This is a genomic window from Nocardioides iriomotensis (genome assembly GCF_004168035.1).
GTDB classification, from domain to species: domain Bacteria; phylum Actinomycetota; class Actinomycetes; order Propionibacteriales; family Nocardioidaceae; genus Nocardioides_B; species Nocardioides_B iriomotensis.
Map to the genome: position 1 here is coordinate 1 of NZ_SDPU01000018.1, position 54,930 is coordinate 54,930.

Below are 54,930 nucleotides of genomic sequence, written 5' to 3' on the forward strand. Positions count from 1 at the left end.
ACCGACGTACCGGAGTGACGACCGGCACTCATGATGCGCAGTCTGCGCCAGTTAACGGGCCAGTAAAGGCTTGGTCGCGTCGGCACGACGATCTTCCGGCCTCCCGCTGCAGGCGAGTCAGGTCGCGGCGCACGGTGGACGCCGACACGCCCACCCGATCCGCGAGCGCGTCGACGCCGTTGACGCCGTCCTGCAGCAGCAGCGCGTCGTGACGGGCGCGGGTGGCCCGCCGGCTGCTGGCGTCGCTCATGGGTGGTGCCCGTCCTTCTCAGGACCCGTACGTCGCCCGGGGGTCCCGAGCGAGGCCCGGGCGAACCGACCGCCGAGGAGACCTACGTCAAGGAGGTCGCGGCCTCGCGCGCCGGAATCGTCGTCGTCCTGGCGGGCGGCTCGAAGCTCGGCCCGGCGACGCTGCCCGCCCGGCTACCGCTCGAGAGCGGTTGGACCGTGGTCACCGATGCGTCGGCGTCGAGTGTCGCCGTCGAGCGGCTCGGGTCCGGCGCGTCGGGTTGTCGTCACCGGCGCACCCGGTCGGAGTGGGCGCCCTCCGGTTGATGCGGGAGGGCGGCGTCGATCTCGTGCGGCCCGACATGCAGCTGCCCGACGTACAGCTGGAACTGGTGCGGCGCCGGCAGAACGGCCACCTCGTCGGCGGTTGTCTCGGGTCGTCGCGGGCGACCTCGACGCGGTGTGGCGGGCCACCGCGCTGGGGTGGATGCAGTACCTGCTCAAGCCATTCTCGTTCGAGGGGCAGCGCGGCAAGTTCGAGCAGTCCGCCGACCGCGCACAGGCGACTGCGCCGGCGAGGGGGTGCAGGACGAGATCGAGTACGGCTGGCCGCGGCGGGCTGATCGAGCAAGTCTTCGTTGCACCCGGCAGCGTCAGAGGAGTGGACGATCCCGACGCAGCCATTTGTCAGGGAAGAGCGGCGGCTCCGAGGCGGCGGCATTGGCGAACCACGGGCGGGGCGCCACGACTTCTGTAGGCCGTGAGGATGCGCCGACAAAAGCGGCCCACCACGAGAAAGAGCTGTTGCTGATCGCGCATGCGCGCGCCGAGGCCAGCGTGGACAGATCCTCCCACTCGTTTCCATCCTCGGCCGCGGACAGTGCGACGTTGGAGGGAAGGCCTCGCGAGGCCAGGAGGTCGAGGGCGGTGCTCGTGTCGTCGCTGACGACGCGCCAATCTGTGATGCCGAGGCGTTTGTGGCCGTCGCGGATCACGTCTACGAAGTAGTCCGGCGACGTAACGCCGTGATGGGCGTTCGCCCCGGTATTGGAGACGTAGTCGCCCAAGCGATAGTGGATGGCGCCATGATCGCCCGCCTGCGGACTGACCAGCCTCCGGTGTGCGGGGTTGGGGCTGTTGAGGAAGCGCGCGCGCAGTTCGGGCCACGCCTCCTCGACGTACGAGAGTCGCTGGAAGTAGCCGGCGAGCACGTGGGTTAGCCGTCCGACCCGGGCCAGGGCGTCATCGTCGGGACTGCGCTCGATGACCCGGTGGTTCATCAAGCGGTCACTGACTCGGCCCACCCGGGGCGTCGGTGCGCTAACGAGCTCGTCGCGGCGGAGGAGTCCCTCGAGCGCGAACGCACGCGGCGTCTCGCCGTCGACGGGGTTGGTGAGCCAATAGTCGGAGTAGTGGACGCGGCGGGGGAACCGGGACCTGACGACGATCCCAGCCGCGAGCTCGAACAACTGGTTGCCGAGACCACCCTGCAGGGGAATGGTGATCGCGGTTGCTGCCCGCGGCATCGGCAATCCCTCCGTCGTCACCATCGAGCTCCGGCTGTGTTCTGCGGAGTCTGTCACAGCGTCAGAACCATGAATGAGGGCCATGAAGAGCGGCCCCTACAATCGCGTGGTGTCGTCGATCGCTGTGTCCGTGGTCATCCCCAATTACAACAGAGGACATCTGATCCGCGCCGCCGTCGAGAGCGCCTTGTCATCCGGCGACGTGGCGGTCGAGGTGCTCGTCTGCGACGACGGCTCTACCGACGACTCGGAGTCCGTGGTGCGCGGCGTCGCCGACCCACGCGTCCGATGGCTGCCCGGAGCGCGTTCCGGTGGACCTGCCGTGCCGCGCAATCGTGGTGTCCGTGAAGCCAAGGGGGAGTGGGTCGCGTTCTTGGACAGCGACGACACTTGGCTGCCGGGCAAGCTCGACGCCCAGCTTCGCGAACTCCGCCGCACGGGCGACCGGGCCTGTTCCACCAACGCGTTTCGGTGCGTACCCGGCCAGTCGGGGTCCGCTGCGTTGCTGTACGACAGTCTGCCGTCAACGATCACGCTCGCCGACCAGCTGTCGACCAACTTCGTCATCACCAGCTCGATGGTGGCGTTGACCAGTGACCTCCGGCGGGTCGGCGGTTTCCCCGAAACATCCTCTCTTCAAGTCTACGAGGACTATGCGCTGTGGCTGCGCCTGGCACAGTTGGGGCCGATCCGCGCCCTGCCAACGCCGTACGTCCACTACCGGGACGACGTCGCGACCTCGATCCGAGGCGGAATGGCGCTCGAGTTGCGGTGCACTTTCAACGCACTGCGTGACTTTACGGCTTGGCGGCGCGCCCAGGACCCAGCCATCCGCGCTACGTGGCGAGAGCGCACCACGATGGCCAGGCAGGTTGCGGGTCTCGTCTCGGTGCGGGCGGTTGTGGCCCGGACAGTACGGTCGAGACAATGGAGGATGAGCTCCGCATGAGCCGGCGCGTCTGTGTATCCGCGGACCGCTCTGAGTTGGTGACCCGGCGATGAGCCCTCGTTGGATACGTCCACGCTTTGCGTCTGCGAACGCCGTCGGCCGCCTCGGAAGTCTCTCCGCGACCCTTGGCGTGGGAAGCGCCGTGCAGGTCCTCGGCGCCCTCGCGGGCTTCGTGACGCTCCCGGTCCTCGTGCACGCCCTTGGCGCCCCTGCCTTCGGGGTGCTTGTTGTTGTCGTCTCGCTCGCACCCTGGCTCACGGTCATCGACGGTGCGCTCTATCCCGCAACTCGCCTATTGGTGGGCGAGTCTCGAGAAGGGAGCGACGCGTATGTCGCCCCGCGACAACTGATGCGGTCAGCTCTCCGGCTCGCGCTCAGGATCGCGTGCATGAACCTCGCGACACTTGTCATCGCCGTCGTCGTCCTTCCACTGGTCGCGCTCTTCGGGTCGCAGGGTGTCGCCGACCGGGGGGAGCTCGTCGCGGCGATCCTGGCGTTTTCGCTGCCGATCGTGGCGAGCGGGCCAGGGGGTGTTTACCTCGGCGCTCTCGAGGGAGTGGGGCGGACGGTCGTCGCAGCCATTTTTGCGGGCCTCGGGCCGCTGGCGGCGCTTCCACTGACCCTCATTGCCACCTTCCTCAACGCAGATCTCGTGGTCCTCTGCGCCATTCAAGGCGTCGCTGTTGCATTACCCCGCACCTGTGCCTGGATCTACTGGCACCTGCGCCCGAGCCTGGATGTCTCAAGGGGTGCCACGTCCGGAGGGGGGCTGCGGTTGAGGCTGATCGGTCAGATGATCCTCTTGTCGACCGCGGTGCTCATCCAGACCGGCCTCGACCCGGTGATCGTTTCCAGCTTCTTGGGCGCTGAGGAGGCCGGTGTCTTCGGTGTTGCCAACCGCATCGTCAACGGCGCCCTGATTCCGCTCGTTGTGTTGTCGCCGCTTTTCGCCGCCAACCTAGCAGCGGCGCGCGCCTCCGGCTGGTCGCCGGACCGGAGCCGCGATCTCCGCCACCTCGTGCTGCAGGCTGGCGGGGCAGGTTTGCTGGTCGGAGCCTCAGTGTTATCGGTGGGACCGGTGCTCGCGCACATTCTCGGCGCCGGTCAGGTGGGGGTTCCGATCGACCTTTACGCTGCCGGTGCCGTATTCGTGTTTGCGACCTTTCTCAGCACACCTTTGTACCTGGCGTTCTCCGGACCGCGCGGCCTGCGCCGGTCGGTCCGCCTCAACATCGTCCTGGTCGTGCTGAACGTCTCCATTTCCCTCGTGCTCGTCAGAATCACAGGGGCCTCGGGTCCGCTGTGGGCGTCAGCGTTCGCGGGCCTCTGCGGGGCCGGCTACTGGTTGCTCATGTGGCGCCGCCATCCAGCTTGGTTGGGCGAGGTGCACGCACGAAGTGGACAATCAGATGCGGATCGAACTGCCGACAGCGCCGGTGAATGAACCGTGGTCGAGGGCCGTAGGTGACGTGTGCAGGCAACGGACGTCGCTGTTGCCAATGAATGCCGCGTTCATCAGCCAGTCCGCCGGCAGTAGTGCGCTCTGGGGCTCAAGCGTCACGTGATCGAACAAGGCGGCGATGGTGGTTGAACCGATGAGGTAAGCGCAAGTCGTATTCGTGGCTGGTCGACTCAGTTCGACCAACCCGTCGCTGATCCGTCGGCTCACACGCTCCGTCCGAAGGAGGCTCGTGCTGATACCCCCGGCGAGATCGGCGTAGACGCGTGCCAGGTCGCTGTCTCGGATGGCGGTCTCAAGAACGGTCCGGATACGTTCGTCGGAGTCAGGGCGGACTCGTGCGTCGTCCTCGAGCACGACGAGGACGTCGACGCGATCCTCCGCTGCGGCCCGCCACGCGAGTTGATGCTTAGAGCTGAGGGCTAGTTCAATGAAGGACCGCCGACCCGCCTTCGCCTGTTCCCGGGGTAGCGACAAAGCGGCCAGTCGGACGAGCAGTAGCCCGGCGCTAAGGAACCAACGCCTCCCGGCGCCGAGATGGTGGGCCCAGCGCCGTTCGAGCCGCCACTGCCGCACGCGGCGCGCAGCCACCTTCGCCGGAGGCAGCGAGCGCAGGGACGGCTGCCGGCCGATGTTACGAACCTCGACGTCACCGAACGCGCCAAGAGCCGTCGCGACAGTCGCGACCGTGTCGCGCACGGCGGCGAGGCGTCCCGGATCCCCATGATGGACTAGGACAAGGCGGATCCGTAGGGGCGCATCCGGCTCGTCGGTCGTCACCCTGACAGACTAACTGGCGTAATCGACCACAACGGCCGCAGGGAGGTGTGGAGTGCGAGTGCGCTGGGTGCTCGAGGACGCCGCCCGTCTCGGTGGTGTCGAGTCCGTCACGCGGACCTTGGTCGACGGGCTCCGGGCGCGGGGTCACGATGCCGCCGCCCTTTCCTGGTTCCCGGAGCCAGCCCCCTTTGCGGGCGGCAGACCGGTTCGTTGGCTCACCGCCAAGGTGCGCCGCGCACGCGCCCACGGCGCCGCCGCCGCCTCGATGGCGGACGAGCTACATCGTCAGCTGCTGGACACCCCCGAGCTCGTCGTCCTGCTGGACCCAGGATCGATGCCCGTCGCGAAGCACCTCCGCGGAGCGCCCCGCTGGGGGATCCACATGCACTGGTCGCCCGATCTCGTGCTGCGGCCGTGGCTGCACTTAGCGGGTGAAGGCGTACCGCCAGTGCTTCGACGGGTGGTGTCCTGGCGAATGCGGCAAGTGGCCAGGCGAAACCGACGAATCTTGAACCGCGCACCGTTCGTCGTCACGCTGACGCAGTCGCACACCAGGGCTCTGCACGAACTCGGCCCGAAGGTCCGCGAGGTGCCCAACCCGGCAGACCTTGCGGTCTCTCCACTTAGGGAGCCCAGCGCGACTCTTAGGGTCGTGTACCTGGGACGCATTTCCTACGAGAAGGGGCCTGATCTTTTCGTCAAGGCAGCGGCACACCTTAAGGATCATCCGGACCTGTCGTGGGTCATGGGGGGCGCCGGGCCGATGGATGGCCTGCTTCGTGACTGCGCCAACGAGATTGGCGCCCACATCGAGTTTCATGGCTGGGTGCGGGAGGCAAGAGCCCTACTCGAGTCTGCAGACGTCTTCGTGCTGCCGAGCCGGACGGAGGCGGTCCCGCTCGTTCTCGCCGAGGCGCTCGCTGCCGGCTGTCTCGTGGTCGCCGCAGACGCCGGTACCGGCGTCAGAGACGTGCTCTTGGAGGGTCGATTGGGCCGAATCGTGCCCGTCGACGACGTCGTCGCGTTGGCGGCCGCGATCGCTGACGCGGCAGCTGATCGACGATCCGGTCTAAGACCCGACGCGGCTGCCTTGCGCGAGCTGGTACAACGACACGATCCATTGAGGGTCTTGGGGCTGTGGGAGTCGACCGTCGCGGCGGTCGCGGGGAGCCCAGCTCCGCCGCGAAACGACTGCCTCCAGGCTGAGTGACGAAACAGTCGTTGCCGGGTAGCTGAATCAGCTCGGCGTCGTGGCGGATCGCTCATGACGCTTGCGGAGATCGAGCATGATGCAGCCGTATTCGACGTCGAAGCTCCGATGACCCTCCGCCGACCTAACGTCGACGTCGCGGACAACGTCTTCGGCATCGTTGACGATCGCGGCGGTCTTGATGTCGAACTGGTCCTCGACCAACTCGACCACGTGCGGCACCTCGAACAGTCTGTGCGCGTCAAATTCGATCCGCTGACGTCGGCTGATCGGAACGGAAAGATAGAACGTGCCGCCCGGTCGCACCATGCGCGCCAGGTTGTCGAACCCCTTGCGGTAGCCGTCGTAGTCGACTGGGTCGCCGTACCGACCGAGGCCGAAGTGCTCAAGCGTGTGAAGGCACGACAACGAGTCGGTGTAGTCGTCGAACTCCGGATCCGCGATCATGAGGTCCCGCTGAGTGAACGTGATGTTCTCCGCGGTCGTCGTGAGCGGCCGAATGTCGACGACCTCGATCGGCATGAACGCCGCGACGTGCGCGACGAAGCCGTCGACGCGGGAGCCCACGTCCACGTGACGCTCGGGTTTGGCTGCGTGAATCTGCTGGGCGACGAGGAGATCCTGGTGAAAGTACTGGCCCTTGGCGACGCCACTCACGTCGTACCTGTCGGACAGGCAGGGGTAGGCGTCACCCAATGGCCAGAGCGGGTCGTCTCCGGCCTGCGCCAAGAACGCCTTGCGGTTCTCCCGATACTTCTTGAGACCCCGCCCGCTGCTGTAGATCACGTAGGGCTCGATGCCTACGGCCTGCAGCGATCTCATCAACTTCATGGTCACCGATCCTGGCATAAGCGTCCGGCGTCGTTGCCCTTAGACCCGCTCAGCCGCTACGGCGCGCGCGGGCGGCGCTGCGGGCGCGGAGGCTCTGGTCCAGCTCCACCTTGCGGATCCGGACCGCGTCGGGGGTGACCTCGACGCACTCGTCCTCGCGGCAGAACTCGAGGCACTGCTCGAGGGAGAGCTTCTTGGGCGGGATCAGCTTCTCGAAGTTGTCGGCGGTGGAGGAGCGGACGTTGGTCTGCTTCTTCTCCTTGGTGATGTTGACGTCCATGTCGTCCTCACGGGAGTTCTCCCCGACGATCATGCCCTCGTAGACCTCGGTGGTCGGCTCGACGAACATGACCCCGCGCTCCTGCAGGTTCGTCATGGCGTACGACGTGGCCGCGCCCGCGCGGTCGGCGACGAGCGAGCCGGAGGCGCGGGAGCGGATCTCGCCGGCCCACGGCTCGTACTTCTCGAACACGTGGTGCGCGATGCCGGTGCCGCGGGTGTCGGTGAGGAACTCGGTGCGGAAGCCGATCAGGCCGCGGGCCGGCACGAGGAACTCCATGCGGACCCAGCCGGTGCCGTGGTTGGTCATCTGCTCCATGCGGCCCTTGCGGACGGCGAGGAGCTGGGTGATCGTGCCGAGGTATTCCTCGGGCGCGTCGATCGTCAGACGCTCGACCGGCTCGTGCACCTTGCCGTCGACCTCGCGGGTGACCACCTGCGGCCTGCCGACGGTCAGCTCATAGCCCTCGCGGCGCATCTGCTCGACCAGGATGGCCAGCGCGAGCTCGCCGCGGCCCTGGACCTCCCACGCGTCGGGGCGCTCGGTCGGCAGCACCTTGATCGACACGTTGCCGACCAGCTCGCTGTCGAGGCGGTCCTTCACCAGACGCGCGGTGACCTTGGTGCCCTTGGTCGGGCCGCGTCCGGCGAGCGGCGAGGTGTTGGTGCCGATGGTCATCGAGATGGCCGGCTCGTCGACGGTGATGAGCGGCAGCGCGACCGGGTTCTCCGGGTCGGCCAGCGTCTCGCCGATCATGATGTCCGGCATGCCGGCGATGGCGACGATGTCGCCCGGGCCGGCGGACTCGCCCGGCTTGCGCTCCAGCGCCTCGGTGACGAGCAGCTCGGTGACCTTGACGTTCTGCGTCGAGCCGTCGCGCTTCATCCACGCGACCTGCTGGCCCTTCTTGAGGGTGCCTTCCTTGACGCGCACCAGCGCGAGCCGGCCGAGGAACGGCGAGGAGTCGAGGTTGGTGACGTGGGCCTGGAGCGGCGCGCCGGCGTTGTACGTCGGGGCGGGGATGGTGTCGAGGATCGTCTTGAACAGCGGCTCGAGGTTGTCGCTGTCGGGCAGCCCGCCGTTCTCCGGCATCTCCAGCGACGCGCGGCCGGCCTTGGCGCTGGCGTACACAACCGGGAAGTCGAGGGCGTCGGCGCTGTGGCTGTCGTCGAGCAGGTCCATGAACAGCTCGTAGGTCTCGTCGACGACCTCGCTGATGCGGGCGTCGGAGCGGTCGACCTTGTTGACGACCAGCACGACCGGCAGGTCGGCGTTCAGCGCCTTGCGCAGCACGAAGCGCGTCTGCGGCAGCGGGCCCTCCGAGGCGTCGACCAGCAGCACGATGCCGTCGACCATCGAGAGGCCCCGCTCGACCTCGCCGCCGAAGTCCGCGTGGCCCGGGGTGTCGATGATGTTGATCGTCATCGGCTCGCCGCCGGCGGCCTCGCCGGTGTAGCGGATCGCGGTGTTCTTCGCGAGGATCGTGATGCCCTTCTCGCGCTCCAGGTCGCCGGAGTCCATCGCCCGCTCGTCGACGTGCTGGTGCTCGCCGAAGGCGCCGCCCTGCCAGAGCATGGCGTCGACCAGGGTGGTCTTGCCGTGGTCGACGTGCGCGACGATCGCGACGTTGCGCAGGTCGTTGCGGCGGGAGTTCTCGGGCATGGCTCTGCTTTCGGGCGGAGGGCGGGTTGTCGGGCTCGACCGGCACGCGCGCTGCGCGCACGCCAGAAGCCGCAGGCGAGTCTACCCGCGCAGCTCGACCACGATTCGCACCGGAGCCTGCCCGGCCGCCTGCCGGCCCCACGCCGCGGCGACGTCGTCGAGGGGCACCACCTCGTGGTCGACGTGCAGCCGCCCCGCGGCGGCATGGCCGAGCAGGGTGCGCAGCGTCTCGGCCTTCTGTCCCACCGATACCGCGTTGTTGGTGTAGCCGAGCACCGCCGCGGTCCGGCTGCGCAGGTCGGCGGACACGACCTCCAGGCCGGGCGCCGCCGAGCTGCCCAGGTTGACCAGACGGCCGTGCTCGCCGAGCAACCTCACCCCGGCGGAGCCGGGCACGCCCGCCAGCGGGTCGAGCACGACGTCGACCGGCCCGTCGGCGACCTCGCGCACCCGCGCCACGACGTCGGCGACGGAGTCACCGTCCTCGAGCGCCACCACCGCGTCGGCCCCGGCCTGCCGGGCGCGGGCGCGCGCTCCGGCCGAGCGTGCCGCCGCGAGGACGCGGCGGGCGCCGAGCAGCCGGGCAGCCTGCACCCCGACCTGGCCGACGACCCCGCCGGCGCCGAGGACGAGCACCTGCTCGCCCTCCTGGAGCTCGGCCCGTGCCGCGAGCGCCAGCCAGGCCGCCACCCCGGACAGACCGATCGCGGCGACGTGCTCCGCGGGCACGTCGTGGTCACCGAGGTCGACGAGGTCCGCCGCCGGGCGGTGCACCGTCGTCGCGAGCGCCCCGTCGCCGGGCTGCATGCCAGCGTCGGTGGGGAACCAGACCCGCGAGCCGGGCTTCAGCGTGGGGTGGGCCACGACCTCGCCGACGCCTTGCACGCCGGGGACATAGGGCAGCGCGGGCGGTCCGAAGTACGACGTACCGCCGGCGCAGAGCAGGTCCAGCGGCGTCAGCGGCACGGCGGTCACCCGGACGACCGCGTCGCCCGTCCCGACGGGGTCGGCGCGTTCCTCGACGGCGGGCGCATCGCCGTGGGCCCGCAGCACGGCCGCGCGGACGGGCCCGGTCACGTCGCGATGTCCGGGTAGGGGAGCGAGAAGTGCTCGAGCGCCTTGGCGTAGGCGAGCTGGAAGCCGAGCGGCTCGTCGTGGTCGCGCTCGAACATCGCGATGAACAGCGTGAGCGTCAGGAACGGGTGCGCGCCCATCGAGAACAGCGTCGGGTAGTCGTGCGTGGCCAGGGCCTCGCGCTCGGCGTCGTCGAACCGCAGCCACGTGCTGCGCTCGTCGACGTGGCAGTTGAGGATCACGTTGGCGCGCTCGGCCTCCCACCACTCGACGGTGCCGCGCGGGTCGGTGCGGTAGCGCTCGACCAGGTCGGGGTCGCGGTCGACGGTGAAGAGGAACTTGTCCAGCAGGTACTTGCTCATGAGGCCGGCACTCCCTTCGGGTACCAGGTGAAGTACGCCTCCATCGTGTGGAACAGGTCGAGCGAGTCGACGTGGTCGGCCTGCTGGCCGTCGCCGGCGGCGCCCATCATCAGCATGAAGTCCATGAAGCCGTGCGTGGCGTTGCCGGGCGTGTGCAGGCTGTCGAGCGTGACCTCGGCGAGGCAGCCCTCCACGTCGCCGCGGGCGATCCAGTCGACGGCCTTCCGGTCGAACTCCGGGTCGGGCCCGTGCGGGCCGAACTGGCGCGGCCCGCCGAGCTCGAGCGACAGGTGGCCGGTGCCGATGATCGCGACCCGCTGGTCGGACGGCCAGGACTCGACCATCGCCCGGATCTGCCGGCCGAGCGCGACGAAGCGCTTCGGCTGCGGGAGCGGCGGCGCGAAGATGTTGGTGTAGATCGGCACGATCGGCAGGTCGGCGCCGGGGCGCAGCGTGATGATCGGGCAGGTGATGCTGTGGTCGATCCGGAGCTCGTTGCTGAACGCCAGGTCGAAGCCGGCGTCGAGCCCCTCGCGCAGGATGTGCTCCGAGAGCGCCTCCTCGCCGGCGAGGTGGAACCGCGGCAGGCCGAACTCGCGCTCCTCGTTGTACCAGTTGGCGTCGTACGCCGGAGCCTTGCCGACGAGGAACTGCGGCATGTTGTCCAGCCAGAGCTGGTGGAAGTGGTCGCTGCCGACCATGACGAGCACGTCCGGGCGTGCCCGGGTGAGCGTCTCGCGGAACCGCTCGATCTTCTCGACCCAGGCGTCCGCGAACGGTGGCCGGTCGACGCCGGTCGCCGTGCTGGCGCGGTAGTAGAACGGGTGGTGCGTGGACGCGATGACCGCGACGACCTCCGCCATGTGTCCCCTCCCTCTCGGTCCGTCCCCTCGGGGCTCAGCCTTCGCTCTCGGCGTCGAGGTACGTCGACGCCCGGTCCACGTGCAGGTAGATGTCGCGGGCCAGCGGATGCACCTGCTCCTCCGCGATCTGGCCCAGGAGTCCCGCCGTCCGCGCCAGCAGCGCGACGCCGCGCAGCAGCGCGGGCGGCAGGTCGAGGTCGGCGAGCGCGGCGCCACAGACGCCGGCACCGTTGAGCGGCAGCCGACGACCCAGCACCTGCTCGTGCACCCGGCCGATCGCCGCGAACAGCCGCAGGTGCGGGCCGAGCAGGCCCTCCTCCTGCGCGATCGCGAACAACCGGGGCGTGCGCGGGTCGCGGTCCTTGTGCACCGGGTGCCCCAAGCCGGGGACGAACCGTCCCGCCTCGCGCTGGGCGCGGACCGCGGCCAGGGCCAGCTCGTCCCAGGCCCCGTCGGGGGCGTCGTCCGCGGGTCGGTCCTCCGCGTGCTCGGCGAGGACGTCGGCCAGGAACCGGCCGCAGTCCTCGGTGACGCCGAGGAATCGCGAGCCGCCACCGAGCAGCCCGGAGGCGATCGCGCCCTGCAGGGAGTCGGGCGCGGAGAGCCACGTCATGCGGGCCGCGATCGCGGTCGGCGTGAAGCCGTGGTCGGCGAGCGCGACCAGCACGGCCTCGAAGACGCGGACCTCGCCCTTGGTGGGTCGCCGGCGCGCGAGCAGCCAGAACGCCAGCTCGCCGAAGCCGACGCTGCCCATCAGGTCCTCGGCGAGGTCGTGGCCGAACAGCGAGATGGTCTCGGGCGTCGAGGCGCCCAGGGACGTGGGGTAGGCGTGCTCGGTCACGGCAGCTCCTCGCGCGGGGCGGCGAGCCAGGCGCGGACGTCGTCGCCGTGCTCGTCGAGCAGCGGCGGTGCGGAGTGGTAGCTGGTCGGGGTCTCGGAGAACGTCACCGGGTTGCGCACGCTGGGGATGACCCGGTCACCCGTGCCGACCTCGACGACCGGGTCGAGGCCGAGCTCGGTCGCGAAGGCCACGCCTTCGGCCACGGTGTTGATCGGCCCGCAGGGGACGCCCGCGTCGATCAGCTCGCGGAACCACTCGTCGCGGTTGCGGGTGGCCAGCCGCTCGACGAGGAGCGGGCGCAGAGCCTCGCGGTTGGCGGTGCGGTCCTGGTTGGTGGCGAACCGCTCGTCCTCGGCCACCTCGGGGATGCCGAGCACCCGGCACAGCCGCGCGAACTGGTTGTCGTTGCCGGAGGTGACGATCAGCTCGCCGTCGGCGGTGGGCAGCGGCTCGTAGGGGAACAGGCTCGGGTGCGAGTTGCCCATCCGGGTCGGCACGGTGCCGCCGGCGACGTACGCGCTGGCCTGGTTGACCAGGCCCGACAGGGCGGTCGACAGCAGGTTGACCTCGACGTGCTGGCCGCGTCCGGACACGTGCCGGTGCCGCAGCGCCGCGAGCACGCCGATGGTGGCCTGCATCCCCGACATCACGTCGAAGATCGAGATCCCGGCGCGGTACGGCGGGCCGTCGGGGGAGCCGGTGAGGCTCATCAGCCCCGAGATCGCCTGCACCATGAGGTCGTAGCCCGGCAGTGCGGCGCCGCCACCGGATCCGAAGCCCGTGATGGAGGCGTAGACGACGCTCGGGTTGGTGGCGCTCACGGCGGCGTAGTCGAGGCCGTACTTGGCCAGCCCGCCCGGCTTGAAGTTCTCGAGCACGACGTCGGCCCGGGCCGCGAGCTCGCGCGCGAGCTCGTTGTCGTGAGCGTCGCGCAGGTCGAGCGCGACCGACCGCTTGTTGCGGTTGACGCCGAGGTAGTAGGTCGACTCGCCGTCACGCACGGGCGGCACCCAGGTGCGGGTGTCGTCGCCGCCCGGGCTCTCGACCTTGACCACGTCGGCGCCCATGTCCGCCATCAGCATGCTGGCGTAGGGCCCCGCGAGGATGCGGGAGAAGTCGGCGACGAGCACCCCGGCCAGGGGACCTTCCGACATCCGGGCGACCTCCTCGTGGTCGGGCGCTGACCGTTCTGCGGACAACTGTCCGTCGCGAGTCTTCTCCGCGCCCGGAGGGGTGTCAAGGGTGGGTCAGGCGGAGCCGGCGACCGCGGTGGGCAGCGTGTCGAGGAGCGCGAAGTCGGCGCTGATCGCGCTCGCGGTGTGCAGCAGGCGCGGGAGGTGCTCGTCGAGCAGCACCTCGACGGGCGTCTCGGCGGCGTGCACGGTCACGTTGACGGCGGCCACCACGCGCCCGGCGCCGTCGCGCAGCGGCGCGGCGATCGAGCGGATCCCGCCGGCGAGCTGCTGGTCGGTCAGGGCCCAGCCGCGGGCGCGCACCTCGCGCAGCCCCTCGTCGATCGCGGCGCGGTCCGGCTGTGCCTTGGGCGTGATCCCCGAACGGCTCGGGTGGGCCAGGGTCGCGTCGAGCTCCTCGGGGGTGAGCCCGGCCAGGAGCACCTTGCCGAGAGACGTGACAGGAGCGGGGAAACGCGTCCCGATGGACACGGCGAAGGTGATGATCTTCGGCACCGCCACCCGGGCGACGTACACGATGTCGGACCCGTCGAGCTGGGCGATCGAGGACGACTCGTGGGTCTGTCCGACGAGTCGCTCGAGGTGCGGACGGGCGACGTCCCAGAGCCCGGTGGACTGGACGTAGGTGGTGCCGAGATCGAGCACGCGTGGCGTGAGCGTGTAGCCGCCGGCGGTGCTGCGGGCGTAGCCGAGCCCCTCGAGGGTGACCAGGATCCGGCGGACCGTGGGGCGCGCGAGGCCGGTCGTCGCGGCGAGCTCGCTCAGCGTCATGGCGGGTCGGCCGGGGCCGAACGCCGTGATCACGTCGAACCCGCGCGCGATCGCCTCGATGAAGTCCGGGTCGGCGTCGCGGCGGGGCATGCCAGGAGGGTAGCCCACCCTTGACAGGGTGAGCGCCGTCACATCATCGTGAAGTCGTTCGCTGTCCGGACAAGTGTCCGGACATGGCCCGGGCGTGGGGAGCGCTCCCGGAGGAGGGGTGGTCGTGATGGCGGAGCAGGTGGCGGCGGGGCGTCCGGTGGTCCTGCGGGGCGGGACCGTGCTGCCGATGGACGGCACGCGCAGCGTGCTGACCGACACCGACGTGCTGGTGGTCGGCCAGCGCATCGAGGCGGTGGGACCGCGGCTGGCCGCCCCCGACGACGCGTTGGAGATCGACGCGTCCGGCGGCATCGTGATGCCGGGGATGGTCGACACGCACCGGCACATGTGGCAGACCGCCATGCGGGCGTACGGCGCCGACTGGACCCTGACCCAGTACTTCGTCTGGTACTACCTCGAGCACGGCAAGGCCTTCCGTCCCGAGGACATCTACGCCGGCAACCTGCTCTCCGCGGTGGACGCGCTCGACGCGGGCGTGACCACGACGGTCGACTGGTCGCACGGCCTGCAGACCGCGCAGCACGCGGACGCCGCCGTCGATGCGCTCGAGTCCGTGCCCGGACGGTTCGTGCTCGCCTACGGCAACATCCAGGCCGGTCCCTGGGAGTGGTCGACGAGCTCGGCCTTCCGGGACTTCGTCGAGCGCCGGATGAAGCGCACCGACATGCTCGGCTTCCAGATGGCGTTCGACGTGACCGGCGACCCGTCCTTCCCGGAGAAGGCCGCGTTCGAGGTGGCGCGCGACCTCGACGTCGCGGTCACCACGCACGCAGGCGTGTGGGGCGCGACCAACGACGACGGCATCCGGCTCATGCACGAGCACGGCTTCATGGACCCGCGCAACATCTACGTCCACGCCGCGACGCTCTCGGGCGACTCCTACCAGCGCATCGCGGCCAGCGGCGGCACCGTCTCGGTCGCCACCGAGAGCGAGCAGAGCTGCGGCCAGGGCTACCCGCCCACCTGGGTGCTGCGCGAGCACGACATCAAGGTGGCGATGTCGATGGACACGAGTGTCTGGCAGAGCGGTGACCTGTTCTCCGCCATGCGCGCGACGCTCGGCGCGGACCGGTCGCGGGAGCACCTCGAGGCGCACGCCCACGGTGACACGGTGACCAACTGCCACCTGCGCGCCGACCAGGTCGTCGAGTGGGCGACCCGAGGCGGGGCCGAGGCGCTGGGGCTGGGTGACGTCGTCGGCAGCCTCGAGGCCGGCAAGAAGGCCGACGTGGTGCTGATCAAGAACGACCGGTCGCCGGTGATGTTCCCGATCATCAACCCCTACGGCCACGTCGCGCTGCAGGCCCAGCGCGGTGACGTGCACACCGTCCTCGTCGACGGCCGTGTGGTGAAGCACGACGGTGCGCTGGTCGACGTCGACCTCGCCTCCGTCCGCCGTACCGTCGAGGCGACCGTGGACCACCTGCGCGGCGCCCTCGGCGAGGAGGCGTGGGTGGCGGGCATGCACCCCGAGATCCCCGAGAGCAAGGTCCTCGACAACCCCTACCAGTACACCGAGTACCGCAGCGACAGCACGCACAAGGTCTGAGCGGGGGCTCGTACCGTGGCGGCATGAGCAACGCCGCCCTCGTCGATCTGCTGCGCGAGGCGACCCGCGTCGTCGGCTTCACCGGCGCGGGCGTGTCCACCGAGTCCGGGATCCCCGACTTCCGCTCACCCGGCGGCGTGTGGAGCCGCTTCGACCCGTTGGACTTCACGTTCAGCCGGTACGTCGGGTCGGCGGAGGTGCGCGCCCGGTCCTGGGAGATGCGGCGGGAGTTCTTCGCGACCCCGTTCGAGCCCAACCCGGCGCACCACGCGTTCGCGGCCCTGGAGGCAGCGGGACGCTGCCGTGGTGTGGTCACGCAGAACATCGACGGGCTGCACCAGGCCGCCGGGTCCCGCGAGGTGGTCGAGCTGCACGGCACCGCGACCGAGGTGATGTGCATCGGCCACGCGCCCGCGATGGGCACGCCCGACGGCTGCGGCTTCCGGCAGACCAACGCGTGGGCCCTCGCGCAGGTCGACGCCGGCGACCCCGACCCGGCCTGCCCGCTGTGCGGCGGGCTGGTGAAGTCGGCGACGGTGTCGTTCGAGCAGGTGCTGTTCCCGGGCGTCGTCGAGCGCGCCTACGGCCTCGCCGCCACCTGCGACCTGATGATCGCGGCCGGCTCGTCGCTGCAGGTCTACCCGGCCGCCGGGCTTCCCGAGGTCGCGGTCGGGCACGGCGCGCGGCTCGTGATCGTCAACGACGAGGAGACGCCGCTGGACGACCTGGCGACGGTAGTCGTACGAGGGAACGCGGGGGAGACGCTCGGCCCCGCGGTCGCGGAGGTCCTGGGCAACGGACGGGCGGCGCGGCTAGGTTGACCCTATGGTCGACTCCGGGACAACCATCACGTCCGTTCGTCAGGTCCTTGATCACCCACCGCTGATTCACGGATGGGACCCAGGGGAGGGTGTGATCACGCACGGCCTCATCCGGCCGGCGCTCGAGTTCATCGAGTCGACCGTGCAGCCCGGGTGGCGCACACTCGAGACTGGGTCGGGCCTGAGCACGATCGCGTTCGCCATGACGGGCTCGGACCATCTCGTCATCGTGCCGAACGCCGAGGAGGAGCAGCGGATCCGGGCGTTCTGTGCGGACAACGGTGTCGATACGACGCAGGTGCGCTTCGTCATCGACTTCTCGGAGCGCGCGTTGCCGACTCTGGACGTCGGCGAGATCGACTGCTACCTCATCGATGGGTCGCACTCGTTCCCCCAGGTGTTCATCGACTGGTTCTACGTCCGAACGAACCTTCGGGTGGGCGGGTGGCTGATCGTCGACGACGTGCACGTCTGGACGGGGCGTGTTCTCCGTGACTTCCTCAAGGCAGAGCCGGGCTGGGAGGTGGTTCACCAGTGGTCCGGCCGAACCGTGGCCTTCCGTAAGACAGCCGAGAACGCCGATCGTGACTGGTCCGAGCAGCGCTTTGTCGAGCGGCGCACCCGGGCCGAGACGATCGGCCGCGTGCGTATGGCGGCGGCACTCGCACGCGAAGGCGAGTTCACCGAGATCCTGAAGCGAACGCGGGCGTTGCTCCCCGGCGGGCAGCGGGACGCCTGACTGTCAGGCCAGCGCGCGGTCGAGGACCGCCTGGACGTGCAGCGTCGTGCACGGGAACACCGGCAGGTCCGAGTCGGCCTGCTTCACGAGCAGCTCCAGCTCGGTGCAACCGAGGATGACGCCCTGCGCGCCGGCGTCCCAGAGCTCGTCGATGAGCTCGACGACCGTGGCGCGGCTCTTGTCGAGCACCTTGCCGTGCACGAGCTCGTCGTACACGATCCGGTTGACCGTCTCGTGGTGCCGCTCCTCGGGCACGACCACCTCGACGCCGTGGGAGGCGATCCGGTCGGTGAAGAACGACCGGCTCATCGTGAACGCCGTGCCGATCAGCCCGACCTTGGTCAGCCCCTGCGCCTTGGCGGCCTCGGCGACCACGTCGCCCAGGTGCACGAACGGCACGTCGACCGCGGCCTCGACCTGGTCGGCCACGACGTGGAACGACGTGGTGCACATCAGCACCAGGTCGGCGCCCGCGGCCTGCACGCCACGCGCGGCCTGCGCCAGCAGCGCGCCGGCCTCGTCCCAGTCGTCGCGGCGCTGCAGCTCGGTCAGCTCCGCGAACTCGATCGACGACAGCACGACCTTGGCGGAGTGCAGGCCGCCCAGCCGGTCCTCGATGCCCGTGTTGAGCAGCCGGTAGTACTCCAGGCTGCTCTCCCAGCTCATGCCTCCGACGAGGCCGATGGTCAGCACGCGCCGATCCTCGCACAGCATGTTCCTTTACTTCTGTCGGTGGCCTCCGCGAGGCTCCTCGCATGGCCTCGCGCACCCGCCGCCCCGTCGTCCGCTGCTCCTTCCTCCCGCCGTACCTCCTCGAGCGGGTGGCCGCCATGCACCCCGACGACGCGGTCGGCGGCTGCTGCCGCGGCACGCTGGCGATCGACGCCGAGCTACGCGAGCGACGCCACCTCGTCGCCCTCTCGGGGCGGCCCGCGACGGCCGCCCCGATGGTCCCGGTCGACGGCGCCTTCGCCGTGTTCAGCGCCGGCAACGGCACCACCCTGCCGGGACAGCAGGTGCGCGGCGCGGCCGAGGACGAGACCGGCGACGCCGCCGTCGACGAGGCATGGGCGGGGGTCAAGGAGTCGCTGGCGCTGTTCGCCGAGGAGTACTCCCGCTCGTCGTACGACGACCGCGGCGCTCCCGTCGTCGCCACCGTCCACTACGGCCGCAGCTACAACAACGCGTTCTGGGACGGCCAGCAGCTCGTGTTCGGCGACGGCGACGGCAAGGTGTTCACGCGGTTCACCAAGCCCATCGACGTGCTGGGGCACGAGTTCACCCACGCCGTCACCGAGCACACCGCCGGCCTCGTCTACCAGGGCCAGCCCGGCGCGCTCAACGAGTCGGTCTCCGACGTGTTCGCCGCGTGCCTCAAGCAGAGGCTGCTCGGGCAGACTTCCCAGGCCGCGGAGTGGCTGATCGGCGAAGGCCTGTTCCTCCCGTCCGTGCAGGGCGACGCGCTGAGGTCGATGAAGGAGCCGGGCACGGCCTACGACGACCCGGTCCTCGGGAAGGACCCGCAGGTCGGCTCGATGGCCGACTACGTCGAGACCAACCAGGACAACGGCGGCGTCCACATCAACTCCGGCATCCCCAACCGCGCCTTCCACCTCGCCGCCGTCGCGCTCGGCGGCAACGCCTGGGAGGCCGCCGGCCAGGTCTGGTACGCCGCCCTCACCTCGGGCCTGAGGCCCGACACCGACTTCGCCACGTTCGCCGACGCCACCGTGACCGCGGCGGCCCAGGTGTCCGACGAGGCGCGCGCCGCCGTCGCCGGCGCCTGGACGGAGGTGGGTGTCCCGGTCGGAGCCCTCGTCCCCGGAGGCGCCGGATCCGGGACGTCGCCCTCGTCCCCGCCCGCTGATGGCGGAGGACTCGTCGTCGTCACGCGCAGCGGCGGGATCGTGGGCCGCACGGAGCAGGCCGAGGCGCATCTCGGCGACGACCCGCGCAGTGCCGACCTCGAGCGGCTGCTGTCGCGGATCGACCTGCAGCAGCTCGCGGGAGCGCCCGGTTCACCGGCGCAGCCCGACCGCTACGTCTACACGTTCGCGGTCGACGGCCGCGAGGTGATGCTCGGCGAGCAGGACCTGACGCCCGAGCTGGCCGAGCTGGCGACGCTGCTCCTCGACCGCTGACTCGCGGGAGCCTGGGTCAGCGGGCGGCGCGACGGCCGCGCACCGGAGGCTCCGGTTCGCCGCCGGAGACGGGGTCGGCCCCGGCGGTCCGCCCCAGGCCGATGGCGCCGGCCACGATCAGCACCACGCCGGCCAGCACCACCAGGACGTAGGTCGTGCCGAGCGCTTCGACCGACAGCCAGATCATGTAGCCGAGCGCCGGCGTGGCCACCGCGACGATCGCCCGCAGCCACACCGGGGCGGTCGAGACCAGGGCGTACCCGGCGAACGCGAGCGCGAGCAGCATGAGGGCCAGGCCGGCCAGGTAGGAGTACGGCTCCGGCTCGTCGCCCCAGCCCAGGACGGCCGACGCGACCCACGTCAGACCGCCGACGACCGCCACGAGAGACGCCCACTTGCTCGATCGCATGGGCGTAGTGTGCCCCGTCACGCTCCGCTTGGCAGCACCAGGCTGGACCGGCCGCCCGGACGGACCTCTCGGACAAGCCGGACAGGCCCCGGGCGATGATGGGGACATGTCGACTCCCACCGCCGTCGTGACCGGAGCCAGCAGCGGCATCGGTGCCGCCACCGCCCGCCGCCTGGCCGCCGAGGGCTTCCACGTCTGGTGCGCCGCCCGGCGCGAGGACCGGATCCAGGGCCTCGCCGCCGAGATCGGGGGTACGGCGATCCGCTGCGACGTCACCGACGAGGCCCAGGTCGCGGCGCTCGCGGAGGCGGTCGGCCCGCGGCTCGACGTGCTGGTCAACAACGCCGGCGGCGCGTTCGGTGCCGACCCCGTCGCGACGGCCGACGCCGACCAGTGGCGCCGCATGTACGAGGTCAACGTCATCGGCCTCATGCAGGTCACCAAGGCGCTGCTGCCCGCGCTGATCGCGTCGGGCGCCGGCGTGATCGTCAACGTCGGGTCGACGGCCGGGCGGATCGCCTACGAGGGCGGCGCCGGCTACACGGCCGCCAAGCACGGCACCCAGGTGGTCACCGAGACGCTCCGGCTCGAGCTGTGGGACCAGCCGGTGCGGATCAGCGAGATCGCGCCCGGCATGGTGAAGACGGAGGAGTTCGCGTCGGTCCGCTTCGACGGGGACGAGGACAAGGCGGAGGCGGTGTACGCCGGGGTGGCGGAGCCGCTGGTCGCCGAGGACATCGCCGACGCGATCGGCTGGGTGGTCACCCGGCCGCCGCACGTCAACGTGGACGAGCTGGTGATCCGGCCGCGCGCCCAGGCGGCGCAGCACAAGGTGCACCGCGTCTTCGACTGACCGCACCGCGGACCGCGCCATCGGCGGCGTGGGTGGTCCAACGCACATTGGCATAGGTAAGGCTTACCTAATACCATCCTGCGGTGACGACCCTCCCCGCCGCGCCCGCGGTCCCGCGCGCGCCCGAGCAGACCGGCCGCTTCTGGGCCGACCTGCGTCGTCACGGGCACCACCCCGCCGTCGTCACCGACGCCGCCGACGGGGGCACGCTCAGCTACGCCGACCTCGCCGACCGGGTCGACGCGCTCGCCGACCGGCTCGGCCCCACGCGACGGCTGGTGCTGCTGGCGGGCGGCAACGACCTCGACACGCTGGTCGGCTACGTCGCCGCCCTGGCCGGCGGCCACCCCGTGCTGCTGCTTCCCGGCGACAACGCCGGCCACGTCGACGCGGTGGTCGCCGCCTACGACCCCGACGTCGTCCTCGACGGTGACGGCCTCCACGAGCGCCGCCCCGGCACCCGGCACGACCTGCACCCCGACCTCGCGCTGCTGCTGTCCACCTCGGGATCCACCGGCAGCCCCAAGCTGGTGCGCCTCTCGCACACCAACCTGGCCAGCAACGCCGGCGCGATCGCGTCGTACCTCGGCATCCGGCGCACCGACGTCGCCGCGACCACTCTGCCGCTGCACTACTGCTACGGCCTGAGCGTGGTGAACAGCCATCTCGCCGCGGGCGCCACGCTCTTCCTCACCGACCTGTCCGTGGTCGACGCCTGCTTCTGGGAGGCGGTCCGGGCGCACCGGGTCTCCTCGTTCGCCGGGGTGCCCTACACCTTCGACTTGCTCGACCGCGTCGGCTTCGCCGGGATGGACCTGCCCTCGCTGCGCTACGTCACGCAGGCGGGTGGCCGGCTCGCCCCCGAGCGCGTCCGCGCGTACGCCGAGGCCGGCCAGGAGCGCGGCTGGGACCTCTTCGTCATGTACGGCCAGACCGAGGCCACCGCCCGGATGGCCTACCTGCCGCCCGACCTCGCCGTCGCCTCAGCCGGCGCGATCGGCGTCCCGGTGCCGGGCGGCTCGTTCCGGCTCGAGCCCGTCCCGGAGCGGCCACTGAGCGCCCGCGACGGCGACCTCACCGTCGGCGAGCTCGTCTACCGCGGCGACAACGTCATGCTCGGCTACGCCACCGGCCCGGGCGACCTCGCGCGCGGGCGCGAGGTGCACGAGCTGCGCACCGGCGACGTCGCGCGTCGCCGCCCCGACGGGATGCTCGAGGTCGTCGGCCGGCGCAGCCGGTTCGCCAAGGTGTTCGGCGTCCGCGTCGACCTCGACGAGGTCGAGCGCCTGTACGGCGACCGCGGGCACGTGGTCCACGTCGCCGACCTCGGCGACCGGCTGCTGCTCGGGGTGGACGCGTCGGCGCGGCCGGCCGACCCCGAGGAGCTGCGGGCGGTCGCCAAGGAGGCCGTCGGCCTGCCGCGCACGGCCGTGGACGTGCTGGCGCTGCCCGAGGTGCCGCGCCTGCCGTCGGGCAAGACCGACTACCGCACGCTCGTCGCCCTCGCCGGCAGCGGGGCCCGCGCCGCCACGACGGCGGACCCGGCCGCACCGGGCGGAGGCCGGGACGACCGGAGCGCCGCGCTGCGCGCCGCCCTGGCGGAGGTGCTCGGCCGCGACGTCACCGACGCCGACACCTTCGTCGGCCTCGGCGGCGACTCGCTGTCCTACGTCGAGGCCTCGATCCGTGTCGAAGCCGCCCTCGGCACGCTGCCGGCCGGCTGGCACACCACGCCCGTCGGCGAGCTCGCCGGCCGACCGGCGACGCCGGCCCGCCGCGGCCGCACGTTGGAGACCAACGTGCTCCTGCGGGCGCTGGCGATCGTGATGATCGTCGGCACCCACGCCAACCTCTTCGTCGCCGTCGGCGGCGCGCACGTCCTGCTCGCCGTGGCCGGCTTCAACTTCGGCCGCTTCCACCTCACCGACGCCCCGCGCCGCGAGCGCGTCCGGCACGTCCTCGGCAGCGTCGCCCGGATCGCCGTACCCGCGGCCGTGTGGCTCGCCGGCGTCGCCCTGCTGACCGGCGACATCGGCTGGCGCAACGTGCTCCTGCTCAACGGGGTGCTCGGCCCGACGTCCTGGACGGAGCCGGCCTGGTGGTATTGGTTCGTCGAGGTGCTCGTCTGGACCCTCGTCGCGCTCGCCGGCTGCCTCGCAGTGCCGTGGTTCGACGGGGTCGAGCGGCGGTGGTCCTTCTGGCTGCCGTTCGGCCTCGCCCTGGCCGGGCTGCTCACGCGGTACGACGTCGTCGAGCTCTCCGCCGGTGACGAGATCCACCGCGGCACCGTGGTTTTCTGGCTGTTCGCGCTCGGCTGGGCCACCGTCAAGGCGACCCGGCTGCGGCACCGCCTGCTCGTCTCGGCGGTCGCGGTCGCCAGCGTGCCGGGCTTCTTCGAGGACGGCCCGCGCGAGGCGGTCGTCGTCGCCGGCGTGCTGCTGCTCGTGTGGCTCTCGTCGGTCCGGGTGCCCGACGTCGTCGCGCGTGCGGCGGCGGTCCTGGCGTCGGCGTCGCTGTACATCTACCTCGCGCACTGGCAGGTCTACCCGCACCTCGAGGACGACGCCCCCCTGCTCGCGACGCTGCTGAGCCTGCTGGCCGGGATCGTGTTCTGGAAGGTCGCCTCGCGCGCCGGCAACCTGCTCGGCACGCACGCGGGCCCCCGGCCGAAGCCGAGGGCCCGCGCGTCCCAGGTCTGAGAGCTCAGGGGCGGCGCTCGCCGCCCTGGGCGCGGCCGCCGCTGGCGGCATCGGCGGTCGCCCCGCCCTGCGCGCCGGCAGCAGCGTCGTCGGAGTCCTCGGTCCCGTCGGCCTCGTCCGACGTCTCGGCGTCGGTGTCCTCGTCCGTGGTGGTCTCGTCGGCGTCGTCGGCCTCGTCACCGCTGCCGGCGTGCGCACGACGTTCGGTGCTCCGGCCCTCGGAGGCCAGGCCCGAGATCTCGGCGCCCTTGTCGGCGCCCTCGGCCTCGGTGCTGCGCGCGGTCTCCGAGACGGTCTGGCCGTGCTCGGACGCCTCCGGCAGCTCCTTCTCGGTGCTCTCCGCGGTTCCGGCAGGCTCCGTGGTCTCCTCGGCCTCGGTCTCGGTCACGTCGGTCTCGGTGGTGGCGTCCTCCTCGGGCGTTCCGGCCTCGGCGGAGCGGCCGCGCTGGTCGGCGTGGCCGGCGCTGTGGGCGTTCGGGCCGGGGACCTCGACACCGACGGTGTCCAGCCAGGTCCGGGCGGTGTCCTGGGCGGCGCCGGGCAGCACGCCGGCGGCGGCGCCGCCGACACCGGCGGCGAGCAGCACACCGGCGCCGAGGCCGGCGGCGACGGCGGCGCGGACGGGGGACAGGGACGAGGGCATCGAGAACCTCCTGCGGGAGTGGGCTTCACGGAAGGCAGCCAGCGCCTCCTGCTCGCCGGGCAGCGGACCGGGTTCGGTCGGCGCCGCGGCAGCAGCGAGCAGAGCACGGACCCGGGGGTCCTGCTCGGGGGTCTCGTCGGGCGGCTGGCTCACCATGTCACCTCAGTCATCGTTCGTCGTCGTCAACGCGTTACACCCGTCCGGCGCCCGCCGCTCGCCGAGGACCGAGGCGAGCCGCTTCAGCCCCCGGTGGACGGCCACCCGTACGGCGCCGGGGCGCTTGCCCAGCACCTGCGCGGTCGTCGGCACGTCGAGGCCCGCGACGTGCCGCAGCAGGACCGCCTCCGCCTGGTCGCGGGGCAGCGACGCCACCAGGCGCAGCGCCGCCTCGGTCGTGACCAGCTCGCCGACGGCCTCGGGCACGTCGTCCGGTGCCGGCCGGTCGACGAGCTCGGCGTGCGCGTCCACGGGGAGTGGGGCGCGGTACTCCTTGCGCTGTGCGTCGCGCAGCCGCGCGTGCCCGATCGTGAACACCCAGGCCCGCCACCCGTCCTCGTCGCCCTCGAACCGGTGCAGGTCGCGCACGACGCAGACCCAGGTCTCCGCCGCCGCGTCCTCGGCCACCGGCCCGCCCAGCGCCGTCAGGTAGCGCAGCAGCGCCGGCTGCACGGACCGGAACAGCTGCACGAAGGCAGCCTCGTCACCGTTCCTCGCCGCGCGCAGCAGTGACGCGAACTCCGGCATGACCCTCCCGCCACTCCCGAGACTGCCCGGCAGGCTACGTGCTCCCTCCCGGACCGGGTCAACCCCCGAGCGCGACGCTCAGCGGCCGACGCGCTCGAGGAGGGCCATCGCGTCGTGCGGCGCGAAGCCCTTGGCGTCGTTGTCGAAGTAGGCAAACACGGCGCGCCCGTCGTCCGCCCAGCGCCGCATCTTCGCGGCCCACGAGTCCAGCGCCTTCGCGGTGTAGCCGCTCGTGTAGAGCTCCAGGTCGCCGTGCAGCCGCACGTAGACGTGGTCGGAGGTGACGGTCTCCAGCCGTGGCCAGCGACCGGCCGTGTCCGCCACGACCAGCGCCACGTCGTGCTCGCGGAGCAGGGCGACCAGGTCGTCGGCCCGCTCCTCGAACGACCCGTGCCGGACCTCGAGGGCGTGCCGCAGCGGCAGGTCGGCCGTCACGGTGGTGAGCGCCCGGTCGTCGGGGACCTTGGCGTCGTGACCCGACGCGAGTGCGGCGGCCTGCTTCGCCGTACGAGGCAGCAGGTCGAAGAAGCCGGCCAGCCGGTCCGCGTCGTACCCGAGGTTCGGCGGCAGCTGCCAGAGGAAGGGACCGGTCTTGGCGCCGAGCGCGAGCACTCCCGAGGCGAAGAAGTTGGCCAGCGGGGTCTCGACGTCGACCAGCTTCTTGAGGTGGGTGATGAACCGGCCGCCCTTGACCGCGAACACGAAGTCGTCCGGCACCTGGTCCCGCCAGGCGGCGTACGACGACGGCCGTTGCAGGGCGTAGAACGAGCCGTTGATCTCGATGCTGGTCAGCCGCTCGGCGGCGTACGCCAGCTCGTCCTTCTGCCGCAGGCCGGTCGGGTAGAAGTCGCCGCGCCAGGCGGCGTAGGTCCATCCGGAGATCCCGACGTGAATGCGACCCACCCGACGAGGGTAGATCTATGCCTGAGTGATGGACGTCAGCTCCCGGCCGCCGGGGAATAGGCCAGGATCGGCGAGGGTTCTCCCGGGTGGACCAGGTCCCGGACACTTCAGGAGCAGTGCATGGCGCAGTCGGCGGAACGCCGTGAGCACGGTCGCGTGGCGATGATCAGCCTGCACACCTCACCGCTCGACCAGCCCGGCACCGGCGACGCCGGGGGCATGAACGTCTACGTCCTCGAGCTCGCCAAGCGGCTCGCGGCCCGCAACATCGAGGTCGAGATCTACACCCGGGCCACGTCGTCGTCGCTGCCGCCGGTCGTCCGGGCGTACGACGGGGTCTCCGTCCGCCACGTGCACGCCGGACCGTTCGAGGGACTCACGAAGGGCGAGCTGCCCGGCCAGCTGTGCGTGTTCGCCCGCGAGGTGCTGCGCGCCGAGGCCCAGCACGAGCTCGGCTGGTACGACGTCATCCACTCCCACTACTGGCTCTCCGGCCAGGTCGGCGCGCTCGTGCGCGACCGGTGGGGCGTGCCGCTGGCGCACTCCATGCACACCATGGCCAAGGTCAAGAACGCCTCCCTCGCCGAGGGCGACACACCCGAGCCCGACGGCCGGGTGATCGGGGAGGAGCAGGTGGTCGAGGCCGCCGACATGCTCATCGCCAACACCGAGGACGAGGCGAAGCAGCTGATCAACCTCTACGACGCCGACTCCTCCCGGGTCGAGGTCGTGCACCCCGGCGTCGACCTCGACGTGTTCCACCCGACCACCGGCGCCCGCGCCCGGCTCGGGCTGCCTGAGGACGCGGTCGTGCTGATGTTCGCCGGCCGCATCCAGCCGCTCAAGGCCCCCGACATCCTGCTGCGCGCCGTGCGCCTGATGCTCGAGCGCGATCCAGCCCTGCGCCGCCGGCTCGTCGTCCCCGTCGTCGGTGGCCCGTCGGGCAGCGGGCTGGAGCACCCCGAGTCGCTCGCGCAGCTCGCGGACGCCCTCGGCATCGCCGACGTCGTGCGGTTCGTGCCGCCCGTCGCGCAGTCGACCCTCGCGGACTGGTACTCCGCCGCCACGCTGGTCTGCGTCCCGTCGTACAACGAGAGCTTCGGCCTCGTCGCCGTCGAGGCCCAGGCCGCCGGCACCCCGGTCGTCGCGGCCGCGGTCGGCGGGCTCACCACCGTCGTGCGCGACGGCCGCTCCGGTCTCCTCGTCGCCAGCCACGACCCCGAGGACTACGCCCGCGCGATGCGCCGCGTCGTCGACGAGCCCGGGCTCCGCGACGAGCTCGCCGCCGGCGCGCTGGTCCAGGCCCGCGACTTCGCCTGGGAACGCACCGCCGAGCGCACGGTCGACGTCTACCGGCAGGCCGTCCGCGCGATGCGCGACGACCTCGCCCGCGTCGCCGGGTGACCCCGGTGACGGAGCAGCAGCAGGCGGTCGAGACGGTCCGCCGCACCCTCGGCGCCAGCGAGCTGGAGTGGCAGGAGATCTCGGACGGCGTGTTCACGGTGGTGCTCCCCGGCGAGCGCAAGCTGCAGACCCCCGTGCGGCTCGACGTCGGTGCCCACGCCCTCGGCGTGCACGCCTTCGTCGCCCGCCGCCCGGACGAGAACCACGAGCGGGTCTACCGCTGGCTGCTCGAGCGCAACCTGAAGATGTTCGGCGTCGGGTTCGCCCTCGACCACATGGGCGACATCTACCTCGACGGCCGGCTCCCGCTCTCGACCGTCACGCCCGACGAGGTCGACCGGCTGCTCGGCGCCGTCCTGACCTACTCCGACGAGTCGTTCAACACGATCCTCGAGCTCGGCTTCGCCTCCTCGATCCGCAAGGAGTGGGAGTGGCGGCTCGCCCGCGGCGAGTCCACCAAGAACCTCGAGGCGTTCCAGGCGCTCCGCCCCGCCGACGAGCCGTCCTGACCCACTCGCTCAGGCCGGGACCGGGCGCGGGTCGCGGCTCCGCGGCTTCCTCCTGGCCAGCGCCACGCCCACCAGGCACAGCGCGCCCCCGACGTACGCCAGGGCCGGCGGCGTCTCGCCCAGCAGCAGCCACGCCATCACCACGGTGATCGGCGGGACGAGGTACGTCGTCACCCCGAGGCTGCTCGCGCTCATGTGGGTCAGCGCGAAGGCGTAGGTGGTGAACGCGATCGCGGTCGGGAACACGCCGAGGTAGACCACCCAGCCGACGTCGGCCGCGGTCATCCCGCCGAGGTCGGACGCCAGGGCAGGAGCGAACGGCAGGCAGGCGGCCGCGCCGATCGTGCAGGCCACCCATGTCACCTCGATCGCCGGCAGCCGCCCCATCAGCGGCTTCTGGAAGATCACGCTGACGGCGTAGACCGCAGCCGAGAGCAGGCACAGCAGCACGCCGAGGACGTCGCGGTCGCCGCCGGGCGACGTGCTGAGGCTGATCACGGCGACGCCGCCGAAGGCCACCACGAGGCCGATCCAGAGGTACGGCGTGGACCGCTCGCGCAGGAACAGCACGGCCAGCACCGCGATCAGCACCGGCGACAGCTGGATCAGCATGGCGGCGGTGCCGGCGTCGACCCGGCGCTCGCCCGCGTTGAGCGCGACGTTGTAGACCCCGAACCACAGCAGCCCGATCACGACGAGCCGGAACCAGTCGGCGCGCCGCGGTCGCACCCACCCGCGGCGGGCGAGCAGGACGGCGCCCAGGGACAGCGACCCCACGGCCAGCCGCCCGAGGGAGAGCGCGCCCGGCCCGACGTGGTCGCCCAGGTGCCGGATCGCGACGAACGCCGACGCCCAGAACACGAGCGTGACGCCGACAGCCACCAGCGGGAGGACGGGGCTCTTCTCGGTCACGACCTCACGCTAGGCGAGACCGCCGACAGCTGCGGACCCGGTGGTGGGACCCGCCCTCAGGCCTCCAGCTTGTAGCCGAGACCGCGCACGGTCACGAGGTACGTGGGGGCGGCGGGGTCGGGCTCGATCTTGGCCCGCAGCCGCTTCACGTGCACGTCGAGGGTCTTGGTGTCGCCCACGTAGTCCGAGCCCCACACCCGGTCGATCAGCTGCCCCCGGGTGAGCACCCGCCCGGGGTTGCGCAGGAACATCTCGAGCAGCTCGAACTCCTTGAGCGGCAGCTTGGTGTCCTCGCCGTTGACGGTGACGACGTGCCGCTCGACGTCCATCCGCACCGGGCCGGCCTCGAGCGACGGCGGCGCGAGCTCGACCTCCTGCCCGCGGCGCAGGACGGCGCGGATGCGGGCGACGAGCTCGCGGGGTGCGTAGGGCTTGGTGACGTAGTCGTCGGCGCCGAGCTCGAGCCCGACGACCTTGTCGACCTCGGAGTCCTTGGCGCTCACCATGATCACCGGGACGTTGGAGACCTGCCGGATCCGCCGGCACACCTCGGTGCCGGGCAGCCCGGGCAGCATCAGGTCGAGCAGCACGATGTCCGCCCCGGTCTTCTCGAACTCCGTCAGCGCGTCGGGGCCGGTGTTGGCGAGCGAGACCTCGAAGCCCTCCTTGCGGAGCATGTAGGCCAACGCGTCGCTGTAGGACTCCTCGTCCTCCACGACCAGCACTCGGGTCACGGGGTGCTCTCCTTGTTCCTGTCGTTCGTCTCGGGGATGTCGGGGCCGGCGGCGGCCGGCGACCCGGTGGTACGGCGGGGCAGCTCGAGGGTGAACGTCGACCCCTGGCCCTCGACGGACCAGACGCGGACGTCGCCGCCGTGGGAGGCCGCGACGTGCTTGACGATCGACAGGCCGAGGCCGGTGCCGCCGGTGGAGCGGTGCCGCGCGGGGTCGACCCGGTAGAAGCGCTCGAAGATCCGGTCGATCTCGTCGGCGGGGATGCCGATGCCCTGGTCGGTCACGCTCAGGTCCACCCGGGTCGCGTCCGGTCGCGCGGAGACGACCACGGTGCTGCCGTCGGGCGAGTAGGCCACCGCGTTGGAGACGAGGTTGCCCAGTGCGAGTGCCACCTCGTCGACGTTGCCGAGGATCTCCAGCCCGCGCTCGCCGTCCTGGACCACGTCGATCCGCCGTGACTGGGCGTCGATCGCGCTCTGGTCGATGGCGCGCACGACCACCTTGTCGACGTCGACCGGCTGCGGGTCGTCGAGCGGGTCGTCGCCCTGCAGCCGGGAGAGCTCGATGATCTGCTGCACCAGCCGGTTGAGCCGCGCGCTCTCGGTCTGCATCCGGCCGGCGAAGCGGGTGACCGCCTCGGGGTCGTCGGCGGCGTCCTCGACGGCCTCGGCGAGCAGGGTCAGCGCGCCGACCGGCGTCTTCAGCTCGTGCGACACGTTGGCGACGAAGTCGCGGCGGATCGCCTCGACCCGGCGCTCGCGGGTGCGGTCCTCGACGAGGGCGAGCACCAGCCGACTGGACAGTGGCGCCACCCGTGCGGTCACGTGCGCGGGTGGTCCGGACCGGCCCCTCTGCATGAGCAGCTCCGTCTCGCGGATCTGCCCGTCGCGGCGTACCTGCCGGACCAGGTCGGCGAGCTCGGGGGAGTGCAGGGTGTCGCCGCTGACCAGCCCCATGACGTAGGCCGGGGCGGACGCCTTGACCACCCGGTCGTCCTCGTCGACGACGAGCGCACTGGAGCGCAGCACGCCCAGCACGGTGGCGACACCGGCGGGCACGGCCGGCTCGGGCTGCGGCGGGACGGTGGTCAGCTGGCTGTCCGAGAAGCGCCACGCGAGCACCACCCCGGCGCCCAGCACGGCACCGAGCGCCGCGAAGAGCAGCGCCTGCGACGTGGGGTCCACGTCCTCGATCGTACGGCCCCCGTCGCCTGGTGTTCGCCTCCGCGACCGCCCCTGACCTGCGCTTTCGTCGACTGTTCACCTTTCGTTCACGGCTCGTCGTCCACTGGTCACCTTGTCGTCAGGCGGGGCACCTACCGTTCATGGCATGCGTGATGCCTACTTCGACCAGCTCGACTCGATCGTGGACGACCTCGTGGCCATGACCCACGAGGTGCAGACCGCGGTGTCGCGTTCCACGTCGGCCCTGCTGACCGCCGACGCCGAGAAGGCCGAGCGTGTCATCTCCGACGACGCCGACGTCGACGCCGCCCGCGAGAAGATCGAGGCCCGGTGCTTCGAGCTGCTCGCCCTGCAGCAGCCCGTCGCCAGCGACCTGCGGATGATCGTGGCCACCCTCCGCATGGTGGCCGACCTGGAGCGGATGGGCGACCTGTCCGTGCACGTCGCCAAGGTGGCGCGACTGCGGGTGCCCGAGCTCGCGATCCCGGGTGAGCTCGTCCCGACGATCGAGCGGATGGCCGCCGTCGCCGAGCGGATGGTCGGCCAGGCGGCCGGGATCATCGCCGAGCGCGACGTCGAGGGCGCGCGGGCGCTGGAGGAGAGCGACGAGGAGATGGACCAGCTCCGGCGGTCGTCGTTCCGCGTCATGCTCGCCGACGACTGGGCGCACGGCGTCGAGCCGGCCGTCGACATCGCCCTGCTCGGCCGCTACTACGAGCGGATCGCCGACCACGCCGTCTCCCTGGCCCGCCGGGTGGTCTACCTGGTCACCGGCGAGACGGTCACCGCCGACCTGGGCTGACCCGCCGCCTGCGCCGGCCCTCGCCCCGTCCTGCCATGATGGGCGGGTGGTGAGATCCGGCACTGCGATGGGCGTCGACTACGTCACGGCGTACGCCGCCGTGGCCGGCCGCTTCGCGGACGACGTGGCCGAGTCCGACCTGCAGGCGCCCGTCCCGGCCTGTCCCGGCTGGACCGTCCGCGACCTGGTCGTCCACCTCGGCAACACGCACGCCTGGGCGGCGACGATCGTCGAGACCGGCGCCTTCGCGCGTCCGCAGGGCGACGACCCCGGTTCGCACAAGGCGCGCGTCGTGAGCGAGTGGTACGCCGGCAAGGCCGAGGACCTGTACCGCGTGCTGCGTGCCACCGACCCGGACAGGCCCGCGTGGAACTTCGCCTTCGGCGACGGCACCGCAGGCTTCTGGCGGCGCCGCCAGCTCCACGAGACCACGATCCACGGGGTCGACCTGGTCCAGGCGGCCGGTCGAACGGAGCAGGTCGCCGCCGACGTCGCGACCGACGGGATCGACGAGGTGCTCCGGGTGATGATGAAGCGCCTGCACGACCGCGGCCACCCGGCCGCCCTCACCGCCCCGCTCACGCTGCAGTGCGACGACACCGGCCGTGCCTGGACGCTCACGCCGCGGCCGGACGCGCCGGAGCAGGAGACGCCCGTGCCGGCGCAGCCGCGCAGCGGCGAGGACCCCTCGCCGGGCACCGGCCCACCGCTCGTCGTCGACCGGCGCCATCCGCAGGCCGACCAGGTGTCCGGGTCCGCGGCGTCGCTCTACCTGGCGCTGTGGCACCGGGCGCCGTACGACCGTCTCGACCGGAGCGGGGACGCCGTGCGGGTCGACGCCTTCCTGTCCTCGCGGCTGGTTCCCTGAGGCGTCGGTCTGCCGGGTTCGGTACGTTTTACCCGCAGCAAGCCTGGAGATACTCGGACGCACACCATCGACGGGGGAGAGCACTGTGGGAGACGTGGGGATGTCGGCGGAGGCCGCCGCACGCATCAGGAACCGGTTCAACGACCTGAGCCAGGAGTTCTCGAACACGCGGTCCTCGATCACGGGGCACTGCTCGAGCATCCAGAGCGCCTGCGGGGAGTTCAGCGGCTCCGTCGCGGACGGCAGCTCGGACTTCGAGTACAGCTGGAAGCAGACGCTCGACATCTGCCGCCTCGCGGCCGCGGTGATCGCCGGCAACACCAACACGTTCGAGGTGGAGCTGACCCGGCTCGACCAGGACTACGCCCACCTCCCCACGCTCTGAGGCCGGCATGAGCGACAAGCACTTCACCCTGGACATCGACCCCGACGGCCTGCGCGGCGTCGCCACCCACCTGGCGACGCTGAAGAACCACATCCACACCAAGGCCGGCACGGTCAAGGCCACGCCCGGCGAGATCGGCGACTCGTGGACGGGCGACGCCGCCACCAGCATCAAGGCCGAGATGACCGGGCTCGGCACCCTGATGGACCGCTACGACGACAAGCTGCAGCCCGCCATCGAGAACCTCCGCTCCCTCGCCCACGACTACGACGACGCCCTCGCCCAGCTCCCCGGCCTCAACCACAAGTGGGAGCAGGCCGAGACCGACTACCAGTCGGCGCTCGACGCCAACCAGGACCACGTCGCCCAGACCCGTCAGCAGTGGATCGACGACGGCCGCACGATCAACATGACGCTCAACCACGAGCTCGACGAGATGCGCAGCAACGGCGCGAGCGCCGCGCTGAGCACCAAGCAGTCGACCCAGCACGGCCTCGAGGTCTCGTTCGGCTACACCAAGATGTGGCTCGCCCAGCAGACCCGGGCCCTCGGCAGTACCCTCGCGTCCGCGGTCCCGGCGACCATCGACCCCGACGCCCTCGACAAGTGGCAGAGGGGCGAGTCGGAGACCAATCCGCTCGCCGGGCTGCTCGGCGGGCTCAGCCTGACCTCGGCCCTCAAGGAGGCCGAGCACGACGACGCGGTGGAGGAGATCCAGCAGCAGGCCGAGGAGGACATCGAGGCGCTGCAGGAGGCGCTCGAGGACGGCGACCAGGAGGCCATCCGGGAGGCGATGGACGCCATCGGCGACAACGCCGACAACCCCGTCTACGCCGACCACCTCGTCGACACCCTCGGCGCCGACGGGGTCAAGGACCTCTACCTCCAGATCGACGACGGGCTGACCAGCTCCGACCTCGTCATGGAGGAGATCTGGCCGTCCCTTGAGAGGCTCAACGACGCGATCGCCCATGGCGTCAGCCGGCGCTCCGACGAGGAGATGGCGGCGTTCATCGAGAGCTTCATGGAGTCCGACTACGGCCCGAAGATGTGGGCGCTGGTCGCCTCCTCCGAGTACGCCGACGGCCGGGTCAACGCGACGGCCATCGCCTACCACTCCGAGGTCTACAACGGCTCGCTGAACGACGGCATGGGCATGCCCGGGCTGTTCCCGCAGGTGTTCAACTACGCCTACGGCGACAACGACATGCTCGGCCAGTGGGACGAGAACTCCTCCGGTGCCGACCTCGCTGACATCCTCGAGCACGCCAACAAGGCGCACCGCGACGACATGATGTTCCGCCTGCTCAACGTCCAGGTCGACGGCGGCACGATGAACGAGGACGACTACCAGCACATCGCCGACCTCTACGGCGAGATGCTCGTCGAGCTCAAGGACCGGCACCTCGCCGCCCTGGAGCACTCGGCCGGCGCGCGTCCCGACCTGCTCATGGAGATGCTCGAGCACCGCTACGCCAACGCGAGCTACTCCCAGTACACCGACCCGATCAAGCCCTACCTCCATGCGCTCGTGAACGACCCGGAGTGGGCGCTCTGGTACATGAACAACGCGCGCGACGGCTTCGTCCCGGCGAGCACGTTCAAGGACCTGATCGACGAGAGCGGCACCGACCCCGAGGACCTCATCGCGGCGATGACGACGTACCAGATCCAGCGCGGCGACGACCCCGACCAGGTCGCCGTCAACCTGGGTCTGCTGATGCGGCAGGAGGACCTGCTCGGCGACGACATCAAGTGGGGCGGCGTGCTCAAGTCCGTCGCGGAGAGCCTCATCTCGGCCGGAGCCAAGACCCCGCTGACCGGGCCGGCGCTCGGCGTCTTCAACGCGCTGCTCAGCGAGATCCAGAGGCTCGAGCAGGCCGACAAGGACCTCGACAGCGCGATGTCGAAGAACGCCGTCCAGGAGATCTTCGCGTTCGGCATCTACACGCAGGTGCACGGTGGCGCCCCCGAGGGCTACAGCTACGAGCGCAACGGCGAGACGGTCACGGTGCTCGGGTTCGACGACTACGTCGCGCAGGAGCACCTCGGCGACGACGACCGTGCGGTGAACCTCTACGTCCAGTACCTCGAGGAGAGCGGCGGCCCCACGTGGCGCGAGATCGACAGGCTCATCACCAAGATCGACGAGAGCCGGGACGAGCAGTGACCCTGGCGCGACTCCGCCTCGGCGCCGCTGCAGCGGTGACCGGAGCCGCCCTGCTCGCCGGCTGCGACGCCGGCGCGGGCGCCGCCCTCGACAACGAGGACTTCGTCGCCTGCGTCGAGGACGCCGGGCTGTCGGTCGAGGGGTCGTCGGACTGGTCCGACGACGAGCTGCGCGCCATCTTCTCCGAGCCGGCCGCCCTCGACTGCGCCGCGACGGACCTCTCCGACGACGATCGGTCCGAGGCGCTCCAGGCGGCGTTCCCCGCCGGCGACGACTACGACAGAGCCGGGCTCGACCAGCGGTTCGCGCCGGTCGACGCGCTCGTCGGCTACGTCCGCGCGAGCATCGGCGACCTCGGCGACACCGAGGTGGTGGCCCGCGCCGGCCGGCTGATCGACGCGATCGAGTGGGACCCCGAGGGCACCCGGGAGGCCGCGCGCGAGCAGGTGGCACTGACGGTGGTCCGCGAGACCGAGGGGATCCCCGGCTACGACGCCTGGCTGTCCGAGCACGGGGTCGAGGACGACTACACCGGCCGCGCGCAGTACGTCACGGCCGCCCAGCGCGACGGCACCCCGACCTCCCGGCAGATCGACGAGGTCGTGCAGGAGCTCGAGGGCTAGGCGCAGATCCACTCGCACCGGGGCGTACCGGGAAAACCGGTCGACCCTGTCGGTGGTCCGGACTAACTTCGCGGGCATGGTCCCCGTCCCGTCAGGCCGGCCCGTCGTCCGCGCCCACGACCTCCGCCGCAGCTACCGCACCCGCGCCGGCACCTTCCGCCGGGAGCGCAAGGAGGTCGAGGCGGTCCGCGGGGTCAGCTTCGACATCGAGCGGGGCGAGCTGTTCGGGCTGCTCGGCCCCAACGGTGCCGGCAAGACCACCACGATCAAGATGCTGATCACCCTGCTGCTGCCCACCGGCGGCAGTGCCGAGGTGCTCGGCCACGACGTCGTCGCCGACGCGCGCGAGGTGCGCCGCCACATCGGCTACGTGTTCGGCGGCGACCGTGGCCTCTACGAACGCCTCAGCGCCCTCGACAACCTCCGCTACTTCGCCGAGCTGTACGGCGTCCCGCCGCGCGAGCAGCGGCAGCGGATCGGCGAGCTCGTCGAGATGGTCGGCCTGACCGGCCGCGAGAAGGAGCGGGTCGAGGGCTTCTCGCGCGGCATGCGGCAGCGGCTGCACATCGCGCGCGGCCTGCTGCACGACCCCGAGGTGCTCTTCCTCGACGAGCCGACCATCGGCATCGACCCGGTCGGCGCGCGCGAGCTGCGCGGCACCATCGCGACGCTGCGTGAGCAGGGCAAGACGATCCTGCTGACCACCCACTACATGTTCGAGGCCGACGAGCTGTGCGACCGGATCGCGGTGATCCGCGGCGGCGAGATCGTCGCCGAGGGCACGCCCGCCGACCTCAAGCAGCGCGTGACCGCCGGCCACGTCGTGGAGGTCGAGACCTTCGGCCTGCCCGAGACGTCCGTCGACGCCGTACGCCTGCTCGACGGGGTGCGCTCCGCGGCGGTCGAGGAGCGCGGCCAGGCGCAGGTGCTGATCGTCCAGGTGCGGCCGGGCGCCGAGGTCACCTCGTTGGTCCTCGGGTCGCTCGACGGCGTCAACGTCGGCCGGGTCAGCTCACGCGAGCCGACCCTGGAGGACGCCTACGTCGAGCTGGTGTCGGCCGAGCCGGCGGGGGCGCCCGCATGAGGGTGCTGCGGCTGGTCGCCGTCTCCTACTGGCTGCACCTGAAGATGATCGCGGTCTCGGTCTTCGAGGGCGTCTTCCAGGTCATCTGGCCGATCTACTTCGCCACCGTCGCGTTCCTGCTCTACGGCCGCAGCGACGAGCCCGGCGTCCTCGTCTACGCCGGTCTCGGCGCCGCGGTGATGGGCATCTGGTCGGTCGTCACCACGACCGCGAGCGGGCTGCTCCAGCGGGAGCGCTGGCTGGGCACGCTGGAGCTGCTGGTGGCGTCGCCGACCCGGTTCGCGCTGGTGCTGGTGCCGATCACCACGGCGATGGCGTCGCTCGGGCTGTTCAGCCTGGTGTCGACGCTGCTGTGGGCGTGGCTGCTGTTCGGGATCACCGTGCCGGTCGCCAGCCCGCTGGCGTTCGTGGTGTCGATCCTGGTGTCGGTGTTCTCCGTCGCGCTGCTGGGCTTCCTGCTGTCGGTGGCCGTCGTGCGCTACCGGACGGCGTGGGCGATGGGCAACCTCCTGGAGTACCCCGGCTGGCTGCTCTGCGGCTTCCTCGTACCCCTGACGCTGTTCCCCTCCTGGGTCAGCTGGATCTCCTACGCCCTGCCGCCGACCTGGGGGATGCAGGCGATCCGTGCGTCGGCCCACGGCGAGTCGCCCTGGCTCGACGTCGTCATGTGCCTGCTCGTCGGCCTGGTGTACGGCGTCGTCGGGGCGCTGCTGTCCGAGACCGTGCTGCGCTCCGCGCGCCGCCACGCGACGTTGAGCCTGACGTGAGGGGCGGACGATGACCTCGCTGCGCATCTTCTTCGTCGGCGGCCTGATCAGCTTCCGGGCGCTGTTCAACTGGCTGAGCCCGTGGATCTACGTCCCGTCGCTGCTCGTCGCGCCGATCGTGCAGATCCTGCTGTTCGCCTACATGGGCCGGGCCGCGGGCCAGGAGTCCGACGCGTTCTACGTGATCGGCAACGCCGTGCAGTACTCCGCCATCCCCTGCCTCTTCGCGATGGCCAACACCGTCGCCGGTGAGCGCTGGACCCAGACCCTCGGCATCGTGCTGGTCACCCCGGCCAACCGCGTGGCGCTGTTCCTCGGCCGGTCGCTGCCCGTGGTGGTCAACGGCTTCATCGTGTCGATGTTCAGCCTCGTCGTGGGCGGGCTGCTCCTGGGCGTACGCTTCCCCGCCGCGTCCTGGCTGCCGCTCGCGCTGATCGTGGGCATCGCGGCGGTGTCCTGCACCGGGCTCGGCCTGGCCAACGCCGCGCTCGGCCTCCGGGTGCGCGAGACCGCGGTGATGTCCAACGTGCTGTTCGGCCTGCTGCTGATCTTCAGCGGCGCCAACATCCCGGTCGACGCGCTGCCGGGCTGGATGGAGTCCGTCTCGCGCTGGCTGCCGCTCACCCACGCGATCGAGGCCGCGCGCGAGGTCGCCGCCGGCGCGACGCTCGCCGCCGTCTCGGGCCTGATCGGGCGCGAGCTGATGCTCGGGGTCGTCTACGGCGCCGCCGGGCTCGTGGCGCTGCGGCTGCTGGAGGCCGAGGGCCGCCGCCGCGCGACCCTGGAGATCCAGTAGCGCGAGCCGGGGGTCAGCGGCCCTGGTTGGCGACCGCGGCGATCGCGTCCTTGGCGGCCTCGGGGTCGAGGTACTCCCCGCCCCTGGTCACCGGCCGCATGTCGCCGTCGAGCCGGTAGACGAGGGGGATGCCGGTCGGGATGTTGAGGCCGACCACGGCCTCCTCCGACATGCCGTCGAGGTGCTTCACGAGGGCGCGCAGCGAGTTGCCGTGGGCGGCGATGCAGACGACGTTGCCGGCCCGCAGGTCGGGCACCACGGCGTCGTACCAGTAGGGGAGCATGCGGTCGACGACGTCGGCGAGACACTCGGTGCGCGGCCGCACCTCGTCGGGCAGGGCGGCGTAGCGCGGGTCGCTGACCTGGCTGAACTCCGAGGAGTCGTCGAGCGGCGGCGGGGGCTCGGAGTAGGAGCGGCGCCAGAGCATGAACTGCTCCTCGCCGAACTCCTCGAGCGTGGCCTTCTTGTCCTTGCCCTGGAGCGCGCCGTAGTGCCGCTCGTTGAGGCGCCACGAGCGGCGGACCGGGATCCAGTGCCGCTCGCACTCGTCGAGGGCGAGCTGGGCGGTGGCGATCGCCCTGCGGAGCACCGAGGTGTGCAGCACGTCGGGGAGCACGCCGGCCTCGGCCATGAGCGTGCCGCCGCGGACCGCCTCGTCGCGGCCCTTCTCGGACAGGGCGACGTCGACCCAGCCGGTGAAGAGGTTCTTGGCGTTCCACTCGCTCTCGCCGTGGCGGAGCAGGACCAGGGTCGACTCAGCGCTCATGGCCGCAGGCTAGCGCGGCGCGATCGCGGCGCGGAGTGCCGTCCGGCGTCAGGAGACCGGGACGTCCTCGTAGGGGCCGCTGTGCGGCACCACCGGGGCCTGCAGCGTGACCGCCTCGGCGTTGTCGAAGGTGATCGTCAGCGGGACGAAGTTGCCGGACTCGACCCGGTCTCCGGTCACCGTGGCGCTGCCGTCGTCGACCGTGAGCACCCCGCCGGCGGGGATGTCGACCTGGTCGCCGAGCTCGACCTGCACGCCCCGGCCCGTGATGCCGGACAGCCCGTCGCCCTCGTCCTGGTTGTTGTTGGCGAAGGTCGCCACGAGCGTCCCGCTGCCCGGGGTGGCCGAGACGATGAGCACGTTGAGCGCGTCGACGTCGCCGTCCTGGGCGTTGACGCCGACGGTGGGGTTGTAGCGCTGGTCGGTCGGGGCGTCGAAGCCGCAGCCGGAGAGGCCGGCCGTCAGCACGGGCAGCGTCAGCGCGACGGCTGCGGTGGTGAGGCGACGACGAACGTTCACGACTGGGTCCTCTCGTACGAGCGCTGGCGGTCGCAGAGTCTATCTCTGGGCCTGGCTCCCCGCCCCATGGCCTGCTGCGCGCCGCCCTGTCGGCACCTCGCGGCGTTGTCGTCGACTCGACGACGCTTCGCGTCGCCTTCGCTCCTCCGCCTTGCGAGGCACTCGACATGACGACGCTCGCGACGGCCGAGGACGGGGAGCCAGGCCCACTCCGGGGCAGCTACTGCCGCAGGCCGACCGTCAGCGCCGTCCACACGATCCCGGCGGCGACGAGCAGCGTGTAGGCGCTCGCGGCGTAGAGCAGACGAGGCGCGCCGGTGCGCAGCGCGATGCGCAGCGGCAGGTGCCGGACGCCCGTCTCGCGGTCCTCGACGAGGTCGGGCAGCACGTTGAGCACGTGGATGCCGATGCCGAGCAGCGCCGCGAGCACGGTCATCTGGATCGTCGGCGGGCTGCCGTGCGACCCGCCGCCCCACCCGCCGTACGAGAGGAAGGCGGGGAGGAGCCCGAAGCTCACGGCGTACGGCAGCCAGGAGAGCCAGCTCTTCTGGAACCAGAGGTTGTAGAGCCATGCGCTGGCCACGGCGCCGAGGTGCGCGATCCCGGCCTCCGTGCCGTTGGCGACCGACAGCGGGATGACAGCCAGGGTGGCGACCGCGATGGCGAACGCGACCGTGCCGGGGTCGATCCAGCCCATCGCGACCGGCTTGTCCTGCCGGCCGACCTGGCGGTCCCGGCCGCGGTCGACGAGGTCGTTCATCCAGCCGACGGTGAGCTGGCCGGCGAGCACGGTGACCGCGACCAGCGCGCACTCGCGCAGCGGCCGTCCGGACAGCGCCGCGGCGGCCGTGAGACCGCCGGTCATGGCGATCGTCGGTAAAGGATGGGACGCCAGAGCGAGCGAGACGGCCGGGCCACGCCGCTTCCGGAACCTCATGGCCGGAGTATGTCCCAGCACGCACCCGGGTCAACGCGGACTGGCCGTTCGACCTGCGGTTATGTCCGTCCGGGCTACCTCGGACTGACCCCTCCCGGACACCGTCCGGGGGCCCGCACGGAAGCGCCGGCGGGCGGGTCGAGGCACAGGGATCGCGGTCCTGTCAAGCCTCGATGTGGCCTCTGACCTGCGCAAACGCGGCAGGGATAGCCCGCGGGACGTGTTATCCTAGTCACCTAGGAAGGGGTACTTGGCACATGACATTTACCGTGGGCGAAACGGTTGTTTACCCGAATCACGGCGCAGCGGTCATCGAGGACATCGAAACCCGACAGATCAAGGGGGAGGACAAGCAGTACCTGGTGCTGCGCATCGTCGCCCAGCAGGATCTCGTGGTGCGTGTCCCCGCTTGCAACCTGGACCTCGTCGGCGTCCGTGACGTCGTCGACAAGGAGGGCCTGGACCGCGTCTTCGACGTCCTGCGCGCCGCACACACCGAGGAGCCGACCAACTGGTCGCGCCGCTACAAGGCCAACCTCGAGAAGCTGCACTCCGGCGATGTCATGAAGGTGGCCGAGGTCGTCCGCGACCTGTGGCGCCGCGAGCGTGACCGCGGCCTGAGCGCCGGCGAGAAGCGGATGCTGGCCAAGGCGCGCCAGATCCTCGTCTCCGAGCTCGCGCTGGCCGAGCACACCAACGAGGACAAGGCCGAGGCCCTCCTCGACGAGGTGCTCGCCTCCTGAGCCGAGGCCCCGCCTCACGCACCGACACAACCGTCGACACCCCCGGACCGGCTCGGTCCGGGGGTGTCGTGCGTCCGGCACCCGAGCAGGGGTGGCGACGACGAGTTAGGTAAGGCTAACCTTCTCGAATGACCGCCGTCGCCGCCGTCGAGACCCCCCTCTGGCGCTTCTACCGCGTGACCGTCGCCGCCGTCACGCGGCTGAGCCCGAGCTTCGTCCGGGTCACCCTGACCGGGCCGGACCTCGACGAGGTCGCCGACAACGGCTACGACCAGCGCCTCAAGCTGGTCCTGCCCGCGCCCGACGGTGGCTTCGCGCACCTGGCCGAGGGTGGTGGCTCGGCCGGCTGGTACGCCGAGTGGCGCCTGCTCCCGGCCGAGCGGCGCCCCACGATCCGCACCTACACCGTGCGCGGCGTGCGGCCGGAGGCACGCGAGGTCGACATCGACATGGTGCTGCACGGCGAGAGCGGCCCCGCCTCGCGCTTCGCCTCGACCGCGCAGGTCGGCGACGTGGCGATGCTGATGGGACCGAACAGCCGGTACGCCGGGCGGCACGGCGGCCTGGAGTTCCGCCCGCCCGCCGGTCACACCGGCCCGACCCTGCTGGTCGGCGACGAGACCGCGGTGCCCGCCGTGCTCGCGATCGTCGACAGACTGCCGGACGACGCGTTCGGCGAGGTCGTGCTCGAGGTGCCCGACGCCGGCGACATCACCGACGCGCGGGTGCCCCCGGGCCTGCGGCTGACCTGGCTGGTGCGCCGCGGCGGCGGTTCCGCCCTGCCGGGCGGCGTCCGCGCCGCCGTCGAGCGGATCGGTGTCGAGGCGCTCGCCGCGCCGCAGGCGGTGCCGTCCGACGAGGCGGCCGAGGACGCGCCGCTGTGGGACGTCCCGGAGGACGCCCGCACGTCGGGGCTGTACGCGTGGCTGGCCGGCGAGTCGACGGTCATCACCGGCCTGCGCCGGTACCTCGTCCGCGAGCGCGGCGTCGACCGGCGGGGAGTCGCGTTCATGGGCTACTGGAAGGACGGCCGGCCCGAGTGCTGATCCGCCGCTGTTAGCCTGACCCGACCTGTCAGGCGAGCGGCGAGGAGCGGTGCGAGGTGGGTGCTGCCGTCGGAGTCGTGCCCCTCGAGGGGCGCGGGACGCTGCCGCTCGTGGAGCTGCACGGCGAGCCGATGTTCCTCCACCCGGTCCGCGCCCTGCTCCGCTCCGGCGTCGTCGACCGCGTGGTCGTCACGGCCGACGACCCCGCCGCGGCCGCGCCGTTCGTGGAGCGCCGGCGGCTGCACGTGGAGGTCGTCGCCGCCCCGGCGTTCTGGTCCTCCGCCGCCCGCACCGTGGTGCTGGCCGACCCGCTCTGCCCGCTGCTGCCCGAGGACTTCGTGGCCCGGGTCGTGACCGAGTCGGACGGGGAGGCCGCCGCCGGCTACCGGCCCGTGACCGACACCGTGAAGACCGTCGTCGACCAGCGCATCGCCGGCACTCTCGACCGGGACAAGCTCGCCGTCGTCGCGTCGCCGGTGGTCGTCCCGGCCGCGCTGGCCGCGCAGCGCCCGCCGGTCGACGACTTCGCCCTGCTCGCCGCCTGGCTGCGCGAGCGGGGTGGGCTGCGGCTGGTGAAGGCGCCGTCGATGGCGCGCCGGGTCGGCGACGAGTCCGCCGTACGCGTGCTGGAGTGCCTCGACGAGCTCGGCCGGCGGGTCCACGAGGGCTGACCACCCCGGACTTCCAGGCCCACCCCTGCACTTCCCGGGTGTCAGGTCGGCCTGGAAGTGCAGGAGTCCCTGGTGCACCAGGGACTCGCGCGGCCCCTCACCCCCGCCGGACCAGCGACCAGAACTCGCGGGCGAACTTGGCGGGCTGGCGCAGCACGGCGCCGGGGAGCGTGGTCCAGAACGTCCGGGGGTCGCGCAGGGCGCGGTGGTAGAGCCGCTGCGGCTTGCTGGCGACGCGCTGCTCGAGGTCGTGCAGGTACGCCGGGACGAGGGCGCGCTGGGTCATCGTCAGGTGGTGGCCGCAGCGCGTGCAGCGCGTGGACTCCAGCAGGCGGCCGGCGTAGTGCAGCTCGTGCTCGGTGACCAGCTCGCAGCGCTCGCACTCGAGGTCGGCGTGCTCGATCGTCATCGCGCGTCACCCGCCTTGTGCCGGCGCCAGGCCGCCCGGACGTGGGGCGCGGCGGACAGGTCGTAGTCGGCCTTGGCCAGCAGCCGCTCGGCGAGGAAGAGGTCCTCGGGGAAGGTGATCTTGATGTTGCGGGCGTCGCCGGTCACGCAGTGGACGGGGACGTCGGTGTAGCGCTCCACGCAGCTCGCGGTGTCGGTGCCGACGAAGCCCTCGGCGTCGGCGGCGGTGTAGGCGTCGAGGAGGGGGCCGGCGCGGAACGCCTGCGGGGTCTGTACGGCGACCGTGCGGGTGTCGACGCGGTCGCCGCCGTCGTGCAGGGCGGTGAGCGCCGGCTGGTCGATGACCGGCAGCGACCCGCCGTACTCCTCGGCGGCGAGGATGATGTCGCGGAACAGCGCGGCCGACGCGAGAGGCCGGGCGGCGTCGTGGATCACGACCACGTCGGTCTCACCGGCCTCGATCGCGGGACGCAGCGCGCACAGCGCCTTCCACTCCGACTCGTGCCGCGACGAGCCGCCGGTCACCACGACCACCTCGGTGTCGGGCAGCTCGCGGGCGAGGGTCGACCGCACGGTCTCCTGGTCGCCGTCCCGGACGACGAGCACGACGTGGCTGACGTGGGGGAGCGTCGTCGCCCACCGCACCGCCCACGTGAAGACCCGGCGGCCGGCCAGCGGGAGCAGCACCTTGTTGGTGTCGTGCCCGACCCGACGGCCCTCGCCCGCGGCCAGCATCACGAGGGCAGCGCGCGGCGGGACCGGACCGGTGGGGGGCACGCGCCAACGGTAGCCGCAGGCCCCGGGCGCCGACGGCGCCCGGGGCCTGCGTGCTCGTGCGGCGCATCCTCAGCGGCGGATCAACGCCGCCAGGTCGTCGAGCGACGGGACGCCGGACTCGGCCATCGCGTCCTGCATCCGGCGCAGCTTGACGATCGTCGAGGACTCGTCGAGGTCGACGTCGTCGTAGGTGAGCAGGTGGTCGACGGGGACGTCGTGCTTGAGGGTCGCCCCCGCCAGCACGCCGAGCGGTACGGCGCCGTCCCGCGCGAAGTCCGACGCGTCGTCGATCAGGCCGCGGACCATCATGCCGCCGACTCCGTCGATCTTCTCGCCGGCCTGCAGCGCCCGCTTGGTGGTCGCCCCGACCTCGGCGGTCCAGTGCTCGGCGACCAGCGACGGCCGGTTGTCGAGCGCCATCTCGCACACCGTGAGCGGTGCCTCGATGCTGGCGAGGTGGTAGGGCCGGTACAGCGAGAAGTACGGCCCGTCACCCATCTGGAGGTAGGTCATCTCGTGGTTGACGTACGGGTCGTCGGTGCGGACCACCACGAACACGCCCGGGGCCACCGGACCGGTGCAGTAGTCCACCACCCCGGCCTTCTCGAGCACGCCGCCGTCCTCCTTGAGGGCGAACGTCTGGTGCAGCTCGGGCACCGTGGACGGCGGGCCGTGCATGCCGCGGGTGCTGACCCCGAGGCCCGTCGTGTTGGCCAGCGCGGCCATCTCGATCATCGCCTTGGAGCCGTCGACGAACGAGCACAGCATCTTCGGGTTCATCTGCTTGGTGCGGGCGCGCTCGGCGAGCGACTCGGGGGTCGCGTAGATGTCGAGCGGGTTGTTCTTCCCCTTGCCGGCGCAGACGACGTCGAAGGACAGGTCCCGGGCGTAGTCGACCAGGATCTTGGTCTCGACCGGCTCGTCACCGCGGCAGACCGAGTAGATCGCTCCGGCCTTCTCGGCCACGACCTTCATCAGCGCGCCGATGGTGACGTCGGACTCGACGTTGAGGGTGGCGATGCCCTTGCCGCTGAGCAGCGACTCGAGCGCCACCCGGGCGCCGACGTCGGGTACGCCGGTCGCCTCGACGACGACGTCGAGCGGGAGCGCGCCCAGCTCGTCGATGCCGCCGAGGGCGACGGATCCCCCGTTCTCGATGGCCTGCACGGCCGCGTCGGTGGTGGTGGCGCCGTCCGGCGTGATGCCGGCCTGGGTGAGCGCCTCCTCCGCGCGGTCGCGCTGGACGTCGAGGACGGCGGAGAGGCTGACGCCGGGCATCCGGAGCAGCTGGGCCGCGAAGCCGCGGCCCATCTGCCCGGCGCCGACCAGCCCCACGCGGAGCGGGCGGCCGATCTCGGCCTCGCGGGCCTGGAGACGTGCGCGGTAGCTCATGTGTGCTGCTCCCTGGAGTTTCCTGGACGGGTGATTCGGAAGTGGTCGCCTACCCGCAGCAGGGGCAGGTCGCCGACCCGGACGCAGACGTCGCCGGGAAGGTTGGGCTCGGTGCGGCCGTCGGCCTTGAGGTCGAGGTGGCCGAGGTTGAGGAGGTTGTCGCGGACCACGGGTCCGACGGCGAGGACCTCGAGCTCGGTGCTCCCGACCTGGAGGAGGTCGCCGGCCCGGGGGCCGTCGTCCTCCAGGGTCGCCTTGTGCAGCACCGACATGTCGTGCAGCTCCACCGGTGACTGCGCCCCGAAGAAGATGAGCAGGCCATGGCCGAGGAAGGCCTCGACCTGGCCGCCCACCTGCGTGACTTCGGACTCGTAGACGACCGTCGCGCCGGAGGCCGTCATGTCTGTTCCACGTCGTCGGGCTTCACCCCGGAGACGAAGAGCTCCTCGGTGATGAACTGGGCGAGGGGTCCCGCAGGGCTCGTCGCGTGGATGTCGACCGTCTTGACCTTCTTCATCGGGTAGACGCCCACGCGGGCGGTACCACCGCAGTCGATGACGGCGACGGCCAGCTTGTCGAACGGTGCGGAGCCGGAGAAGCCGTCGATCACCTCGCCGCCGGTGAGGTCGGCGATCCGCTGGGCGACGGGGTGGATCCCCCCGCCCGTGATCGACGCGATCAGCGGCTTGTCCTCGGTGGGGGTGATGGTGAGCGGGCCACCCCAGCCACCTCGACCCTTGGACACGCGGACGGACTTGTAGTCGGGCATCGGTGTACTCCTCTGGTTGGGCTAGTTGCTCGCGGACGTGTAGAGCCCGAAGCTGGCGAAGTAGGCGATGACCACCGACGCCGGACCGGTGAAGAGCCGGGAGACGAGCACGGCGGGCACGCCGATCTCGACGGTCTTCTCCTCCGCCTCGCCGAGGGCCAGGCCCACCGGGATGAAGTCACAGCCGACCTGGGGGTCGATGGCGAACAGCGCCGGGAGTGCGTACTGCGGCGGGATGTCGCCGGCACCGATCCGGGTGCCGAGCAGGACGCCGACCACCTGGGCGATCACGGCGCCGGGGCCGAGCACCGGCGAGAGCACCGGGATGGCGCAGAAGATGCTGATCACGACCAGGCCGAGCAGGCTGCTCGCCAGCGGCTCGATCAGGTGCGCCAGCCAGTCGCCGAGGCCGGTCTCGTTGATGATGCCGATGAGCACGGCGATGAACGCCATGAACGGCAGGATGTTCCGGATGACGGTGTCGATCGAGTCGCGACCGGCCTGGTAGAGGGTGCCCACCACGCCGCCGACGGTCTTGCCGACCGTGACCAGGACCTTGTTGAAGGTGTTCATGGCGCCGCCGCCACCGGACTTCGTCGTGTCGGTCGTGGTCATGCCGCCACCTCCTCAGTGGTCGAGCGCCGCATCATGCGGGCGGTGATGAGCTCGGTCACGATGCCCCGCATGAGGATCACGACCAGGCCGACCAGCAGGTAGCGGACGGCCAGCTCGCTGGTGTTGAGGCCGAGCTGGGTGATGCCGGTGGCGATGCCCAGGTAGACGAAGAGCTCACCGGCGTTGGCGTGCGGGAAGATGCCGGTGATGGGGTGCACGAAGCTCACGGCCGAGTCGTAGAACGCCGGCTTGTAGCGCTCCGGCAGGAAGCGGCCCATCGTGTAGCACATGGGGTTGGTCAGGAAGAAGACCGAGAGGCCCGGGAAGATCAGGTACCGGACGGGGTAGTAGATGATGCCCGGCCGTGCGGCGTACTCGCCGACCTTGTCGATGCGCTCGGGCCCGATCATGTGGATCAGTGCGTTCACGAAGGTGAGCAGCACGATCAGGGTCGGGATGATCCCCACGACCAGGCCGACGAAGACCTCGCCGCCGGCCTGGAACAGCCCGATGAACCAGTCCGCCGCGTTGGCGAGAACGCCGAAGAACCCGGTGGGTTCATCGACTTGTGGTTGTTCGGCGGCGAAGGCGATGCCTGCCGCCAGGTGTGCGAGTGGCATGATGACTCCTCATCGAGCGGGCCAGATTCCTGGCCGTGGTGGTGCTGCCTGGCACCGGTTCAGTGGTTGAGGTATCCCTCGGTGGAGGCGTCGGTCGGGGGTTGCCGCCCTCGACCGGCGCCGGTTGTGCGCCTCAGGCGGGTGCGGGCCTGCGGTTCTTCAGGAAGTCGGCCGCCTGCCGGGCTGCCTCCCGCTGTTGTGGGCTGACGCCCGTCAGGTCGCGGTCGCCGCGAAGCTGGCTGACCTTGACCCCGAAGAGCGCCGGGAGCGGACGGCTCCGGGCGAACGTGGTCCATCCCTGGAGGCTGACCGCGTTGCGGACGAACCCGCGGTCGTCGACGGCGATGGCGACGAACGCACGCCCACCCCGGTAGCGGCGTCCTCCGCGTCCCACGCTGACGGCTCCGTCCTTGCGGAGCGCGCGGGTCGCGCGGTTGAACTCCTGGCTCTGCCGGTAGGCGAGGACCTGCTGGATGATCGTGCCGCCGACCACCGCGGCGAGGAGCAGGAGGGGGGTCATGAGCTCTTCCTTCGTTCGGGGGGAACCGGGGTGGGCTCGCTGAGCAGCATGCGAGCCAGCACCTCGTCACACACCAGGGAGTCGACGAGACGGCCCCGGAGGGCGCCGAGGACACCGGGGGTCTTGGCCCGGCCGTGGGCCACCCCGACGACGTTGGGGATGTTGCGGAGGTCATCGAGGTCGAGCGCCAGGATGCGGGCGGCGACCGCGCCCTTCACCTCGTGACCCTCGGCGTCGTAGTAACGGGCGGCCAGGTCGCCGACCGGCTCCGCGGCCCAGAACTCCTTCTCCTCGCGCGGCGTGAGCTGCAGCGAGGAGAGGATCGCGGCGGACGACCCGTGGCTCGGCGTGCCGATGCCGACGAACGCCAGGTCGGCGGAGCGGGCGAGGTCGAGGATCTCGACGATCGACTGCTCGGCGAGCAGGGCGTCGCGAGCCATCGCCGAGGTGAGGGTGGCCGGAGCGTGCAGGTTGACGTAGTCGGCCCCGAGCCTGGTCGCCAGCTCGCGGACGAGCTCGGCGCCGCTGATCTCGTTGCTGATCGACGAGAGGCCGCCGACGAGCTGGGCGAGGGTGAGGTGGTAGTCGCGCTGCACCTCCACGGCGTAGACCATCGCCTGGAGCGCGTGGCCCCAGGAGAGCGCGACGGTCATGTTGTCCGCGACCCGCTCCATGAGCAGCTGGGCCGCCTGCTGCCCGACCTGGTCCTCGACCTTCACCGAGACGGCCGGACCGCGCTGGGCGACCCGGACGTCGATGAGGCCGAACCGGTGCCGCAGCTCCTCCTCGAGCTGGGGCACCCGGCCCGACGGGTCGTTGATCGTGATGGTGACGATCCCCTGCCTCTGGGCCTCGGTGAGCATCCGCGAGACGTTGGACCGGGAGGTCCCCAGCTCGCGGGCGATCTCGGCCTGCGACTGGTTCTCGAGGTAGTACAGGCGCGCCGCGGCCAGCAGGGTGCTGGGGTCGCGCGGAGCGGGCATGTTCACCTCTGTGCGGATCGTTCTCACATCTGTCCACGTATTCGAGCATGTGACGCCGGTCACGTCAAGCAGCGGAAGCGTGGTCATTTCGGGTGGTTCTCAGGCCTGGGTCAGCCGGCGCACGAACGCGTCGAGCAGGCCGGCGGCGTGCGCCCCGTCGCCGACCCGGTGGTCGACGGTGAGGCCGGCCGTCAGGGTCAGGGCCAGTCCGACACCGCCGGGGACGGCGACGGGGCGCGGCTTGATGGAGCCGAGTGCGAGCACGCTCGCCTGCGGCGGGGTGACGAGGGCCTGGAAGCGGTCCACGCCCATGCCCCCGAGGTTGGACAGCGAGCCGTTGGCGACGCCGAGGTACGCCGGGTCGAGGCGACCGCTGTGGGCCGCCGTGACGACGTGCTTGACCTCCGCGTCGAGCTCGCGCGGGTCGCGGGCGTCGGGCTCGAGGAACACCGGCACGAGCAGGCCGCCCTCGGTGGCCACCGCGAGCGCGACGGCGGGCGGGCCGCTGGGCACGGCGGCGCCCCGGCCGTCGAGCGCCGTGGCGTCCCAGCGGTTCAGCAAGTCGGGCACCTCGCGGAGCGCCGCGGCGTAGGCCTGCAGCAGGGACGTCGTCCAGGACACGCCCTGCTGCCGGCGTACGGCGTTCGCCTCGTCGAGGAGCACGTCGCGCCAGACGGTGAACTGCGGGACGGCGGCGGACTCGGTCATCTTGCGGGCCACGGCGGCGCGGATCATCGCGCTGCGGTCCTTCTGCGGCTTCGCCGCGGTGGCCGGGGCTGCAGCGGCCGGCGCCGGGGCCGCGGGTGCGGCCGGTGCGGCCGGCCGGCTGACCTGCTCGACGTCGGCCACGGTGACGCGGCCCTCGGGGCCGGACCCGGTGACGGTCGCGAGGTCGACGCCGCGCTCGCGGGCGAGGCCGCGGGCGCGCGGCACGGCGGCGACCGGCCCGGGCTGGGACGGCACGGCCTCCCACTCGGTGTGGTCGTCGGAGTGGTCGGGGGCGAGGGTGTCGGCCGCGGGCAGCGGTGCGGCCGCGGCGGCGGGCTCGGGCTCCGGCTCCGGCTCCGGCTCGGGAGCGAGCAGGTCGCCGAGGCCGAGGCCGTCCTCCTCGCCCTCGAGGTACCCGATCGGCTCGCCGACCGCGACCATCCCCGACTCGACGGTGATCTCGACGAGCGTGCCGGCGGCGGTGCTCTCGACCTCCATGTCGACCTTGTCGGTCATGACCTCGCACACGACGTCGCCGACGGCGATCTCGTCGCCGACCTTGGTCAGCCAGGAGGACACCTCGCCCTCGGTCATCGTCATGGACATCTTGGGCATCAGGATCGGGATGCGCGCCATGGGTCAGGAGTCCTTCATCAGCGAGCGGGCGGCGTCGACGATGCCGTCCACCTGGGGGACGGCGGCCGTCTCGAGCTGCGGGGCGTAGGGGATCGGCACGTCGAGACCGCTCAGCCGGCGGATCGGTGCGAGCAGCCGGTAGATCGCGGGCGACTCGACGATGCGCGAGGCGATCTCGGCGGTGAAGCCGACGTGGCCCGGTGCCTCCTGCACCAGCAGCGCGCGGCCGGTCCGCGAGACGTCCTCGAGGATCGGGGCGTCGTCGAGCGGGCTCAGCGTGCGCGGGTCGATGACGGACACGTCGATGCCGTCGGCGGCGAGGCGCTCAGCGGCCTCGAGGCTGCGCTGCACCATGACGCCGGTGGCCACGATCGTGACGTCGCGGCCACGACGGCGTACGGCGGTCTTCCCGAGGGGAACCCGGCCGGCGCCCTCGGGCACGGGGCCGGAGGTGCGGTAGAGCAGCTTGTGCTCGAGCACGATGACCGGGTTGGGGTCGTCGATCGCGGACAGCAGCAGGCCCTTGGCGTCCTCGGCGGTCGCGGGCATCACGACCTTGAGGCCGGGCACGTGCGCGAACCACGCCTCGAGGCTCTGCGAGTGCTGCGCGGCCGCGCCGGTGCCGGAGCCGAGCGGGGCGCGCAGCACCATCGGCACCTCGGCGGCGCCGCCGAGCATGAAGTGGATCTTGGCGGCCTGGTTGACGATCTGGTCCATCGCCTGGCAGGTGAAGTCGGAGAACTGGATCTCCACGACCGGCCGCATGCCCGCGAGCGCGGCGCCGACGGCCGCGCCGACGATCCCGAGCTCGGAGATCGGGGTGTCCCGGACCCGCTCCGCCCCGAAGCGGTGGTAGAGGTCCCCGGTGACGCCGAAGGCACCGCCGTACACGCCGATGTCCTCGCCGAGCACGAACACGCGCTCGTCGGCCGACATGGCCTCGGCGAGCGCCTCGCGGACGGCCTCGCTGTAGGTGATCACGCGTCCCTGGTCGGTCGTGCCGGCGGGAGCGGTGGGGGTGGCAGTCATGGTGGCGGCTCCTGCGCGGTCAGGCGGTGGCGGGGGCGAAGACGGCCTCGAGGAGGTCGTCCGGGCGGGCGTCGGGGGCGGCGTTGGCGGCGCGGACGGCGGTGCGGATGTCCTCGGTGGCCTGCGCGCGGACCGCGTCGATGGCCGCCTGGTCGAGGACGCCGCGCTCGACCACGGACCGCTCGAACCGGATGATCGGGTCGCGGTCACGCCACTCGGAGATCTCCTCCTTGGTCCGGTAGAGGTTCTTGTCGGACTTGGAGTGGCCCTTCCAGCGGTAGGTCACGGACTCCACGAGGGTCGGGCCCTCGCCGTTGCGGGCGCGCTCGACGGCGGCGGCGACGACCTCGTTGACGGCCTCGACGTCGTTGCCGTCGACGGTGACGCCCGGGATGCCGTAGCCGACGGCACGGTCGGCGATGTTCTCGATGGCGAAGGACTTCTCGGTCGAGAAGGACATGCCGTACTTGTTGTTCTCGCAGAGGAAGATCACCGGCAGCTTCCAGATCGCGGCCAGGTTCACCGCCTCGTGGAACGCGCCCTCGTTGGCGGCGCCGTCGCCGAAGAAGCTCACGACGACACGGTCCAGCCCCTGCAGCTGGTAGGCGAGGCCGGCGCCGGCGGCGATCGGGATGCCGCCTGCGACGATGCCGTTGGCGCCGAGGTTGCCGGTCGCGACGTCGGCGATGTGCATCGAGCCGCCGCGGCCGCGGCAGTAGCCGGTCTCCTTGGCGAGAAGCTCGGCCATCATCCGCTCGAGGTCGGCACCCTTGGCGATGCAGTGCCCGTGCCCGCGGTGGGTCGAGGTGATGGCGTCGTCGTCGCGCAGCGCGAAGCAGGTGCCGGTCGCGGAGGCCTCCTGCCCGATGGACAGGTGCATGGTGCCGTGCATCAGGCCGCGGGCGAAGAGGTCGTCCACGGCCTCCTCGAAGCGGCGGATCTGCCACATGGTCCTCAGGGTGCGGGTGGCCGTCGTCGCGTCGTCGCCGAGCTTGCTCATGCTACGGTCCTATCTGCACATCTGTGCATATGGTTTTCACGTATGTACGCACGGTAGGTGACGGACGTCACCGCTGGCAAGACCCGAACGGACCAGCCCCCCGGATTCCGGAAGACGTCCGGCGAGAGAGTTCACAGACCGGACACAGCGGGCGTGGGCGCCGGAAACATCGAATGCCTAGCGTCGTCGTCACGACCCCGGGAGCCCCGGCCCTCCCTGGAGATCCCGGGGTCGTCGGAACACCGATCGCGCCGGCCACGGGCCCGCCCTTGGGACTGGTCGAGAAGCAACGGGCTCCGGGACAACGGCGTCCCGGTGGCCCGTGGCCGGCGACGATCGCCCGGTCCGGCGCGCCGTTCGTTTTCACTGCTGAAACACGACCGCGACGCGGGGATAACGTCTGCTTCCTAGCGTGGCCGCGTGGGGACGATCGCATCGACGCCGGCGGCCGCCGAGGGCGCCGAGGACGGGTGGAACCCGGTCTGCGCCTTCGTGGCGCTCCCCGTCGAGCGCGGCGTCACCGCGCTCGCGCAGGGCACGGCGGTGGCACTGTTCCGCACGTACGACGACCAGGTCTACGCGCTGGGCAACCACGACCCGCTGACCCGCACCGGCGTGCTCGCGAAGGGCATCGTCGGCACCCGCGGGGGCGTGCCGTTCGTGGCGTCGCCCGTGCACCGCAAGGCCTTCGACCTGCGCACCGGCCGCTGCCTCGACGACCCGCACGTGTCGGTGCCCAGTTACCCGGTCCGGATCGTCGACGGGACGGTGTACGTCGGCCCGCGGCTCACGTTCCGCGGCCCGTGAGCCAGGGACGGGTCAGCCGGTGGTCACGACGAGCGCGGTGGCGATCGCGGCGACACCCTCGCCGCGGCCGGTGAGGCCGAGGCCGTCGGTGGTCGTCGCCGACACCGTGACCGGCGCACCGGCGGCCTGCGACAGCGCCAGCTGCGCCTCGGCCCGGCGGGGCCCGATCCGCGGCCGGTTGCCGATCACCTGGACCGCGACGTTGCCGATCTCGTAGCCGGCGGCGCGGACGCGCCGGGCCGTCTCGGCCAGGAGCCGCGCACCGGACGCGCCGGCCCACTCCGGCTCCGCCGTACCGAAGTGGGAGCCGAGGTCGCCGAGGCCCGCGGCCGACAGCAGCGCGTCGCAGCACGCGTGCGCGGCGACGTCGCCGTCGGAGTGCCCGGCCAGACCCTGCGGCTCGTCCGGGAAGGCCAGTCCGGCCAGGTGCATCGGGACGCCGTCGGCGAGCTTGTGCACGTCGGTGCCGATGCCGGTGCGGGGGAGAGGCATGCCCGCATCATGCCCGGGTGCCGGCCCGTCCGCCTTGCCGGGATGAGCGAACATGGAGGTGTGACGACGGAGGTGCGCAGGTCGCGCTGGTACCTCGCGCTGGCGGGTGCCATCGCGGGCGGGGCCGGCGTCGCGGTCGCGCACGCGCTGACGAACCTGCTGAACGCCCGGGCCACCCCGATCCAGTCGGTCGCCGAGGTGGTCATCGCGATCACGCCCGGACCGGTCGCCGAGCTGCTCATCGGCCTCGTCGGCCGCAACGACAAGCCGATCCTGGTCGCGGGCGTGACGCTGGCGGTCCTCGGGCTCGGCGCCCTGGCCGGCGTGCTCAGCGCGCGGAGCCGGGTGCTGCCCAACCTCGTCTTCCTCGCGATGTTCGTCCTGGCCTTCGTGGCCGCCCTGGTGCGTCCGGGCTTCACCGCCGTCTCCGTGCTGCCGCTGGCCGCCGGCGCCGTCACCTGGGTGGTGCTGCTCGCCGTGCTGGTCGACGCGGTCCCGGAGGAGCGGCCCGCCGAGGCGGAGCGGCCGGTGGGCTCCCGCCGGTTCGTGCTGCTCGCGGGCGCGACCACCGTGCTGGCGATCGGGGTCGGCGTGAGCGGCCGGTTCTTCGGTCGCAGCCGGCGGGCGATCGAGACGACCCGGCGGCTGCTGCGGCTCCCGGCGACGCGTGGCGTCGCACCGGCCGGCGCCGAGGTGGGGCTCGCCGGCCTGACGCCGTGGCGGGTGCCGAACAACGCGTTCTACCGGATCGACACCGCGCTGGTGCTGCCGGCGATCGACCCGACCGAGTGGCGGCTGCGCGTGCACGGGATGGTCGACAGGGAGGTCACGCTGACCTACCAGGACCTGCTCGACACCGAGCTCACCGAGGCCTGGGTGACGCTGTGCTGCGTCTCCAACGAGGTGGGCGGCGACCTGATCGGCAACGCCTGGTGGAGCGGCGTGCGCATCGCCGACGTGCTCGCCCGCGCCGGGGTGTCGCCCGACGCCGACGCGGTCAAGCAGACCTCGGCGGACGGCTGGACCTGCGGTACGCCGATCGAGGCGCTCACCGACGGCCGCGACGCGCTGCTCGCGGTCGCCATGAACGGCCGGCCCCTCCCGGTCGACCACGGCTTCCCGGTGCGCATGGTGGTGCCCGGGCTCTACGGCTTCGTGTCGGCGACGAAGTGGGTCGTCGACCTCGAGGTGACCCGCTTCGACAAGTTCACGGCCTACTGGACCGAGCGCGGCTGGTCGGCCCAGGGCCCGGTCAAGACGCAGTCGCGGATCGAGGTGCCGCGCAACCGCGACGAGGTCGCGTCCGGCCGGGTGCGCGTCGGCGGTCAGGCCTGGGCGCAGCACACCGGCATCGAGCGGGTCGAGGTGCGGCTGGACGGCAACGCCTGGGCCGAGGCCGTGCTGGGTGGGGTGCCGAGCACCGACACCTGGGTGCAGTGGTCCGCGACGCTCGACGTGCCGCCGGGGGACCACACCCTGGCGGTGCGCGCGACCGACAAGAGCGGCTACACCCAGACCGCCGCAATCGCCGACGTCGTGCCGGACGGCGCCACCGGCTGGCACACGATCGGGTTCACGGCGTCATGACGGGCGACGTCCGCGGGAGCGGCACG

Annotated in this window: 61 protein-coding genes (1 of these 61 only partly in view); 24 read left to right on the forward strand and 37 right to left on the reverse strand. The window is 71.7% G+C overall.

Annotation, left to right across the window (positions count from 1 at the left end):
* Positions 1-28: 28 nt before the first annotated feature.
* The 3 genes from ETU37_RS05780 to ETU37_RS05785 form a co-directional block, all read right to left on the reverse strand.
* Positions 29-250 carry a DeoR family transcriptional regulator gene (locus tag ETU37_RS05780; protein WP_129986251.1) on the reverse strand — a complete coding sequence of 74 codons (222 nt, stop codon included), beginning with the start codon at positions 248-250 and terminating at the stop codon, positions 29-31.
* Between the two features lie 265 nt (positions 251-515).
* Entirely contained in the window at positions 516-644 is a 129-nt protein-coding gene (locus tag ETU37_RS23825; RefSeq protein ID WP_276319670.1) for a hypothetical protein, read from the reverse strand.
* 237 nt (positions 645-881) lie between these two features.
* Positions 882-1,778: an alpha-1,2-fucosyltransferase gene (locus ETU37_RS05785; protein WP_165372416.1), complete on the reverse strand. Its 897-nt coding sequence runs from the start codon at positions 1,776-1,778 to the stop codon at positions 882-884.
* Positions 1,779-1,863: 85 nt separating this feature from the next.
* On the opposite strand from ETU37_RS05785, the gene ETU37_RS05790 reads away from it, so the two are divergent.
* The gene (locus tag ETU37_RS05790; RefSeq protein ID WP_165372417.1) at positions 1,864-2,703 is read left to right on the forward strand and encodes a glycosyltransferase family 2 protein; all 840 of its coding nucleotides are present in this window, start codon (positions 1,864-1,866) and stop codon (positions 2,701-2,703) included.
* Between the two features lie 142 nt (positions 2,704-2,845).
* Positions 2,846-4,147 (forward strand): MATE family efflux transporter, encoded by a 1,302-nt coding sequence (locus tag ETU37_RS05795; RefSeq protein WP_129986257.1) that lies wholly within the window; start codon positions 2,846-2,848, stop codon positions 4,145-4,147.
* On the opposite strand, the gene ETU37_RS05800 is transcribed toward ETU37_RS05795, so the two are convergent.
* Complete coding sequence (locus tag ETU37_RS05800) at positions 4,109-4,942, reverse strand: hypothetical protein (protein ID WP_129986259.1); 834 nt, start codon at positions 4,940-4,942, stop codon at positions 4,109-4,111. The genes ETU37_RS05795 and ETU37_RS05800 overlap by 39 nt on opposite strands.
* A gap of 67 nt (positions 4,943-5,009) precedes the next feature.
* Here ETU37_RS05800 and ETU37_RS05805 point away from each other — a divergent pair, with 67 nt between their 5' ends.
* The gene (locus tag ETU37_RS05805) at positions 5,010-6,152 is read left to right on the forward strand and encodes a glycosyltransferase family 4 protein (RefSeq protein WP_165372418.1); all 1,143 of its coding nucleotides are present in this window, start codon (positions 5,010-5,012) and stop codon (positions 6,150-6,152) included.
* Positions 6,153-6,179: 27 nt separating this feature from the next.
* On the opposite strand, the gene ETU37_RS05810 is transcribed toward ETU37_RS05805, so the two are convergent.
* The 8 genes from ETU37_RS05810 to ETU37_RS05845 all read right to left on the reverse strand — a co-directional run bounded on the left by ETU37_RS05810 (position 6,180) and on the right by ETU37_RS05845 (position 14,119).
* Complete coding sequence (locus tag ETU37_RS05810) at positions 6,180-6,983, reverse strand: DUF268 domain-containing protein (RefSeq protein ID WP_165372419.1); 804 nt, start codon at positions 6,981-6,983, stop codon at positions 6,180-6,182.
* Positions 6,984-7,032: 49 nt separating this feature from the next.
* On the reverse strand, positions 7,033-8,925 hold the full coding sequence (gene typA / locus ETU37_RS05815; RefSeq protein ID WP_129986265.1) for a translational GTPase TypA: 1,893 nt from the start codon (positions 8,923-8,925) through the stop codon (positions 7,033-7,035).
* A gap of 81 nt (positions 8,926-9,006) precedes the next feature.
* Positions 9,007-10,002: a zinc-binding dehydrogenase gene (locus ETU37_RS05820; RefSeq protein ID WP_129986267.1), complete on the reverse strand. Its 996-nt coding sequence runs from the start codon at positions 10,000-10,002 to the stop codon at positions 9,007-9,009.
* Positions 9,999-10,361, reverse strand: a complete 363-nt coding sequence (locus ETU37_RS05825; RefSeq protein WP_129986269.1) for a hypothetical protein — start codon at positions 10,359-10,361, stop codon at positions 9,999-10,001. The genes ETU37_RS05820 and ETU37_RS05825 overlap by 4 nt, the downstream gene beginning before the upstream one ends.
* Positions 10,358-11,224 (reverse strand): DODA-type extradiol aromatic ring-opening family dioxygenase, encoded by an 867-nt coding sequence (locus ETU37_RS05830; RefSeq protein ID WP_129986271.1) that lies wholly within the window; start codon positions 11,222-11,224, stop codon positions 10,358-10,360. Before ETU37_RS05830 ends, ETU37_RS05825 begins: the two co-directional genes overlap by 4 nt.
* A 34-nt stretch (positions 11,225-11,258) precedes the next feature.
* On the reverse strand, positions 11,259-12,065 hold the full coding sequence (locus tag ETU37_RS05835) for a citryl-CoA lyase (protein ID WP_129986273.1): 807 nt from the start codon (positions 12,063-12,065) through the stop codon (positions 11,259-11,261).
* Positions 12,062-13,219, reverse strand: a complete 1,158-nt coding sequence (locus tag ETU37_RS05840) for a CaiB/BaiF CoA transferase family protein (protein WP_129986275.1) — start codon at positions 13,217-13,219, stop codon at positions 12,062-12,064. Before ETU37_RS05840 ends, ETU37_RS05835 begins: the two co-directional genes overlap by 4 nt.
* Before the next feature lie 93 nt (positions 13,220-13,312).
* A complete protein-coding gene (locus ETU37_RS05845) occupies positions 13,313-14,119 on the reverse strand; it encodes an IclR family transcriptional regulator domain-containing protein (protein ID WP_129986277.1) in 807 nt (268 codons plus the stop codon).
* A 127-nt stretch (positions 14,120-14,246) separates the two neighbouring features.
* Between ETU37_RS05845 and ETU37_RS05850 the strand changes: the two genes are divergently transcribed.
* The 3 genes from ETU37_RS05850 (at position 14,247) to ETU37_RS05860 (ending at position 17,249) form a co-directional block, all read left to right on the forward strand.
* A complete protein-coding gene (locus ETU37_RS05850) occupies positions 14,247-15,689 on the forward strand; it encodes an amidohydrolase family protein (RefSeq protein WP_129986468.1) in 1,443 nt (480 codons plus the stop codon).
* 23 nt (positions 15,690-15,712) lie between these two features.
* Entirely contained in the window at positions 15,713-16,510 is a 798-nt protein-coding gene (locus ETU37_RS05855) for an SIR2 family NAD-dependent protein deacylase (protein ID WP_129986279.1), read from the forward strand.
* A 91-nt stretch (positions 16,511-16,601) separates the two neighbouring features.
* Positions 16,602-17,249 carry a class I SAM-dependent methyltransferase gene (locus ETU37_RS05860; protein WP_165372420.1) on the forward strand — a complete coding sequence of 216 codons (648 nt, stop codon included), beginning with the start codon at positions 16,602-16,604 and terminating at the stop codon, positions 17,247-17,249.
* 3 nt (positions 17,250-17,252) lie between these two features.
* Here the strand turns inward: ETU37_RS05860 and ETU37_RS05865 are convergent, their stop codons facing one another.
* A complete protein-coding gene (locus ETU37_RS05865; protein ID WP_129986283.1) occupies positions 17,253-17,942 on the reverse strand; it encodes an aspartate/glutamate racemase family protein in 690 nt (229 codons plus the stop codon).
* A 62-nt stretch (positions 17,943-18,004) separates the two neighbouring features.
* Here ETU37_RS05865 and ETU37_RS05870 point away from each other — a divergent pair, with 62 nt between their 5' ends.
* Positions 18,005-19,390, forward strand: coding sequence for a protealysin inhibitor emfourin (locus ETU37_RS05870; RefSeq protein WP_129986285.1), 1,386 nt, complete (start codon positions 18,005-18,007; stop codon positions 19,388-19,390).
* A 16-nt stretch (positions 19,391-19,406) separates the two neighbouring features.
* On the opposite strand, the gene ETU37_RS05875 is transcribed toward ETU37_RS05870, so the two are convergent.
* Positions 19,407-19,799 carry a hypothetical protein gene (locus ETU37_RS05875; protein ID WP_129986287.1) on the reverse strand — a complete coding sequence of 131 codons (393 nt, stop codon included), beginning with the start codon at positions 19,797-19,799 and terminating at the stop codon, positions 19,407-19,409.
* Between the two features lie 106 nt (positions 19,800-19,905).
* On the opposite strand from ETU37_RS05875, the gene ETU37_RS05880 reads away from it, so the two are divergent.
* Positions 19,906-20,652, forward strand: a complete 747-nt coding sequence (locus ETU37_RS05880) for an SDR family oxidoreductase (RefSeq protein WP_129986289.1) — start codon at positions 19,906-19,908, stop codon at positions 20,650-20,652.
* A gap of 83 nt (positions 20,653-20,735) precedes the next feature.
* Positions 20,736-23,351: an AMP-binding protein gene (locus tag ETU37_RS05885; protein WP_129986291.1), complete on the forward strand. Its 2,616-nt coding sequence runs from the start codon at positions 20,736-20,738 to the stop codon at positions 23,349-23,351.
* A gap of 4 nt (positions 23,352-23,355) precedes the next feature.
* Here the strand turns inward: ETU37_RS05885 and ETU37_RS05890 are convergent, their stop codons facing one another.
* The 3 genes from ETU37_RS05890 to ETU37_RS05900 all read right to left on the reverse strand — a co-directional run bounded on the left by ETU37_RS05890 (position 23,356) and on the right by ETU37_RS05900 (position 25,641).
* Complete coding sequence (locus ETU37_RS05890) at positions 23,356-24,147, reverse strand: hypothetical protein (protein WP_129986293.1); 792 nt, start codon at positions 24,145-24,147, stop codon at positions 23,356-23,358.
* A 9-nt stretch (positions 24,148-24,156) separates the two neighbouring features.
* Positions 24,157-24,738 (reverse strand): RNA polymerase sigma factor, encoded by a 582-nt coding sequence (locus ETU37_RS05895; protein WP_129986295.1) that lies wholly within the window; start codon positions 24,736-24,738, stop codon positions 24,157-24,159.
* A 78-nt stretch (positions 24,739-24,816) separates the two neighbouring features.
* Positions 24,817-25,641 carry a DUF72 domain-containing protein gene (locus ETU37_RS05900; RefSeq protein WP_129986297.1) on the reverse strand — a complete coding sequence of 275 codons (825 nt, stop codon included), beginning with the start codon at positions 25,639-25,641 and terminating at the stop codon, positions 24,817-24,819.
* Between the two features lie 120 nt (positions 25,642-25,761).
* Here ETU37_RS05900 and mshA point away from each other — a divergent pair, with 120 nt between their 5' ends.
* Both mshA and ETU37_RS05910 read left to right on the forward strand, forming a co-directional pair.
* Positions 25,762-27,045, forward strand: coding sequence for a D-inositol-3-phosphate glycosyltransferase (gene mshA / locus ETU37_RS05905; protein WP_129986299.1), 1,284 nt, complete (start codon positions 25,762-25,764; stop codon positions 27,043-27,045).
* Between the two features lie 5 nt (positions 27,046-27,050).
* A complete protein-coding gene (locus tag ETU37_RS05910; protein ID WP_129986301.1) occupies positions 27,051-27,554 on the forward strand; it encodes a type III secretion system chaperone family protein in 504 nt (167 codons plus the stop codon).
* A gap of 9 nt (positions 27,555-27,563) precedes the next feature.
* Here ETU37_RS05910 and ETU37_RS05915 read toward each other — a convergent pair whose 3' ends face one another.
* Genes ETU37_RS05915 through ETU37_RS05925 form a run of 3 tightly spaced genes read right to left on the reverse strand, consistent with a single transcriptional unit; the run spans position 27,564 to position 30,384 of the window.
* The gene (locus ETU37_RS05915) at positions 27,564-28,466 is read right to left on the reverse strand and encodes a DMT family transporter (protein WP_240755563.1); all 903 of its coding nucleotides are present in this window, start codon (positions 28,464-28,466) and stop codon (positions 27,564-27,566) included.
* 56 nt (positions 28,467-28,522) lie between these two features.
* Positions 28,523-29,200: a response regulator transcription factor gene (locus ETU37_RS05920; RefSeq protein WP_129986303.1), complete on the reverse strand. Its 678-nt coding sequence runs from the start codon at positions 29,198-29,200 to the stop codon at positions 28,523-28,525.
* Positions 29,197-30,384, reverse strand: coding sequence for a sensor histidine kinase (locus ETU37_RS05925; RefSeq protein WP_129986305.1), 1,188 nt, complete (start codon positions 30,382-30,384; stop codon positions 29,197-29,199). The genes ETU37_RS05920 and ETU37_RS05925 overlap by 4 nt, the downstream gene beginning before the upstream one ends.
* Before the next feature lie 145 nt (positions 30,385-30,529).
* Here ETU37_RS05925 and phoU point away from each other — a divergent pair, with 145 nt between their 5' ends.
* From phoU to ETU37_RS05965, 8 genes are all read left to right on the forward strand, one after another.
* Positions 30,530-31,186 (forward strand): phosphate signaling complex protein PhoU, encoded by a 657-nt coding sequence (phoU, locus tag ETU37_RS05930; RefSeq protein ID WP_129986307.1) that lies wholly within the window; start codon positions 30,530-30,532, stop codon positions 31,184-31,186.
* Positions 31,187-31,235: 49 nt separating this feature from the next.
* Positions 31,236-32,054, forward strand: a complete 819-nt coding sequence (locus tag ETU37_RS05935) for a maleylpyruvate isomerase family mycothiol-dependent enzyme (RefSeq protein ID WP_129986309.1) — start codon at positions 31,236-31,238, stop codon at positions 32,052-32,054.
* 94 nt (positions 32,055-32,148) lie between these two features.
* The gene (locus ETU37_RS05940; RefSeq protein ID WP_129986311.1) at positions 32,149-32,439 is read left to right on the forward strand and encodes a hypothetical protein; all 291 of its coding nucleotides are present in this window, start codon (positions 32,149-32,151) and stop codon (positions 32,437-32,439) included.
* Positions 32,440-32,446: 7 nt separating this feature from the next.
* A complete protein-coding gene (locus ETU37_RS05945) occupies positions 32,447-34,609 on the forward strand; it encodes a WXG100 family type VII secretion target (RefSeq protein ID WP_129986312.1) in 2,163 nt (720 codons plus the stop codon).
* Positions 34,610-34,644: 35 nt separating this feature from the next.
* Positions 34,645-35,232, forward strand: coding sequence for a hypothetical protein (locus ETU37_RS05950; protein ID WP_129986313.1), 588 nt, complete (start codon positions 34,645-34,647; stop codon positions 35,230-35,232).
* Positions 35,233-35,308: 76 nt separating this feature from the next.
* Positions 35,309-36,316: an ABC transporter ATP-binding protein gene (locus ETU37_RS05955; RefSeq protein WP_129986314.1), complete on the forward strand. Its 1,008-nt coding sequence runs from the start codon at positions 35,309-35,311 to the stop codon at positions 36,314-36,316.
* Positions 36,313-37,083 carry an ABC transporter permease gene (locus ETU37_RS05960; RefSeq protein WP_129986315.1) on the forward strand — a complete coding sequence of 257 codons (771 nt, stop codon included), beginning with the start codon at positions 36,313-36,315 and terminating at the stop codon, positions 37,081-37,083. Before ETU37_RS05955 ends, ETU37_RS05960 begins: the two co-directional genes overlap by 4 nt.
* Before the next feature lie 10 nt (positions 37,084-37,093).
* Positions 37,094-37,879: an ABC transporter permease gene (locus ETU37_RS05965; protein WP_129986316.1), complete on the forward strand. Its 786-nt coding sequence runs from the start codon at positions 37,094-37,096 to the stop codon at positions 37,877-37,879.
* 13 nt (positions 37,880-37,892) lie between these two features.
* On the opposite strand, the gene ETU37_RS05970 is transcribed toward ETU37_RS05965, so the two are convergent.
* From ETU37_RS05970 to ETU37_RS05980, 3 genes are all read right to left on the reverse strand, one after another.
* A complete protein-coding gene (locus tag ETU37_RS05970; protein WP_129986317.1) occupies positions 37,893-38,645 on the reverse strand; it encodes a phosphoglyceromutase in 753 nt (250 codons plus the stop codon).
* A gap of 48 nt (positions 38,646-38,693) precedes the next feature.
* Positions 38,694-39,164: a hypothetical protein gene (locus ETU37_RS05975; RefSeq protein ID WP_129986318.1), complete on the reverse strand. Its 471-nt coding sequence runs from the start codon at positions 39,162-39,164 to the stop codon at positions 38,694-38,696.
* 220 nt (positions 39,165-39,384) lie between these two features.
* The gene (locus tag ETU37_RS05980) at positions 39,385-40,029 is read right to left on the reverse strand and encodes a UbiA family prenyltransferase (protein ID WP_165372422.1); all 645 of its coding nucleotides are present in this window, start codon (positions 40,027-40,029) and stop codon (positions 39,385-39,387) included.
* 329 nt (positions 40,030-40,358) lie between these two features.
* Between ETU37_RS05980 and ETU37_RS05985 the strand changes: the two genes are divergently transcribed.
* The 3 genes from ETU37_RS05985 (at position 40,359) to ETU37_RS05995 (ending at position 42,561) form a co-directional block, all read left to right on the forward strand.
* Positions 40,359-40,844 (forward strand): CarD family transcriptional regulator, encoded by a 486-nt coding sequence (locus ETU37_RS05985; RefSeq protein ID WP_129986321.1) that lies wholly within the window; start codon positions 40,359-40,361, stop codon positions 40,842-40,844.
* Between the two features lie 128 nt (positions 40,845-40,972).
* A complete protein-coding gene (locus ETU37_RS05990) occupies positions 40,973-41,890 on the forward strand; it encodes a siderophore-interacting protein (RefSeq protein WP_129986323.1) in 918 nt (305 codons plus the stop codon).
* Positions 41,891-41,946: 56 nt separating this feature from the next.
* Entirely contained in the window at positions 41,947-42,561 is a 615-nt protein-coding gene (locus ETU37_RS05995) for a 2-C-methyl-D-erythritol 4-phosphate cytidylyltransferase (protein ID WP_129986325.1), read from the forward strand.
* Between the two features lie 97 nt (positions 42,562-42,658).
* On the opposite strand, the gene ETU37_RS06000 is transcribed toward ETU37_RS05995, so the two are convergent.
* The 12 genes from ETU37_RS06000 to ETU37_RS06055 form a co-directional block, all read right to left on the reverse strand.
* Positions 42,659-42,970, reverse strand: coding sequence for a hypothetical protein (locus tag ETU37_RS06000; protein ID WP_129986327.1), 312 nt, complete (start codon positions 42,968-42,970; stop codon positions 42,659-42,661).
* Positions 42,967-43,746, reverse strand: coding sequence for an IspD/TarI family cytidylyltransferase (locus ETU37_RS06005; RefSeq protein WP_240755564.1), 780 nt, complete (start codon positions 43,744-43,746; stop codon positions 42,967-42,969). Before ETU37_RS06005 ends, ETU37_RS06000 begins: the two co-directional genes overlap by 4 nt.
* Positions 43,747-43,815: 69 nt before the next feature.
* The gene (locus ETU37_RS06010) at positions 43,816-45,138 is read right to left on the reverse strand and encodes an NAD(P)H-dependent oxidoreductase (protein WP_129986329.1); all 1,323 of its coding nucleotides are present in this window, start codon (positions 45,136-45,138) and stop codon (positions 43,816-43,818) included.
* Complete coding sequence (locus ETU37_RS06015; RefSeq protein WP_129986331.1) at positions 45,135-45,539, reverse strand: PTS glucitol/sorbitol transporter subunit IIA; 405 nt, start codon at positions 45,537-45,539, stop codon at positions 45,135-45,137. Before ETU37_RS06015 ends, ETU37_RS06010 begins: the two co-directional genes overlap by 4 nt.
* Complete coding sequence (locus ETU37_RS06020) at positions 45,536-45,907, reverse strand: PTS glucitol/sorbitol transporter subunit IIB (RefSeq protein ID WP_129986333.1); 372 nt, start codon at positions 45,905-45,907, stop codon at positions 45,536-45,538. The genes ETU37_RS06015 and ETU37_RS06020 overlap by 4 nt, the downstream gene beginning before the upstream one ends.
* Positions 45,908-45,928: 21 nt before the next feature.
* Positions 45,929-46,522: a PTS glucitol/sorbitol transporter subunit IIB gene (locus ETU37_RS06025; protein WP_129986335.1), complete on the reverse strand. Its 594-nt coding sequence runs from the start codon at positions 46,520-46,522 to the stop codon at positions 45,929-45,931.
* Positions 46,519-47,142: a PTS glucitol/sorbitol transporter subunit IIC gene (srlA, locus tag ETU37_RS06030; RefSeq protein WP_129986337.1), complete on the reverse strand. Its 624-nt coding sequence runs from the start codon at positions 47,140-47,142 to the stop codon at positions 46,519-46,521. Before srlA ends, ETU37_RS06025 begins: the two co-directional genes overlap by 4 nt.
* Before the next feature lie 133 nt (positions 47,143-47,275).
* On the reverse strand, positions 47,276-47,662 hold the full coding sequence (locus ETU37_RS06035; protein WP_129986339.1) for a transcriptional regulator GutM: 387 nt from the start codon (positions 47,660-47,662) through the stop codon (positions 47,276-47,278).
* Positions 47,659-48,645 (reverse strand): sugar-binding transcriptional regulator, encoded by a 987-nt coding sequence (locus tag ETU37_RS06040; protein ID WP_129986341.1) that lies wholly within the window; start codon positions 48,643-48,645, stop codon positions 47,659-47,661. Before ETU37_RS06040 ends, ETU37_RS06035 begins: the two co-directional genes overlap by 4 nt.
* Before the next feature lie 99 nt (positions 48,646-48,744).
* Positions 48,745-49,989, reverse strand: a complete 1,245-nt coding sequence (locus ETU37_RS06045) for a dihydrolipoamide acetyltransferase family protein (protein WP_129986343.1) — start codon at positions 49,987-49,989, stop codon at positions 48,745-48,747.
* Positions 49,990-49,992: 3 nt separating this feature from the next.
* Entirely contained in the window at positions 49,993-51,018 is a 1,026-nt protein-coding gene (locus tag ETU37_RS06050; RefSeq protein ID WP_129986345.1) for an alpha-ketoacid dehydrogenase subunit beta, read from the reverse strand.
* 19 nt (positions 51,019-51,037) lie between these two features.
* On the reverse strand, positions 51,038-52,018 hold the full coding sequence (locus ETU37_RS06055) for a thiamine pyrophosphate-dependent dehydrogenase E1 component subunit alpha (RefSeq protein ID WP_129986347.1): 981 nt from the start codon (positions 52,016-52,018) through the stop codon (positions 51,038-51,040).
* Positions 52,019-52,438: 420 nt separating this feature from the next.
* Between ETU37_RS06055 and nirD the strand changes: the two genes are divergently transcribed.
* Entirely contained in the window at positions 52,439-52,825 is a 387-nt protein-coding gene (gene nirD, locus ETU37_RS06060) for a nitrite reductase small subunit NirD (protein WP_276319671.1), read from the forward strand.
* 12 nt (positions 52,826-52,837) lie between these two features.
* On the opposite strand, the gene ispF is transcribed toward nirD, so the two are convergent.
* Positions 52,838-53,317 carry a 2-C-methyl-D-erythritol 2,4-cyclodiphosphate synthase gene (ispF, locus tag ETU37_RS06065; RefSeq protein WP_129986349.1) on the reverse strand — a complete coding sequence of 160 codons (480 nt, stop codon included), beginning with the start codon at positions 53,315-53,317 and terminating at the stop codon, positions 52,838-52,840.
* Positions 53,318-53,377: 60 nt separating this feature from the next.
* Here ispF and ETU37_RS06070 point away from each other — a divergent pair, with 60 nt between their 5' ends.
* Entirely contained in the window at positions 53,378-54,904 is a 1,527-nt protein-coding gene (locus tag ETU37_RS06070) for a molybdopterin-dependent oxidoreductase (protein WP_240755565.1), read from the forward strand.
* On the opposite strand, the gene ETU37_RS06075 is transcribed toward ETU37_RS06070, so the two are convergent.
* On the reverse strand, positions 54,891-54,930 hold the 3' end of the coding sequence (locus ETU37_RS06075; protein ID WP_129986353.1) for a C39 family peptidase. The gene runs 1,145 nt beyond the window's last position; the window shows 40 of its 1,185 coding nt (coding positions 1,146-1,185); its start codon lies beyond the right edge, outside the window; its stop codon occupies positions 54,891-54,893. The two genes, ETU37_RS06070 and ETU37_RS06075, sit on opposite strands and share 14 nt — an antisense overlap.

Coding starts and splice junctions, on each gene's coding strand:
- typA (WP_129986265.1), bottom strand. CDS start 8,925: ATGCCCGAGAACTCCCGCCGCAACGACCTGCGCAACGTCGCGATCGTC.
- ETU37_RS05970 (WP_129986317.1), bottom strand. CDS start 38,645: ATGAGCGCTGAGTCGACCCTGGTCCTGCTCCGCCACGGCGAGAGCGAG.
- ETU37_RS05825 (WP_129986269.1), bottom strand. CDS start 10,361: ATGAGCAAGTACCTGCTGGACAAGTTCCTCTTCACCGTCGACCGCGAC.
- ETU37_RS06040 (WP_129986341.1), bottom strand. CDS start 48,645: ATGCCCGCTCCGCGCGACCCCAGCACCCTGCTGGCCGCGGCGCGCCTG.
- ETU37_RS06045 (WP_129986343.1), bottom strand. CDS start 49,989: ATGGCGCGCATCCCGATCCTGATGCCCAAGATGTCCATGACGATGACC.
- ETU37_RS06050 (WP_129986345.1), bottom strand. CDS start 51,018: ATGACTGCCACCCCCACCGCTCCCGCCGGCACGACCGACCAGGGACGC.
- ETU37_RS05850 (WP_129986468.1), top strand. CDS start 14,247: ATGGCGGAGCAGGTGGCGGCGGGGCGTCCGGTGGTCCTGCGGGGCGGG.
- ETU37_RS05965 (WP_129986316.1), top strand. CDS start 37,094: ATGACCTCGCTGCGCATCTTCTTCGTCGGCGGCCTGATCAGCTTCCGG.
- phoU (WP_129986307.1), top strand. CDS start 30,530: ATGCGTGATGCCTACTTCGACCAGCTCGACTCGATCGTGGACGACCTC.
- srlA (WP_129986337.1), bottom strand. CDS start 47,142: ATGCCACTCGCACACCTGGCGGCAGGCATCGCCTTCGCCGCCGAACAA.
- ETU37_RS05945 (WP_129986312.1), top strand. CDS start 32,447: ATGAGCGACAAGCACTTCACCCTGGACATCGACCCCGACGGCCTGCGC.
- ETU37_RS06035 (WP_129986339.1), bottom strand. CDS start 47,662: ATGACCCCCCTCCTGCTCCTCGCCGCGGTGGTCGGCGGCACGATCATC.
- ETU37_RS05870 (WP_129986285.1), top strand. CDS start 18,005: ATGGCCTCGCGCACCCGCCGCCCCGTCGTCCGCTGCTCCTTCCTCCCG.
- ETU37_RS05855 (WP_129986279.1), top strand. CDS start 15,713: ATGAGCAACGCCGCCCTCGTCGATCTGCTGCGCGAGGCGACCCGCGTC.
- ETU37_RS06000 (WP_129986327.1), bottom strand. CDS start 42,970: ATGACGATCGAGCACGCCGACCTCGAGTGCGAGCGCTGCGAGCTGGTC.
- ETU37_RS05960 (WP_129986315.1), top strand. CDS start 36,313: ATGAGGGTGCTGCGGCTGGTCGCCGTCTCCTACTGGCTGCACCTGAAG.
- ispF (WP_129986349.1), bottom strand. CDS start 53,317: ATGCCTCTCCCCCGCACCGGCATCGGCACCGACGTGCACAAGCTCGCC.
- ETU37_RS05840 (WP_129986275.1), bottom strand. CDS start 13,219: ATGTCGGAAGGTCCCCTGGCCGGGGTGCTCGTCGCCGACTTCTCCCGC.
- ETU37_RS05895 (WP_129986295.1), bottom strand. CDS start 24,738: ATGCCGGAGTTCGCGTCACTGCTGCGCGCGGCGAGGAACGGTGACGAG.
- ETU37_RS06025 (WP_129986335.1), bottom strand. CDS start 46,522: ATGACCACGACCGACACGACGAAGTCCGGTGGCGGCGGCGCCATGAAC.
- ETU37_RS05785 (WP_165372416.1), bottom strand. CDS start 1,778: ATGGTGACGACGGAGGGATTGCCGATGCCGCGGGCAGCAACCGCGATC.
- ETU37_RS05830 (WP_129986271.1), bottom strand. CDS start 11,224: ATGGCGGAGGTCGTCGCGGTCATCGCGTCCACGCACCACCCGTTCTAC.
- ETU37_RS05955 (WP_129986314.1), top strand. CDS start 35,309: ATGGTCCCCGTCCCGTCAGGCCGGCCCGTCGTCCGCGCCCACGACCTC.
- mshA (WP_129986299.1), top strand. CDS start 25,762: ATGGCGCAGTCGGCGGAACGCCGTGAGCACGGTCGCGTGGCGATGATC.
- ETU37_RS06010 (WP_129986329.1), bottom strand. CDS start 45,138: ATGAGCTACCGCGCACGTCTCCAGGCCCGCGAGGCCGAGATCGGCCGC.
- ETU37_RS05810 (WP_165372419.1), bottom strand. CDS start 6,983: ATGAAGTTGATGAGATCGCTGCAGGCCGTAGGCATCGAGCCCTACGTG.
- ETU37_RS05880 (WP_129986289.1), top strand. CDS start 19,906: ATGTCGACTCCCACCGCCGTCGTGACCGGAGCCAGCAGCGGCATCGGT.
- ETU37_RS05845 (WP_129986277.1), bottom strand. CDS start 14,119: ATGCCCCGCCGCGACGCCGACCCGGACTTCATCGAGGCGATCGCGCGC.
- ETU37_RS05990 (WP_129986323.1), top strand. CDS start 40,973: ATGACCGCCGTCGCCGCCGTCGAGACCCCCCTCTGGCGCTTCTACCGC.
- ETU37_RS06055 (WP_129986347.1), bottom strand. CDS start 52,018: ATGAGCAAGCTCGGCGACGACGCGACGACGGCCACCCGCACCCTGAGG.
- ETU37_RS06020 (WP_129986333.1), bottom strand. CDS start 45,907: ATGCCCGACTACAAGTCCGTCCGCGTGTCCAAGGGTCGAGGTGGCTGG.
- ETU37_RS05780 (WP_129986251.1), bottom strand. CDS start 250: ATGAGCGACGCCAGCAGCCGGCGGGCCACCCGCGCCCGTCACGACGCG.
- ETU37_RS05875 (WP_129986287.1), bottom strand. CDS start 19,799: ATGCGATCGAGCAAGTGGGCGTCTCTCGTGGCGGTCGTCGGCGGTCTG.
- ETU37_RS06015 (WP_129986331.1), bottom strand. CDS start 45,539: ATGACGGCCTCCGGCGCGACGGTCGTCTACGAGTCCGAAGTCACGCAG.
- ETU37_RS05985 (WP_129986321.1), top strand. CDS start 40,359: ATGACATTTACCGTGGGCGAAACGGTTGTTTACCCGAATCACGGCGCA.
- ETU37_RS05980 (WP_165372422.1), bottom strand. CDS start 40,029: ATGACCGGCGGTCTCACGGCCGCCGCGGCGCTGTCCGGACGGCCGCTG.